We start from the raw sequence: 56,881 nt of genomic DNA on the forward strand, positions 1-56,881 counted from the left end.
TGAGCAATGCGAGGGCGATCGCGCCCGCCAGAATCACCGAGCCCAGTCCGGCGTCGTTGACGATCAACGCGAGGACGAGCAGCCCGTAGACGATCGAAGGGACGCCAGCGAGGTTGGCGAGGTTCGCCTCGATCAGTCGAGTGACGCGGTTCTCCGGAGCGAACTCGACCAGGTAGATCGCACAGCCGACGGCGATGAAAAAGGCCAGGACGGCCGTCAGGGCCATCAGCCAGAGCGAGGCGAGTATCGACGCCCCGAAGCCGGCGCGCTCGGCGCGCGAGGAGGAGGTAGAAGTAAGGAATTGCACGAGGTCGATGTCGAAGGTAGTCATCGCCTGAACGGATTCCCAGAGCACGTCGGCGAGCAACAGGATCAGCATGACGAGCCCGAAAAGCGACGCGACGACGAGCGTCCCGTAGAAGAGGCGGTTGAGTAGTTTCTCGCGGCTGAGGTCGACGTCGGCCAGGAAGTCAGTTTCGCGTTTCGTACTCATCGGTACTCCTCCTGAAATCGGCGTTTCAGCCGGTCGTTGAGCAGGTTCATCGCGAGCGTCATCAGGAACAGCAACAGGCCGACCGCGAACAGGCTCTGGTACTCGACGGTCCCGACGGCGGACGTGCCGCGGGCCATCGAAACGAGATAGGCGGTCATCGTCATGATCTCGTCGAACGGATTCGCCGTCAGGGTCGCGTTGAAACCCGCGGCGAGCGTGACGGCCATCGTCTCACCGATCGCTCGCGACAGTGCGAGAATGTACGAGGCGAAGATCCCCGACACCGCCGCGGGAAGGACGATCCGGATCGATACCTGATACTTCGTCGCCCCGAGGGCGTACGCCCCGTTTCGGAGCTCGTCCGGGACCGCCTGCATCGCGTCTTCGCTTATCGAGGAGACCATCGGAATCGTCATGGTGCCGACGACGATGATCCCCGCGAGCATGCTGTACCGGCCGACGCCGACGCCCATCATCCACGTCGCAACCGGCTCGAGCAGTCCTGGCGCGAGGTGACTCACCGAGTCGAGTCCCCGGCCGACCGGATTGACGAGGTAGGTTGCGATGCCGTCGACGAGGACGGGTGTGACGAACGAGACGGCGAAGTAGCCGTAGACGATCGTCGGGATACCCGCGAGTACCTCGAGGATCGGCTTGAGTCTGTTTCGGGTTCCGGTCGAGGCGTACTCAGAGAGATACAGTGCCGTCGCGGTTCCGATCGGAATCGAGACAAGCCCGGCACCGATCGTAATCGCGAGCGTGCCCCAGACGATCGGTAAGACCCCGTGTGCCGGCGTCGAGTGGTCGGGTGCCCATCGAGTCCCGGTGAAGAACTCGACGAATCCGACCGTTCGTTCGACGGCCTCGCCAGCGAGGAGCACCTCACTGATCCGGGCACCGAAGAAGTAACTCGCTGCGTTGTCGAACAGGACCAGAAAGATGGCGACCGTCGTCACGACGGTGACCGCCGCACAGGCGAAGAACAGGCGTCGGATCCGCCGGTTCGTCTCGTGGGCAGCCTCGAGGCTGTCGTCGCCCGAGATTTCCGATCCAGATTGAGTTTCTGTGCTCATGAGTGCAGTGAAAGAAGGGACTCGTCGTTCGGTTCAGGGGTCCTGTCGCTCGACCGTGATCTCGTCTGGATCCTCGCCGATTTCTTCGAGCACGCTGTCGAGCTGGTCGTGGTTGTCGACGATGTCCTGGTCGGTCGCCCGGTAGAAGCCAACCTCCGTGGCGAACTCGTGCTGATTGTTGATGTAAAAGCGGGCGAACGAGGCGATGAGGTCTGGCCGTTCGGCGAGTTCGGCGTGGTTGAAGTAGAAGAACAGCGGCCGGGCGAGCGGCGAGTACTCTCCGCCTTCGATGTACTGCTCTTCCGGCGGATAGAACTCGCCATCCAGCTCGCTCTCTACCTCGACGGTTTTGAGGGTGCCGCCCTGTTCCTGGAGACTCCGAAGGTGGCCGACGCCACCCCAGCCGAGGGCGTACTCGTTGTCGGCGACCGCGTCCCAGATCTCGTCGGTCTGGCTCGTCGCCGAGTAGTCGTCGCGGATGTTCCCCATCTCGCCGTTGATGTTCTCGGTGAAGTAATCGAACGTCCCCGAGGCGGAGTCTCGCGCGTGCAGTGCGATGTCTTCGTCCGGCCACTCGTCGCGAACGTCGCTCCACTGCTGGACGTTGGACTCGAATTCCCAGATCTGGTTCAGTTCGTCGAGCGTAATTTGCTCACACCAGTCGTTGTCCTCGTTGACGCCGACGGCGAGCGTGTCCTGGCCCACGGTGTAGTGGGTGTATTCGATGTCGTTCTCGCCACAGAGATCGACTTCTTCGTCAGTGATTTCGCGGCTTGCGCTCTGGAACGCCGAGTTCGCGCGGCAGAATTCCTGGAATCCAGCTCCGGTCCCCTCCGGTTCGACGTTGACGCCGACGCCGGAGAACTCCGCCTCGAAGTCCTCGGCGGCGACCTGCGTGATCGGTGCGACCGTGTTCGACCCGGACGCCTGGATCGTTCCCGAAAGTCCGTCCTCGTCGCCGCCGGTGCAACCGGCCAGCGCCAGTGCGCCGATACTCCCGATCGTCGCGATCGCCGATCGTCGACTCAATCCGCTTCCCCGCGAGTTCTGGCTTGGTGCCATCGACCGATGCTTCCGAGGATGGATATAAAAGGCGTGCTAATATCTATATATCCGAATACGGGATTATATATCCTTCTCGGGAGTCATCCCGACCGGTACGAACACCTCTATAGCCGAATGTAGAACTAGAGTGTGCCAGTGTCACGTTTGAAATCGCGTCAGTATCTCGAGTAGAACCGAGGGTATCCACACGTTCTATCTCACGATCCCTCAACAGCGTTCGAGAAGTGACCGAGAATCAGTCCGGCCACCGCGTCGAAACACCCGAAAACGATCGCAAACGCAGCTAGCGGGATTGGATCCACTCCCAACCCAATACCAGGAATTGCTTCGAGCAGTCCGATCGCGCCAACGGCGATGACACCAATCGAGCCCTGAAAGGCATCAGTTCTGTCACCGATCACCATCCAGATACCACCACAGACAATTACGAGTGCTGCGGCGAGCCAGAACGAGACGATCGTGGCAGCCCCACCAAGAAGAGAGCCACCGACGACGACCCCCACACCCGACGCTCGGAGCCGCATCGACCCGGTCGAAGACTCGTCGACCATACGGCAGTATCTGACCGGGCGGGCAAAACGGTTCCCCTTCGAGAGAAAGTATATAGACATACATTGGGCATGGTAGACACTTATACTTCTGCATAGTTTCCCGTTCCGATATATGCGGCTATCCCCCATAACTGAGGCCTCTAACACCAGATATAGACGATCTCTATAGACAAGGGTAGATTTATGGTTCCGCTATCGGCAACTCGTAACATGGAGACGCGGAAAGTCCAGGTGACTGGCGGCTCGACGTACACTGTTTCGCTTCCGAAAACGTGGGCGACCGAAAACGACGTCACCAGCGGCGATACGGTCGAACTCTACGCCGACGACGAAACACTACTGGTGACGCCCCAAAGCGATGCTAACCATCAGGAAGGGACGTTGGAAGTTACGACTCTGGAGGGCACGGAACTCGTCCGGGCGGTCTTCACAATGTACGTAAGCGGGTTCGACGTGATCCGACTCGAGGCGAGCCGCATCACGACCGACCAGCGACGAGCGGTCCGCAGTGCTGTACAGGGTCTTGTCGGCGTCGAAGTCGTCGAGGAGGGAACTGACCACGTGGTGGTGCAAGACCTGCTCGACTCCTCGGAACTCTCGATCGTCAACGCTGTTACACGCATGCGACTTATCGCGACGTCTATGCTCAGTACTTCACAAAGCTGGTTAGTTGAGACGTCTGCTTGCTGAAGTTGTGCCTAAGAACCCACAGCAAGCAGACGGTTCAATCCACGAGGACCAGCTCCTTAACTTCCTCGTCAACACGATTGACGAGGAAGTTTCTCTCGGTCTGAGCGATAATGCTCAAATCGATGCTGAAGACATCTATGAGGTCCTCGTCGGCGCGTGCGCCGACGGGACCTCGGTCTCGACACTCTGCGAGGACAGTGAAGACTCTCCTCACCAAAACACCGTTCTGTACCATCTCCGCGAGAAATTCGACCTCGAATCGGTTGAACAAGTTGGGAACACGCTTCTCCAGAAGGACGTACTCACTGTGCTTCCTGAGCAGGTGGAGGTCTGCGCAGACCTCCACCTGCGGCCCTACTACGGTGACGAAGACGACACAGACGGCCTCTATCATTCGGAAGCGAAACGTGGAACTACCGCATTCCACGCCTATGCTACACTCTACGCGCGTGTACAGAACAAGCGCTATACGCTGGCGGTGCGCCGTCTCACCGACGGCGACACCGCCAGCAGCGTCCTCGCCGAGTTTCTCGGTATTCTCGACGGCCTTGACCTCAGCGTCAAGGCCGTCTATCTTGACCGTGAATTCTACGATAGCAAGTGTCTCACGCTGCTTCAGGCGCACAACCACGCCTATGTGATGCCGATCATCCGCTGGGGACAGACGATCAAGCAGGAACTCTCGGAAGGTTGGAGCCGCGTCATCCAGCACGATCTGACGGCGAAACTCGACGGTCACAGCTGGACCGTCGAGTTTCCCGTCTACATCGACTGCACCTACCAAAACGGGCGATACGACGAACACGGGGTGGCGCGTCACGGCTACGCCGCTGACGCGCCTTTCATCAACTCACCACGAGACGCTCGATACCATTACGCGAAACGCTTCGGTATCGAGGCGACGTACCGGCTCTCCGAGCAAAGTATTGCAACAACGACGACACAAAACCCGGTAGTACGGCTGCTGTACGTTGTGGTGAGCTTGCTGTTACAGAACGTCTGGCGGTACTTGCACTGGGAGTACGTGGCGACGCCCCGCCGTGGCGGGCGTCGCCTCTGGTCCTGGTCGTTCAAGGAGTTCATCAAGATGCTGTGCCGGGCAACATGGACGGCCCTCGCGGTGCGTCGGGCCGTCCCTGCAAATCGGCCACCGGACGATCGGTTCCACCGCTAAGGCCCGACCAAGTCAGCCTTCCTGCGAGTGGCAACGCCGTCGCGTCGGCGGCTGACCGCCGCCGACAGCGACGACTCTGCTCGATCTTCGGTCAGAACTCCCGTCAATCACTACCGATCAGGATGAAACTGCGGCTTCAGTCCAAGCTGGCAGGGACGCTTTGTGAGGTACTGATGCTCGAGGATTCGGTGATCGCACTCGTCGAGAACGACGACGACGTTGCCCACGACGTGATCGAACGGGACGACGACGTCGACCGGCTTTTTCTTGTCGTCTCGCGAATCTTCCGCGCGACGCTCCGTTCGCCACGAGCAGCCGAGGAGCTTGGTGTTTCACGGGAGGACTGTTTCGACTACCACTCATGTGCTCGTCAACTCGAACGAATCGGCGACCACGCCGTCAAGATCAGCAAACTGGCGCTCAAGCTAGACGACATTCCGGCGGACGTCGCCGCCGCTCTTCAGAATCTGCACCGGGATGTCGCGACTATCGTTGACCAGTCTATGGATGGACTGTTCGCCGAAGAGAACGACGAGGCGACCGAACTCAGCCACACCGCACTCGAGTCAGTTCTGGATATCGACGAACACACGCGGCATATCGACGACATGTTACGTGATCTCGACCCCGTTCAAGCGCAGTCACTGGGCCTCATTTTGGACTCGCTGTCGCGAAGTGCCGACTACGGAGGGAATATTGCAGAAACAGCTCTGCAAAAGGCCGCACCAACCCCCTGACGCTCAAGTTACAGCCCGCTGTCAAAAGTCGGACTCTCAGTGGTTGTGCTCTCCAAAACTGGTTGCGGCGAGCGCCTACCGATATGCGTCAAATCCGTCGCTAACCGATCGATCAATTTCGATCGATAGCGTTCCCGACGACAGAGCGTGAGCGCGAGCGTCGACGGATAGTCGTCATGCGCCTTCCATTTTTCGTGCTCGCGACGTTCGCCGGGTTCGTTCCGTGAATTCGGGACGGCGAAACGCTCGGTATCGTCGGGCCCTCCGGGTGCGGCAAGACGACCACGCTACGGACGATCGCCGGATTCGAAACGCCGACTGACGGCCGAGTCACCTTCGACGGAACCGATGTTACACACGTCCCACCCGAGAAGCGAAATGTCGGGTCGGGACGCCGGATCGCATCTACAGGCAGAGCAGGCCGAGTGCCTCGGGGCTTGACCCCGAGGCGGTTCACCGACGGCCAGCTAACGAGTTCGTGCCACGTTCGTCGGAACGTCGAACCTGTTGACCGGTGTCGCTCGAGACGATCGAATCGATCTCGGATTCACCGAACTCGTGGGCGATACGCGGGCGACTGGCGAGGTCACGGTTGCCGCTCGGCCCGAAGATTTCTCGCTCGGCGGGGCAGTTGATGCAACTGTCCTCGAGACGACGTGCCTCGGCCACCGAACGGATCTCCAAGTGGAACTCGCCGATGGGAACGTGATCACGATTCAGGTAGACGGCGATGCCGAGTACCGGACTGGTGACGAGATCGGTGTCGAGATCGATCCTGAGAAGGTGCAGGTTTTCCCAACAGAATTTCGTGAGGGGATCAATGCTGTCGCGTAGCCAAACTATCGGGATTAACTGACAGCCGAAGAATCCCGTATTCGTCTTCGGATCGGACGTATTCGAGTGCTAAACGCGTTGCCGTGAGGGATTTTGCTGTCGCCGGTGCTCGAGCATCAGGTAATCGTCGACGCTCTCGACCAGGCTCACCGGAATCCGGAGCAGGCCGTCGTCGGTCTGTTCGAACCCGAACGTCGAATCGTTCGAGGGGGTCACCAGAATCGACTCGAGTTCGCCGGTCGTGACGTTTCCGGTGACGTTGCGGACGGTGCCGACGTCTTTGCCGTCGGATCGCATGACGGGCTTGTTCGAGAGGGTAGACGCGAGGACTGTCATCCGGAGCAGTTTTCCACAATCGTGCACATAAAAATTGTTTAATTTCAGCAACACGATCCAGTATCGTACTGCGTCCGGTCGGGGCCCGGTATCGACCGCCACTCGAGCTGGTCCAAACCGCAGATCTGCGTCGGACTACTCTTCTTCTTCGGGCGAGTCGAGTTCGTCCCCGTCGACGCGGCGACTGACGTCGACCTGATAGTGCTCGAGGATGTCCCGGCCGAGGAGGACGGCGTAGTCCATGTGACTGCGGTCTTCGACGCTGGCGGTGACGGTGTGCTGGTTGCCGCCGACGCCGACGACGACGTCGACCACGGGGCGGCTTCGGGTGGTCTTGCTGCTGCCGGATTTCACGCGTGTGATCGACTTGATCGGCCCGGCACCGATTTCGGCGGCCAGCGAGGTGTCGATACTGGTCCGGGTCGCACCCGTGTCGGACTTCGCGTGGACGGTCGCCGATCCGCTGGTGCCCGAGAGGACGACTTCCTCGATGTAGCCGATGACGGCGCGCTCTTCGGAGACCGGGGTGGGCTGGCTCGGCTGGGCGCTCGGGCGGCTGTCGTCGAGCACGGTCGCCAGTTCACGAACCCGCCCCTGGTCGACGCTACCGCCAGCGCGTTCGATGGCCAGCGCCGCGATGTAGGGTGCCGGGCTGACGTGGGTCGCCTCGTAGAGACCCTTGAATCCCGCCGTGGGGTTGACCTCGAGGACGAACCAGCCGTCGTCGCCCTCAACGAGGTCGACGCCAGCGTAGTCCAGCCCGACGGCACCGGCGGCCATCCGGGCCATCTCCCGGGCTTCCGGCGGGAGGTCGTCTGTCGCGTCTTCGACGGACCCACCGAGGGCGACGTTGGTTCGCCAGTCGTTGTCGGGTGCGTAGCGGTACATCGCGGCGACGATGTCGTCGCCGACGACGTAGACCCGGACGTCCCGGTGGCGCTCGCCGTCGCGGTCGACGAGTTCCTGCAGGAAGGCGTAGCGGTTGCCCACCTTGGCGTTGATCGGGTCGTCGGGGCCGACCTTCCAGGTGCCGCCGCCGTGGGTGCCGATCGCGGTCTTGTAGACGGCCTCGTCGTCGTAGCGCGTCCGGGCCGCCGCGAGGGTATCGCTGTCGAGTGCGAGCGTGACGTCCGGCGTCCGCACGTCGTTCGCGGCGAGCGTCGTCGCCGTCGCGAGCTTGTGGATCGCTGTCAGGACCGACGCCGGCGTGTTGAGCGTCGGCACCAGCTGGGCGAACGTGTTCGCGAGCCCGAGCTCCTCGGCAGGGTGTTCAGTGTTCGAGAGCAGCATCCGATTGGCGATCACGTCGACCTCCGGCTCCAGGACGACGGTCCCGTCGGTGACGCTGATCGCCGTGTTTTCGGTTCGAAGCCATTCGGAGTCGTGCCCCAGCGCCTCGACGGCGTTCAGGATCGCTTTGGTTTCCTTGCTCGTATGAAGACTCAGTACCCCAACAGTGACGGGATCGGCGTCGGTCATACACCTACAACGCCAGGCCGCCGGATAGTATTTCGCGTTCCCAACCTGTTCCACACGTGTCGACAGGACACACGCTCATCACCACCTTAATATCATATTTCGAAGCATTTCGTTCGGGGAGCGCGTCAACCGACGGGTTCAGCCGATCACTGGACGTGCAGTGTCATCCGTTGTTCACACGCCTCCGATGGACGGATCGGCCCCTCGCTCTCAGTGAGACTCCCCGGATCGAACGACCGACCGAACCTGTCGAAGATCGAGCATTCCGCTGACGACCGCGAGGACGGCCCAGGTGGCCGCTCCAAGCGCGATCGCACCGACGAGCATGACCGGACTCGAGATCATAGGAACGACCAGCCAGACGGCGCCGGCCATCACGGCCGTGATCGCACAGATCAGGCCGATCGAGCGGGCGAGCCGCCGAAGTCGCAACGAGAGCTCGAGGTGGACGACGTAGAGGTTCACGGCGACGTAGACGGTGTGAGTCATCACCGTCGCGATGGCGGCGCCGACGACACCGATCGTCGGAATCAACAGGATGTTCAGGCCGAAGTTGGCGATCGAGGTCGCCCCCTTGGCGATCGCTCGTTCGCGGGCACGCCCGAGGTAGTCCAGGCTGTCGCTCGTGAGGTTCGTGATCGACTGCAACAGGACGAATCCGGCGAGGATTTGCAACACCGGGACGGCACCAGCGTAGTCGGCCCCGAAGACCAACGTGACGAACGGCTCGGCGACGAGGACGAGCCCCACGGCGGCGGGTACGTAGACGAGCATCGTGTGGGTCAGCGACGTCTCGTAGATCTGGCGAGCCTGCTCGAGTTTGCCAGCGGCCTTCTGCTCGCCGAAGTTCGGTGAGATTGTAAAACCCAGCGATTCTGCGGGTGCGAGCACGAAGTCCGTGATCTGTTTGCCGAGGGTGTAAAAGGCGACTGCCGTGGGCGTCAGGAAGACGCCCACGAGGACCGTGTCGATTTGCTTGTCGATCACGTTCGCACTCCGGGTCGCTGTCAACGGAACGCTGTACTCGAGCAGTCGGCGGGAGAGGCCCTCCTCGTACTCGTCGGCGGGCTCGGTGGGCCGGTAGAACGTGAGGTAGATGATCCCGAGGCCGACCACGGCGGCGATAGCGTAGCCGACGACGTAGCCGAACAGCGCCCCCAGTGCGCCGAAGCCGAGGAGGACGAACGCGACGGCGAAGGCGAGCCGGGCAGCCCCGGAGATGGCCTGTACAGCGGCGCTGTACTCGAGGCGGTTGAATCCCTGGAGAGCGACCTGCGAGAAGACGTTGAACGAATTGGCGATGATGTAGAGGACGCCGATGGCGAGAAAGGGCGCGGCGCTCGGATCGCCGAGCAAGATAGCAATCTGTTCGTGAAAGAGCAAGAGTGCGTAGCAGACGACCGCGAGGACGATCAGCTTGACTGCAATTGTCGACCGCAGAAGGTACGGAATCTGGCCGGCGTCGGTCTCGCGGTACTCCGAGACGTACCGGGCGACGGACTTCCCGAGTCCGAGGTCTGCGAACAACTGGACGACCGCGAGGATACCGATCGCCCAGTAGAGCGCGCCGTAACCGTCCGGATCGAGCAGATAGCTCGCCAGAACCCACATCAACAGCGCACTCGAGATCATGTAGACCGCGCGGGCGACCAGTGTCGCTTTGAATCCGCGAACGATGTGTTCCTGTCGACTCATTGTGGTGAATAGGCAGACGAACGAGCCGGCTCAGTCCAGCCGCTGACCGTCGACCGCTCGCTCACCCGTAGCGACGCCGAATCGCCCAATTGTAATGGGGAGACAACAGCGGGTCGACCTCGAGCTGGCCCGCGACAGGCCCTGTAAGCGAAGATTACTGTCGGTGAAGGCCAGCACTACGTTTCGAGTGGCATCCGAGCGTGCGATCACAGCGTTCTAACACTCGAGTTGCTCGCAGGGAAGCCACGAGTAGCCGGAAACGACGATCGACGGCCCGTTCGATTGGCGGTAGTACAGAGACCGCAGCGATCACGCCGATTCGCGCTCTCGCTCGCTATCCTGGTCGTGTGGTGGCTCCGGCGGCGCGTCCACTCCAGCGACGGTTTTCGTCGTGACGTCCCAGACACCGGGGGAACCGGCGACCTGTAGATACAGCGAATGAAGCTGCACGACCCATCCGAAGACGATCCACAGGTTCGCGTAAACGATCGTTTCCACGACCCGGGTCGGCGTCACTGTTGCAGGAATCTCCGGATCGGCGACCGCTGCGTAGCCGTACACGATCGACCGGGCCGGCAGCAAGAACACGGCAAGTGCGATGGCGAGGAGAATCGGAAGCGGCGGCGCGAACCCGATGAACCAGAGCAGAAAGAAGATCGGGAAAACAGTCACGAACGGTGAGCTCACCGGGATAAACAGCACCCACGTCAGTCCCAGCGTTCGCCGCCAGCCGAGTTCCCGCCAGGATCGCCAGATAGAGCCGACGTGGAGCCGTGTCACCTGTGCCCAGCCCCTCGACCAGCGGATTCGCTGGCGGACCAGGTCCCAGACCGTTTTCGGCGACGACTCCCACACTACCATCTGCTGATCGTACACCACCTCCCAGTCGGTCTCGAGGTAGAGACGGATCGTCAGTTCGATATCCTCGGTGAGAACGCCCTCGGTCCAGCCGCCGACCGACGGCGAGACTTCGCGACGGAAGATCGCTGCCGACCCGGCGAAGTGCCCCGCCTCGAAGACGTCGTCGACGAACGGGTGGTCGATCCACGTGCTGTACTGGCGTTCGAGGCTGACAAATCGCGACAGCTGACTCTCGTCCGGGCGCGCCGCTGCTTTTCGACCCTGAACGACGCCGACGTCGGGGTGATCCCGAAGGTGAGCCAGTCCTCGAGCTACGAACTCGTCGTCGACGAACTCGTCGGCGTCGACGATGAGTGCATACGGCGTCTCCACGTGGTCCCAGGCCGCATTGAGGTCGCCGGCTTTCGATCCCGTCGTCCCCTCGATGACGCGAAGCCGGTCGGGATACTCGGTCTCGAACCGTCGAGCCACGGCGACGGTATCGTCCGTGGACTTCGTTGCCGGGACCACGATGAACGGTAGAGCAGAAAGTGTCTCGAGGTTGTGCTCGAGGGTTTCGGGGAGCACTGGCCCTTCGAAGGCAGCCGCGACTACGACGGTGACAGGCGGGTCCTCGGGCATCGACGGGGGTGGCTCGCGAACCCGTCGGCGAGCGTGCAGGACCTGGAGATACTCGAGCGTCACACTAAGTACGAGAATTCCGAGATATCCGCCGAGCACCCACAGAAAGAGCCCTAGTGCGACCAGAAAGACGGCGAGCACCAGCGCGTTCAACGCGAGAACGATCACGACAGCGTGTTCGACGATGGTCGCGCCGGTACTCGTGAGTACCTCGCTGGCAGTCGGCGGTGGACCTGGAGCGGCGAGCGTCGCGAGGACGATCACCGACGCAACGCCGGCCACGACAGCCGTCGACCGACCCAGGGTGTCGGCAGGAATCAGGATGCCCTCTCGAGCGGTGAAACTCGACGCGACGGCAGCGGCGATGGCAACGATGACGACCACGAGCAAGACGCCCTCCCAGTACCGGGCTTCGGTCCCCGGTTGAGGTGGAATCACTACGTCGACGAGTTGTTGCATCCAGAACTGGTGAACTACCAGTATCGAGAAGCCGACGATGTAGACGATCACGGCGAGGCCGGGTTCAGATGGGATCCACCCGAGAACTCGCGCGCTTCCAACGAAGACGAGACCGTGCCCCACGAAAAGGAGACACCACCGAACGGCACGCGACGCGCTCGAGGGGCGAATTTCGAGGGCGAGCAAGAACAGCTGGGCTGCGGTCGCGTACAGGACGACGCGGACGTCCGTCGGGACGCGAGGAGAGAGCGTCGCGCTGGCAGTCAACGAAAGTGCGAGTAAGCCGACCGCCGCAAACACGACGGGGAGTACGCCACCAGACCGTTGGGCTGTGGTTGCTCTGGCGTGGCGAAGCGCCGCAACGAGCGCGAGAACCGAGAGGATACCTCCCCCAGCGGCTACGAGCACGCCACCCAGGGGGTCGATATCGAGACCCAGGCCGACGACGCCGACGATCGCTACGGCCGTCGACAGGGACCAGACGACTCTGTACAGACTGAGCGACACTCGAGGCGCTACACCGAACGAAAGAAAAAACCCGGGTGGAAACGCGGGTTCTGCGAAGACCCACGCTGTCGATCGTACTTGAACAGTCGCCGCCACTCGATGTATTCCGTTCAGACCGCGCTACCGGGCTGGTACTCGCCGAATTCGTCACGCATCACGTTACAGATCTCACCGACGGTCGCGTACGCTTTCACCGCGTCGATGATGTACGGCAGCAAGTTGTCCTCACCCCGGGCGGCCTCGCGGAGTGCCTCGAGTTTCGCGTCGACGGCCTCGTCGTCGCGGTCTTCCCGCGTCGACTCGAGACCCGCGATCTTGCGGCGTTCGTCTTCTTTGGTGATCTCTTCGACGTCGATCTCGGTCTCTTCTTCGACTTCGAACTCGTTGACGCCGACGATGATCCGCTCGCCTGCTTCGATCTCCCGCTGTCGCTCGAAGGCGGTATCCTGGATCTGTCGCTGGACCCACTGCTGGTCGATGGCCTCGAGCATGCCGCCGCGGTCGTCGACCTCCTCGAGGAGTTCGTAGGCCTCCTGTTCGACCTGATCGGTGAGGCTCTCGACGTAGTAGCTGCCGGCGAGTGGGTCGATCGTGTCGGCTGCACCCGACTCGTGGGCGAGAATCTGCTGGGTTCGGAGTGCAGTTCGCACGGATTCTTCGGTCGGGAGCGCGAGCGCCTCGTCTTTGCCGTTGGTATGGAGACTCTGGGTCCCGCCAAGCACCGCCGCCAGCGCCTGGTAGGCCACCCGGACCACGTTGTTCTCGATCTGCTGGGCGGTCAGCATCGAACCCGCGGTCTGGGTGTGGAACTTGAGCTGTTTGGACTTGGGATTCTGGGCGTCGAAGCGCTCGTCCATGATGTCGTGCCACATCCGGCGGGCGGCCCGGAACTTCGCGACCTCCTCGAAGATGTTGTTGTGTCCGTTGAAGAAAAAGGAAAGCTGGGGGGCGAACTCGTCGACGTCGAGGCCGGCGTCGATCGCTGCCTCGACGTACTCGATGCCGTTACCGAGCGTGAACGCCAGCTCCTGAGCGGCGGTCGCACCTGCCTCGCGGATGTGATAGCCCGAGATGGAGATGGTGTTGAATTTCGGCGTCTCCTCGGCACAGAATTCGAAGATGTCCGTGATGATCCGCATCGATGGCTCGGGCGGATAGATGTAGGTGTTTCGTGCGGCGTACTCTTTCAGCAGGTCGTTCTGGATCGTCCCGCGGAGTTGCTCACGGTCGACGCCCTGACGGTCTCCCACCGCGATGTAGAGTGCGAGCAGGACGGACGCGGGCGCGTTGATCGTCATCGAGGTCGAAACCTCGTCGAGTGGGATTCCATCGAAGACGGTCTCCATGTCCGCGAGTGAGTCGATCGCGACGCCAGCCTTCCCGACCTCGCCGGCGGCCATCGAGGCATCGGAGTCGTAGCCCATCTGGGTCGGCAGGTCGAACGCCATCGAGAGCCCCGTCTGGCCCTGGTCGAGCAGGTAGTGAAACCGCTCGTTCGTATCCTCAGGCGTCGAGAAGCCGGCGTACTGGCGCATCGTCCAGAGCCGTCCCCGGTAGCCCGTCGAGTAGACCCCGCGCGTGTACGGTGGCTCGCCCGGGTAGCCCAGGTCCTCCTCGTAGTCGAGGTCGGCCACGTCCGCTGGCGTGTAGAGTCGGTCGACCTCCTGTCCCCCGGTGTCCGTCGTGAACGTCTCCTTTCGCTCGCCGAAGCGGTCGACGACGGGCTCGACCGATTCCTCGTGCCACTCCTCGCGACCGGCACGAATCTCCTCGAGTTCGTCGGGATCGAACATTAGGAATACCGACGAGACGCCCCGGCTTGAACCTTGATGATTCGTCCGATGGGTACGATCGATCGCCCGGAAAAGCACGAGACGAGAAGCGGCGAGACTCGACGGGCGATCGGGGTCGGTCGCGATGCGATCCCGACCCGTCTGTGTCAGTTACCGGCCCGTATCGTACTTGTACGTCGCCGAATCGGGGTCGATCCCGAAGTCCTCCGCCGTCTCCTCGTCTTCGTGACCCTCGTCGTGGTCCGAAGCGCGTTTGAACGACTCACGGAGGCGTTCGGGCATCCGGAACCGGTCGACGTCGATCGCGTACGGGACGGCCTCGGGATCGACGCCATCGCGTTTCTCCTCGAGGCGTCCCTGCAGCGTCGGCGGGAGGTCGGATTCGTCGATCCGGCGGAAGCCAAACTGGGCGAGGTAGCTCCCCGAGCCGGTCAGCGTGTAGACCGTTTCGAACCCCTCGTCGCCCGCGTACTCGAGGAGGCGTTCGACGACGTGTGCGCCGACGCCCTGGCCGCGCCACTCCTCGACGACGCCGATGCTCGTGAGTTCGAGGACGTCTTCGTCGTCGTCGGTCCGGTGGACGCGAATCCGACCGAAGCCGGCCTTCTCGCCGGATTCCTCGTCGACGGCGACCACGTAATCGCGAGATCGAAACGCCGTCGCGTCGAGACCCAGTGCCTCGATGTTGTCGAGCAGCCAGACCTCCTCCCTGTTTTTCGCGTCCCGTACGTACATACCTGCGCGTACGGAACCTGCGGGCAAAAGAATTTGTGGGCACAGGATACCGTCGACTGCCCACGTCGACTCGAGTCCGGAGCAGTCAGTCGGCAGACAGCGCGTCCTCGAGTCGGTTCTCGATGGTCTCGAGTTCGTCCCGCAGTGCCTCGCCCTCGGGCCCCTCGAGCGACTCGATTCGGTCGGCGATCCCCTGTAGCCGGGAGTACTTCTCGTCTTCGTCGATGCCCGTCTTCTGGGCGTAGACGGTCTCTTCGACGTCGAAGACGTCTGTTTCTTCGAGATCGGTCGCCTCGACGACGACGTCGAGTTTCGAGGGATCGACGCCGGTGACCCACTCGCGGGGGACGCCGTGGTCGTCGAGAGCCGCGAATACCGTCTCGTCGTCCTTCGGTCGTCGGCGCGTTCTGGTCGTTCGACGGACGGTTCCGTACCGACCGTGGAGCGTCTGATCGGGACCGAGTCGCTCGAGGATCGGCTCTCGTGCGGCTTTCCGCAGGCGGTCGGCACCACGCTGGACGTCCGAGGACAGGACGTAGCAGTCGGTCAGTACGTCAGTGTCGAGCCTCGAGAGGTCGGCCTCGTCGACGAGATCGAGGCGTTCGACGAGCGCGGCGAGCAACAGCGCGTCGTCGTGAATGCGTTCGACCTGCGTGCGTGCTTCACTGGCGGGGACGACAAACGGGTTGTCCTCGCCTTCGTCTGCGTCGACGTCGGAATCAGGCTCGTATACGAGTGCGTCGGCCCGGACGGCGAACTCGTCGGCCAGCGAGAGGATCACAGCGTACGGTTCGACGCCCGGTTGTAGCGCGTCGAGGTCGATCCGATCGGTCTCTAGCTGGTCGACCAGCACGGAGAACTGCTCGCGCCAGAGGGGCCGTTCCTCGCCGCTGTCGGCGAAGGAGACGACGATTAGGTCCGCGTCGGTTCGGCGCACGTCGAACCGTCGGTCCGACACCGGCGTGAGGAGTACCGAACCGGGCTCGAGTGCCTCGCACTGCGTTCGAAGGTGGCCCCATCGGTCGTCGTTCATACGGTAGCTACCGCCGCTCGAGGCAAAAAGCGGCCGCCGGCAGATGCCGCGATGACGGCGATGGTGGCTGGCCTCACCGGTTCGGTCCGTCGCGGCCTCTACTGTGACCTCGACCGGAACAAACGTACAACTAAGATGGTTCACCTGATACCGTGTGAACATGCTACACGCGACCGGGCCGATGCTCACCGTCGACGTCGGTGACCGAACGGCCACCGAGACGGAAATCGACGAGTCCCTCGAGACCTACGTCGGGGGGCGAGCGCTCGCCACGGCACTGGCTCACGACCGGATTCCGTTCGACGCCGACCCGTTCGGTCCCGAGAACCGTGCGTACCTCTCGACGGGGCCGCTCCAGCAGTCACAGATGTCCTTTACAGGTCGAATGAACCTGACCGGCCTCTCGCCACTGACCGACGGACTGGCCTCCGCGAACGCGGGGGGATATCTCTCGCGAAACTTCGTCGCCACCGGCATCAGCGTCCTCGAGCTGGTCGGCGAGAGCGACGACCTGCTCGCGATCCACGTCACCGATTCTGGCATCGAGTTCGAGGAAGTTCCAGAACTCGAGGGAGCGACCGTCCCGAAGACCTCCGAGTACATGGCAGACACCCACGGTCTCGGTCCCGACAACTGCGTCGCTATCGGGCCGGCCGGCGAGAACCTCGTGCGCTTTGCCTCGGTAATGACCTTCGACTCGCGGGCGTTCGGCCGCGGGGGGCTAGGAGCGATCCTCGGTGCGAAGAACGTCAAGTGCATCACGTTCGACGGCGACCAGGAACCGCCCCTCGAGATTCCGAACCCGCCGGAGTCAGAGGTCCACCGGGAGGCAGCCACCTCGGACGACCGGATGCGGTCGCAGGGAACTGCCGGCGGGACGGAGTTCATCAACGACTCGTTCTCGCTTCCGACGCGCTACTTCGAGGACTACGAGTTCGAACACGCCGAGGACATCGGCGGGCAGGCCGTCGCCGAGAAGAAGTACAAGAAGGGAGCCTGCTCGGCCTGTGCGTACGCCTGTAAGCTTCCAACGCGGGACGAGGAGACGGGCGTCGAGACGGAGGGGCCGGAGTTCGAGACTATCTACGCCTTCGGATCGATGCAGGGCGTCGGCGACCTCGTGGACGTCATGCGGGGCAACGAACTCTGTGATACCCTCGGGATGGACACCATTTCCGCGGGGGTAACCGTCGCGGCTTACCTCGCCAGCGAAGACGAGTTCGGCAACGCCGAACTGGCTCAGGAAGTCACCGAGAAAATCGCACACAGAGAGGGCGTCGGCGACCTGCTCGCGGAAGGGGTCGACCGCTGTCACGACGAACTCGGCGTCGAGAACCTGACCGTCAAAGGTCTCGAGTTTGCCGCCCACGACGGGCGCGTCCTCCACGGACAGGGACTCTCCTACGCCGTGGCAAACCGGGGGGCTGACCACCTCTACGCCAGCATGCTTCGGCTCGAGTACAGCGGCGAGTTGAACCCGGAAGGAACCCTCGGCAAGGCCGACCGACTCGTGGAAGCCGAGAACGCCGCCGCCTTCCTCGACACCGGCATCATCTGTGTCTTCGGCCGCGACTACGTCACGCCCGAACGGATGGAAGTGCTGTTCGACGCCGACTACGAGGAGCTGCTCGAGGTCGGGGCGAAGGCCGTCGAACTCGAGCGTCACTTCAACAACCAGCGCGGCTTCGACCGCGAGGACGATCAGGTGCCCTACGAGTTGCCGGACCTCGAGGAAGCGATCGACGAGTACTACGCGGCTCGCGGCTGGACGGACGAGGGCGTCGTTTCGGAGCTGTCGGCCGAGCCGGCAGTCGCGGACGACTGACGGTTGGTCGTCCGGGACCGGATCACGATCACGGACCCGACGTGCTCACGACGAGATACCAGCGGAGCAGGAGGCCGATGGCCGGGAACGCTGCCAGAACGACCAAGAGCAGTGCGGTCCCGCCGTACGTGATCGCAACCCCGGCGATCGACGCCTCCGCGGCGGAGTCGCCACTCGAGGACGAGCAACTCGATCGCGGCGACGAGTGGACCGAAGGCGGTCCCGACGTTGCCCGCGACGCCGTGGTAGGCAGGACGGTTCACTGTGAGTGAGAGCCGGGAGTGATCAACGAGAGGCCGGCGGAGTGAGACAGGCTCGCTGTGGCCCCCAGAGGACGAGCGCGAACCCGCCGCCCATTCCCGCCATCGAGGCGTCGACGAGGCGTTTCGAACCGATCCGGTCGGCGAGAGCCTCGCTCGAGAGCGCCGACGCCGATCAGTGCGTAGTCGACCGCGACGACCGTTCCCAGCACGGCCGCGGACACGTCGAACGCGTCGAGCCAGATCACCACGAACAGCGGGATCGTGAGTTCGTAGACGGAAAACGGTGCGTTCCCGAGCATCGTGAACCGGGCGATCGCCCGGTCGGTTCGATTCAGCGTCCGCCCACAGCCGCTCGAGGCCAGACACCGTGCGCTGGCTCGACGCTGGCAGGGGCGAGTCATCCGCCGTAGACCGACGGCACCAGCCGGATCACGTCGCCGTCCTCGAGGTCGGTCGCCAGTCCGTCGAGGTGGACGACGTGTCGCCCGTTCCTCGAGACGACCGTGTCACCTGCGAGTTCCGAGCCATCGTCCGCGAGGATCTCGCCCTCGAGAGCGGGGTACGCTTCCTCGAGTTCCGCGAGCAGGTCGCCGACGGTCTCGCAGTCGGTCTCGCGGACGAGCGACTTCTCGCCGATGGCGTCCCGGAACGGCCCGTAGAAGCAACACTCGAGTTTCACGACCGATGATACGAGGAGCGGTGATTTGTAAGCGACGGTCCCGGTCAGCGGCGGCAATCAGGCACAGCAATCCGTCTCAGTACTCGAGGGTCCGGGGATCGATCCGCGTCGGTTCCGGTGCCGACGCCGTCGCGACGGCGAACGCACCGTGTTCGTCGGGCACCTCGTCGTCACCCGTTAGCACGATCACCCCGTCGACGAGCAGTGGGACGAGCACGCCAGCGACGACCGCTCCCGGTGCGGCGAGTGAGTCACGGACGACGACGCGGTCGCCAGCTTCGATCCCGTAGTCGTCGACGACCGATCGGGCCGCCTCGAGTGCCTCTCCGTGGGTGAGCGTCCGATCACCGTCGGTCAGGTACGCCGTGTCGGGGTCGACCTCGAGCGGCGGAAACGCCGGGTTCTCGGTCCAGACGCCGGCGTCGAAGTGGTGGACGCCCGCTTCCTCGGGTTTCGCGCCGTACCCCACGCGCTGGGTTCCTCGCGGCAGCTCGTACGCGCCGGACTCGACGACCGGGACCGGCGCGACGAACGCACGAACGTTCTCGACCTCACCGAGATCAGACGGCGGGTCGAACCGCGTGGTCGCCTCGAGCAACGTACTCCCGAGATGTGCGAGTAGCGCGAACGGACCCTCCCCCACGATTCCGACCGTTACCCCGTTTCGAACGCCGAGGTGGCGCAGGAAGTTCCCCGATTGCCAGGCCGTACTGCAGAGCCAGTGGTGATCGAACGCCCGCCCGGTGGCGTCGACGAGCGCCGTTCGATCGGGCTCGAGGTCGCCGGTCAGCAACTCGTCCACCGTTGTCGCAGTCATACCCGGTACTCGGGCGGGAGACGAAAAAAGGCCGCCGACTCGAGTCGGCCTGCAGGAGGTTGCCACCACGACAGCGGAATCAGAACGCAGAGGATGATCTCGTCGGTTCATCCCGGAGGAATCGGGCTTTCCTCGAGCGACAGACCAGACCGTCACTCGTCGCAGAACACCTCGAACGTGGCGCTTCCGCACCGACATCCCGAGGGCTGCCCGATCGGACGGACTTCACCATCGGCTCGTTGCGTGCTCGCGTACGAGCGTCCACAGTCGGTGCACGTCGCCGCGACTTTCCGTGGTGTACCAGTCGTCGACTCGAGTGGCGTCGCGCAGACGCCCTAAAACGCCCGTTTGATCTTCTCGAAGAAGCCCTCGCTGACGTCGATTTCGTCGCCGCCCGCCTCGGCGAACGCCTCGAGTGCCTCGCGTTGTTCCTCGTTTAGCTGCTTGGGGGTAACGACCTGCACCTGCACGTAGAGGTCACCCTGACCGCGACCGCGCAGGCGGGGCATTCCCTTGCCCTCGAGGCGGAACGTCTCGCCGCTCTGGGTGGCCTTCGGGACGTCGAACTCGACGGTCCCGTCGAGGGTGGGAACCGAGACGGTGTCGCCGAAGACTGCCTGCGGGAACGAGATCGGTAAGTGGTATCGGAGGTCGTCGCCTTCGCGTTCGAACTCGCCGTGTTCGCGGACCCTGACGTCGATCAGGAGGTCACCGTGGGGACCGCCCTCGGGACTTGGTGCTCCCTCGCCTTCCATCCGGAGGGTCTGGCCGTCGTCGATTCCCGGCGGGACGTCGATCGTCAGGGTAGCTTCGTTGCGGACGTACCCCTCGCCGTGACACTCGCTGCAGGTCTCGCTGTAGAGGGTACCTTCGCCGCCACAGCGTCGACACGCAGTCGTCTGCTGGACTCGCCCGAGCGGCGTCTGCTGGACCTGTGTGACCTGCCCGCGACCCTGACACTCGGGGCAGGTCCGGGCGTCGGCGTCGGGCGGATGGCCGTCGCCGTCACAGGCGTCACAGGCCTCGGGACGCTCGAGCGTGAACTGTTTTTCCGCACCCTCGAAGGCTTCCTCGAGGTCGATCTCGAGTTCGGTGCGAAGATCACGGCCCTTGCGTGGACGACGGCGACCGCGGCCGCCGCCACCGCCGAAAACCTGTTCGAAGAGGTCGCCGAGGCCCCCACCGCCGCCCATGCCGCCCATGCCGCCGAACGGGTCCCCGCCCATGCCGCCGCCCTCGCCAGCGTCGAAACCGTGTTTCTCGGCCTGCTCGTAGCGCTCGTGACCCATCCGGTCGTAGGCCTCGCGCTTATCGTCGTCGGTGAGGACCTGTTTTGCCTTCTGGATCTTCTTGAACTTCTCCTCGGCGTCCGGGTCGTCGCTGACGTCCGGATGGTACTCCGTCGCCTTCGACCGGTATGCCTGCTTGATCTCCTCGGCTGAGGCGTCCCGGCTCACGCCGAGGATCTCGTAGAAATCCTCACTCATTCGTTAGCCACCGATACTGGATTGAACCACTTGAAACGAACGTTCTCGGGCGAATCTCCGCCCGCTCCGTTCGGCGCTCGGACGACCACCCCTCGCTACCCGATCAGGGCCGTGGGGCCGCCTTCTGGAGGGCCGTCTCCGCGATGTTCCCGCCGTAGTCGGCGCTCCGTGAGAGCGAGTCGACGATCAACCCGAGCGACTGGGCCTGGATCGGATCTAACTCGCGGAGCATGTCGTCGATCGTGCGCGTGTGTTCGTCGATCTCGAGGACGGCCTCGCGTGCGGCGTGTCCGAGCTGGTTCGCTTCGTCGGAATCTTCGGCGTAGAGGGCGTCCATCGCCTTCTCGAGGACGTCAGAGGCATCCGCGCGAAGGTCGGCGAGGGCGTCGGCGACGTCCGCTGGAATGTCGTCGAGTTTCAGCGCGAGATTCGAGATCTTGGCGGCGTGGTCGGCGACGCGCTCGAGCTGGCGCGCACTCGAGTGGTAGTCGAAACAGTCCTCGCGGGGGACCCCCAGTTCCTCTGCGGCGCGAGGCGAGCGAAGCGTCGCCCGGAAGATCCGGGAGACCACGAGCCAGAGACGGTCGACGTCGTCGTCGCGTTCGATCACGTCGAGTGCGACGTCGTCGTCGTTCTCGATCAGCGCGGTGACGGCGTCTGCGAGCATCGAAATGGCGATCAGGCGCATCCGCGAGACGGCGTTGACGATCGAGAGCTCCGAGGAGTCGAGCAAGTCCTGAATGACGACGCTGTCGGTGGTCTCCTCCAGGATCTCGACGCCGACCAGACTCTGGGTGGCGTCCCGGATCGCCCGCCGTTGCTCGGTCGTGATCCGGGTCGCCTGAAGTCGAATGATGTCGAAGCCGCTGACGTACATCGTCATCACGGCCCGGGTGAGTCGTTCGCCCTCGAGATCGGAGACGTCGAGCGTTCCTTCCTGACGTCTCGACTCCGACCGGGGCGTCAACAGGAGCGAATCACCTTCCGGGAAGAACTCGACGGTCGTCCCAGCCTCGACGCCGTTTTCGGTCGCCCACGTCTTCGGCAGCGATACCGTATACGTAGATCCGCCGGTCACCTGGACCTTCCGCGTCTCCATACGGGCCGTTCGAACGGCGACACTATAAATCACCACCCATCTATGTATCTCACGTTCGAGTCGGTCTGCCACCTGTTGAGAATCCTGTGTCCAGTCGACGATTGGGACAGGAAGGTCAATGCCGCGCCCATGGTGTGGTACTTGGAAACGAACATAGCACTATATAGAAATCATAGAAGGGTATTTAGACGGGTCGAGCCGTAGCTGCTGGCAATGGGAACGGAGCCGATTCCGGGACGTGGTGGCTACACGCGCCGTCGCGTTCTCCTCGGCGCTGCCGGGGCGTCGATGGCCGGGTTGGCGGGGTGTATCGTCCACGGCGAAGACAGCGGTCTCGAGGGCGAGATCGTCGTCGACGGCTCGAACACGCTCCGGCCGACGACCGCCCTCGTCGCCGAACAGTTCATGTGGCAGAACAACCAGGTCGAAATCCCCATCAGACCGGCCGGGACGGGGGCCGGCTTTCAGCAATTTTGTCGCGGCGAAACCGACCTGCAGAACGCGAGCCGCGAGATCGCCGACGACGAGCGAGACCTCTGTGACGAGACCGGCGTCGACTGGTTCAGGCTCGACGTCGTGATGGACGGCATCGCGATCATGAAACACGAGGACAACGATCGTGTGGAGTCCCTGACGACCGACCAGCTGCGCGAGCTGTGGCAGCGTGGCTCGGACGTCGAGACCTGGCAGGATCTGGACGACGACTGGCCCGACGAGGAGATCTCGCTGTACGGTCGCGACACGGCCTCTGGGACGTTCGACTACTTCACCGAAACGATCACCGGCAACGTCGGAAACATTCGCGCCGATTACAGCGGCACGCCCGACACGAACGCGATCATTCGCGGCGTTCGCGGCGACCGGTACGCGGTCGGCTTCGGCGGCATGGGATATTACGAGGAGAACCAGGAGGGCCTCGACCTGATCGGCGTCGAGGACACGGATACCGACGCCGACGGCCCGGTGTTCCCCGACGCGGACACGATTCGGGAGGGAACGTACAGCCCGCTCTCGAGACCAATGTTTCTCTACGTCCGGGAGGCCGCCATCGAGCGGGAGCCGGTCCGACGTTTCCTCCGGTTTTACCTCGATAACGTTCAACAGGCTGCTCTCGATACAGGCTTTTTCGAGATCCCCGACGAGACGATCGACGAACAGCACGCGAAACTCGACGAAAAATACGAGGCCTACGAATGAGCTCGGAACCGATCGACCTGCGGAGAGAGCAAAACAACGTCGGCTCGATCGTCGACAGAGCCGCGAAGTGGATCTTCTTCTCCTGTGCGCTCGTCACCGTCCTGACGACGCTGGCGATCATCCTCGTCCTCGTCGACGGGGCGGTCGACTTCTTCTCGCACGTCTCGGTCGTGGAGTACCTTACGGGAACCGAATGGAACCCACGAGACGCGGCCGACCCGAGCTTCGGCGTGTTGCCGCTGGTCTGGGGAACGCTGGTGATCACCGTCGGGTCGGCGTTGATCGCGATTCCGGTCGGCACCCTGACGGCGATCTACCTCTCGGAGTACGCCGACGAACGCGTCCGAAACGTACTGAAACCGACGCTCGAGGTGCTCGCGGGGATCCCGACCATCGTCTACGGGTTCTTCGCGCTCTCGTTTATCACGCCGATCATCCAGCTCGTTTACCCGGGCGTGGGCGTGTTCAACGCGCTCTCGGGGATCATCGTCGTCGGGATCATGATCATCCCGATGGTCTCGTCGATCTCGGAAGACGCGATGAGTTCGGTGCCGGACTCGCTCCGAAACGCGGCCTACGGACTGGGGGCGACGAAGTTCGAAGTGTCGACTCAGGTCGTCTTACCCGCCTCGCTGTCGGGGATTCTCGCGGCGTACATCCTCGCGATCTCGAGAGCGATCGGTGAGACGATGGCCGTCACACTGGCCGTCGGCATGTTGCCCCAGATCACCGCCAGCCCGTTCGCGGAGATGCAGACGATGACCGCGTACATGGTCGAAATCGGGACGGGTGACGCGTCGGTCGGGTCGATCGGCTACATGAGCCTGTTCGCGCTCGGGCTGACACTGTTCCTGATGACGTTCACGATGAACATTGGAAGCATGTGGGTCCGGTCACGCTACCGGGAGGAGTACGAATGAGCACGGGCACCGAATCTGACGGCTTCGACCTCGAGGACGCCTCGATCGAGCGAATGCAGCTGTACGGCCGCATCTTCCTCGGCCTCTGTCTCGCGGCTGCACTCGTCGGGATCGTCGCCTTGCTCGCGCTGCTGTACGACGTCGTCAGCGAGGCCTGGGGCTGGCTCACCTGGGAGTTCCTGACGCACCCGCCGTCGATGCTCGTCGAACACTACAATCCCGGAAACTACGGCGACCTGCCGACCGGCCCCGGCGGCATCTACCCCGCGCTCGTCGGGTCGATCTACCTGATCTTCCTCACCGCGATCTTCACGCTCGTGCTCGGGGTCGGCGCGGCGATCTACCTCGAGGAGTACGCCGCCGACACCCGCCTGACCCAGCTGATCGAGGCGAACATCGCCAACCTCGCGGGCGTTCCCTCAATCGTCTACGGGCTGCTCGGGCTGGCACTGTTCGTCCGGGCGATGGGCGCAGGCTCGAGTCTCATCGCCGGTGCGTTGACGCTGACGCTGCTGATCCTGCCCATCGTCATCGTCCAGACTCAGGAGGCGTTGCGAGCGGTTCCGGATTCGATGCGGAACGCGTCCTACGGTGCCGGTGCGACGAAGTGGCAGACGATCCGCAGCGTCGTCCTTCCCGAGGCGATTCCGGGAATCATGACGGGGATCATCCTCTCCCTGTCGCGGGCGATCGGCGAGACGGCACCGATCATCATGGTCGGGGCGGCGACGTCGATGTTCGGCCCGCCGACACTCACCGATCCGACGACCTCGTTCGCCGCGATGCCGATGCAGATCTTCGAGTGGGCGAAGGCACCCGAACCGAACTTCCAGCACGTCGCCGCCGCGGGGATCATCGTTCTGCTCAGCGTCCTCTTGCTGATGAACGCGACAGCGATCTACATCCGGAACAAGTACGATCGGCGCGCCTGAACCGCGCCGGTATCGTTCGAATCGACACCTCACGACAGTTTTCCCGCACCTGCCGCTCGATGCCAATCTCCCTTTGCGACGTCTCCCTCGACGGCGACCCGTACCGTCACGATCGTCGTCACTATAGCTCTATATAGGAGACATAGTACGATATTTAGGTCGTGGCTGTTTCGTAGTCGATGATGAGTAACGAGGCGAACGACCGACAGAACGCGTTGAAAGCAACGCTCGCCTCGGTCGTTTCCGGTGACGGCCGTTTCGCAACTGGTAACTTTCTCAGGCTCAATGCCGAGACAACTGGTATGAACCCCGAGTCTGAGGCGGCGACGGAATCGGAACAGACGGAGGTGGGGACCGCTCAGCGCTCGAGCGACGTCGACACGACCGCCGCCGACAGGCCGCTGGGGACGCCCCGGGTCGACGACGCGATCATCGAAGCGCGCGACCTCGACGTCTACTACGGCGATACGCAGGCGCTCCACGGCATCACCATGGACATCCCGGAAAAGCAGGTAACCGCGCTCATCGGTCCCTCGGGCTGTGGGAAATCGACGTTCCTGCGGTCGATCAACCGGATGAACGACCTCATCGACGTCGCTCGCGTCGACGGCGATCTCTACTTTCACGGCAAGAACGTCTACGACGAGGACGTCGACCCCGTCGCGCTTCGCCGGAAGATCGGCATGGTCTTCCAGAAACCCAACCCGTTCCCCAAGAGCATCTTCGACAACGTCGCCTACGGCCTGCGCGTCCAGGGCAAAGACGACGGCGACGTCGAGGGGAAAGTCACGACCGCACTCGAGCGGGCGGCCCTGCTCGACGAGGTCGAGGGGAAACTCGACGAGAGCGGCCTCGACCTCTCCGGCGGCCAGCAACAGCGTCTCTGTATCGCCCGTGCGATCGCTACCGATCCGGAAGTGATCCTGATGGACGAGCCTGCGAGCGCGCTCGACCCCGTCGCGACCTCGAAGATCGAGGATCTGGTCGAGGAACTCGCCGAGGAGTACACGGTCGTGATCGTCACCCACAACATGCAACAGGCCGCGCGCATCTCCGACAGGACGGCCGTCTTCCTCACCGGCGGCCACCTCGTGGAGTTCGACGACACGGAGAAAATCTTCGAGAATCCACAGAGCCAGCGCGTCGAAGACTACATCACCGGCAAGTTCGGGTGACGTCGGCCAGTGGCTGGTCTCCAGCCGGCGGCTCGAGTCGATTGGATCGCCCCGATCCACATCGAATTTATCCGACTCAGTCTGAACGTTCGCTCGAGATGAGAGTCAGTTTCGGACAGTAGCTGCTGGTCTCCGTCGTCGGAATCGGCTTCGTGCTCTTCTTGCTGTTGTTCTTCCCGTGGTGGCTCGCGCTCGTCGGGCTGTTCACGATGGTGCCGTTCTTTCTCAAGGTGTTGACGGCGTGAGTCGTGCGACGCTCGGCGTTCACAGCGAGGTGAACAACAGTGTCGCGAGAACGTACAGCGTCGTGCCGGCGACGAGCCACCGAACTGGCCCTGTGAAGACGAATCGTAGCGGCGTATCGAAGAGTACCCGTTCTCGCAGTGTCCGTGGTTCGCGCCGGACCGCCACCTGCGGAGGGGCGAAGAGGCTCGGTCGAACACGGGCGTCGAGTCGCCGCGTCGAGAGTTCGTGGATCTGTAGCCGACCCATTCCAGTGAGGTCCTCGTACTCACAGCGAGCGTCCGATTCGGCGAGGAAGCCGGCACAGGACTTACAGAGTGTGAAGTGCCCGGAGTCGGGCTCGTCGGGTCCCGAGGGTGGATCGATCCAGGCGACGAGGTCACCGGAGTCCGTTCGTTCGACGCCACAGCGGCTGCAACACTGATCGATCGGTTCGCGCAACCGGGCGACGGGGTCAGGAGCGTCGGGCTTCGGAAACAGCGGCGCCTCGTCACGGACGTCGTCGAACGAGGAGTTGGACTGATGGATCACGCCATGGCAGGGTCGACAGAGGGTTAGCAGGTTCTCGAGGGCGTCGGGACCGCCAGCGCCACGGGGAATCACGTGGTGGGCCTGCAGCGTCCGGTCGTCGGCCCCGCAACGCGTGCAGGCGTAGCCGTCTCGGCGCAGTGTCGCCTGGCGAAGTTCGTCCCATCCCTCGCCGTACCCACGCCGATCCGGGTGATCGGGACGATCAGAGTCGTCACCCTCGCTGCCCATCGGTCACACGTGTGTGCCTCGGGGGCAAAGACCCATCGGCACCGTCGAAGCGAAATTAGTCGTCCTCGAGTGCCTGCCAGGAGAGTCGCGGGTTCCGTGCGGCGCTGGTCTGGTCGATCCGTCGGGCAGTAGTTCGACCGGGGGCTGCCTCGAGCGTGTCGGCGTCCTCCGTTGCGACGGCGTCGAAGGCTGCGGCGAGCCGATCGAGGGTGGCCTTGCTCTCGACTTCGGTGGGCTCGGTCATCAGGGCCTCGGGGACGATTTCGGGCCACTTGGTCGTCGGCGGATGGACGCCGTAGTCGAGCATCCGTTTCGCGACCTCGGCGGCGTCCTGCTCGCCCGCGCTGGCGACGAACTCGTGGTGGAAGGGGCCGTAAGGGATCTCGTAGTCGATCTGGCTCGCGAGGTAGTTTGCGTTGAGGACGGCCATGGCGCTGGCGTCGGCCAGTCCGACGTCGCCGAGACGGGCGATGTAAGCGAAAGTCTTGACGAGCACGAGCCAGTTACCCTGGTAGCCGTGGACCTTGCCGATGGTGTGGTCGGGGTCGAACAGTTCGTAGGTCGGCTCACCGCGTTCACCGTCCGCATCGTCGCTCCCCCCGACCTCTCGCACGCGAGGTGCCGGGAGGAACGGCGCGAGTTCTTCGACGACGCCGACCGGACCGGCGCCGGGACCGCCGCCGCCGTGAGGCGTCGCAAACGTCTTGTGCACGTTGTAGTGCATCACGTCGAAGCCCATGTCACCCGGACGTGCACGGCCGAGCAGCGCGTTCAGGTTCGCTCCGTCGTAGTAGAGCAAGCCGCCGACGTCGTGGACCAGCTCGGCGATCTCTTCGATGTCGCGCTCGAACAGTCCGAGCGTGTTCGGGTTCGTCAGCATCAGCGCCGCCGTGTTCTCCGAGAGGGCCGCCTCGAGGGCCTCGAGGTCGACTCGTCCGTCCTCGTCGCTCGGGAGCGAGACGACGTCGTACCCCCCGAGGGCGGCGGTCGCGAAGTTCGTCCCGTGGGCGCTCTCGGGGATGATGACCTCGTCGCGGTGAGCCTCGCCGTTGTGTTCGTGGTAGGCCGCAGCGACGCGAATCCCGACGAACTCGCCGGCTGCACCCGCCGGTGGCTGGAGTGTCACGGCGTCCATCCCGCCGATTCGGCCGAGGTAGTCCTGCAGCCGGTACAGGAGTTCGAGGGTGCCCTGGATGGTCCCGGGGGAGCGGTCGGGGTGGACCGCAGCCGTCGGGAGGGCAGCGACGTCCTCGGTGAACTTCGGGTTGTACTTCATCGTACACGAGCCCAGCGGGTAGGGGCCGCTGTCGATCCCGTAGGTCATCTGGGAGAGGCGCGTGTAGTGACGGGCGAGTTCGGGTTCCGAGAGTTCGGGCAACTCGAGGTCCTCTCGCGTGAGGTCGTCCGGGAGCGGAGACTCCTCGCCGACCTCGACCCGCGTCAGGTCCTTCTCCGAGAGCAGGGGTTCGTACTGACCGTCCTCGACGTAGCGGGCCTGGTCGTAGCGGACGCGTGCGTCCTCGCCGTCGGCTCGAGTGTCGTCTGCGGGGGTGGGGTCGTCGCTCATCGACCCACCTCCTCGAGTGACGCGACGAACGCGTCGAGTTCGTCGTCGGTCGTGCCTGCCGTACAGACCTGTATCTCGTGATCGCCGACGACGTGGACCGCGAAGCCGCTGGCCTCGAGGTCACGGGCGACTGCACCGGCGGGGCGTTCGAGACGGGCGACGAACTCCCGGAGGTGGTGGCGGTCGTGAACCGGCGCGGTCACACCGGGGAGGTCGTCGAGACGGCCCGCGAGGTCGGTCGCGCGGGTGACGCCGCGATTGGCGAGCTCGACCAGTCCCGACGGCCCGAGCATCGCCGCGTGCATCGCGGTCCGGAGGGCGACCCACGCCTGATTCGTGCAGATGTTGCTCGTCGCGCGTTCCCGCCGGATGTGCTGTTCGCGGGTCTGGAGCGTGAGGGTGTAGGCCCGCCGATCGGTCGCGTCCTCGCTCACGCCCACGAGTCGCCCGGGGACCTGCCGGAGGTGCTCCTCGCGGGTGGCGAACAGTCCGAGGCCCATCCCGTAGCTCGTTCCAAGACCGAGGACGCTCGCGTCGCCGACGACGACGTCGGCACCCACGTCTGCCGGTCGCTCGAGCACCGAGAGCGCGACCGGGTCAGAGCCGAGGACGAACAGGGCCCCGACGTCGGCCGCGAGGTCGCCGATGTCCGGGAGACGCTCCTCGATCGTTCCCCGGACGGTCGGGTTCTCCGCGTAGATCATCACGGTTTCGTCGTCGACCAGTTCCGCGAGCGCCTCCCAGTCGACGGTGCCGTCGTCGCTTGGGTAGGCCTCGACGACGAGGTCGGTTCCGGCGACGTAGTTCTCGAGCGTACTCGACCGACCGTCCCGGAGCAGGTCGGGGACGAGGACGCGATGCCCGTCGACGCTTCGAACGCGATCGGCGAGCGTCGCGGCTTCGCCGAGGGCGGTCGCCGCGTCGTACATCGAGCAGTTCGCAACCTCGAGGCCGGTCAACTCGACCAGCAGCGACTGGTACTCGAACAGCGCCTGCAGGAAGCCCTGTGAGACCTCCGGCTGGTACTGCGTGTAGGAGGTGAGAAACTCCGAGCGATCCGCGAGGTGGTCGACCAGCGACGGCACGTAGTAGCCGTAGTGACCGCGCCCGAGTAGTTCGGTCAGGTCGTCGTTTCGCTCGAGAATCGAACGGACCAGTCGCCGCGTCTCTCGTTCCGTTCGAGCGTCGATTCCGAACTCGTCGTCGAACCGTACCGGTTCGGGGATGTCGAAGAGGTCTTCTACGGTTTCGACACCGACCGCCTCGAGCATCGCGTCCCGTTGTGCTGCCGTGTGGGGGGCGAAGGGGCTCCCCGTCGATTGTGTACCCTGCATGGTTAGTCGGTCGATCGAGCGGGTGCCGTCTCGTCGACGGCACGTTCGGTCGCTTCCCACCCGCGTCCACCGCAAGCGTCGATCAGTGCCACGATATCAATGGTTACTGGCGTGGGATAATTAACGCATCCGGTCTCCCGGACGAGTGGTGGAGCGGGGCAACCGGGGATCACCGGAAGTACAGTCAGATCAGCGAGCGTCGTCAGTCCCGTCGTCCGATTCGGGCGCGTCGCTGTCACGCTGTGAGTCCGGGTCTCCTTCCGGTTGGTCACCGGATTCCGGATCCGCCTCTCTCTCGATTCTCGGCCGGAGTCCGCCTCGTCGAGCCCGCAGGTCCGAAAGCGACCAGCCAACGTCCCGGGTCGCCCGGACACCATTTGCGCCGACTCCCGAGCGGATGCCCGTCTCCGGGTCGGTGTCGACGGCGGGCTCTCTCGCTGGCGTGATCGTCCGCCGGTCGCCGTCCTCGGATCGCGCCCGTTCTCGAGCGAAGACGTCGAGGGTTACCTTGGCGCCGCCGAGGACGACCGGCCCGATGAACAGGCCGATCGCGCCGAAGACGACGATCCCGCCGAAGATTCCGACGACGACGATCGCGGCGTTGAACGCCGTCGTGCGGCCGATCAGGGCCGGTCTGAGGTAGGTGTCGGAGGCGCTGACGAGCGATCCGTACAGGACGAGCAACAGCGCCGCGACCGGTCGACCGATCGCGAGCAGGTAGACGGTCACCGGGATCCAGACGCCGAACGCGCCGACCAGCGGCAACAGCGCGAGGACGAACGTTGCGACCGTGAGGAAGACGACCGTCGGAACGTCGAGGATCGCGAGACCGACCCCGAGAGCGATCGCCTGGATCGCCGCGACGGCGACGTTTCCGACGACCGATGCCCACATCAGTCGATCGAGTTCGGCGAACAGTTCCTCCTGGAGGTCGTCTGCGATCGGCAGGACGTGGCCGAACCAGGCGACGAGGGCGTCGCCGTCTCGCAACAGCGCGAAGAGGACGAACAGCGTGACGGTGAGCCCGATGGCGATGATCGGGAGCCCGCTCACGATTTCGATCGCGCTCGTCGCGATCCCCTGTAATCCGGAGGTGATCGGTCCCTCGTAAGTCTGATACATCTCGACGAGGTCGACCTCGTAGCCGGTGTCCTCGAAGCGATCTTCGAACGTCCGGACGTCGAGTGACCCCTCCTGGAGGGCAGTCAGCACCTCGAGTGCCTCGCGTAACGCGATCGCGAGCACGTACGCCAGCGGCAGGAGGATCATCGAGACCGCGACCACGACGAGGACCCCGGCAGCCATCATCGAGCCCACGTAACGCTCGAGGCGGCGCTGGGCGGGCATGAGAACGTACGCGAGGACGACGCCGAGGAGGACGTACTGCAGGTAGGGCAACACGACGAACAGGCCGAGGATTGCACTGACGATCGCGATCGCAGTCATCGCGGTGCGATCGGAGATCCACCCCGGTTCGTCGCCACTGTCGGCCATGGCGGGTGTTTGGCGGGCCACACAAATTAGTGCACTGACGAATTGCAGCACGGTTTTCGACGGACCCTCCCGGTCCGTCTCCAGTCACTCGTCTGAACGGACGGCGTCGAGAGGAGCTCGCCCGCTCGTGCCGGTCGGCGGCTAGAAGGGATCGTAGTGGGGGAGCGGAACGTGCGGAAGTTCGATCCCGACGGTCATCAGACCGTGCTGGAGCGGGATGTAGCCGAGGACGATGAACGCGATCCCCAGTACACGGTGGAGTCGGACGCGTGTTTCGACGCTGAGTGACTGGAACAGCGTCCCGTAGACGAACAGCGACGGGACGGTTCCAAGGCCCAGAACGCCGAGTGCGAGCGCCCCGCCAACGGGCGAACCCTGTACGAACGCGTAGAGGAACGCTGGATACAGCAACGGACAGGGAAGCAGGCCGTGTGCAGCACCCAGACCGACGATTCGGCTGTTGCCGACCCAGCCATCCACGTTCGCCAGCAATCGCCCCTGAAGGCTGGCGAGGACACCACCGACCACCGGGAGGTTGACCGAGCCGCCGAGAAGCCCCCGTCCGACCAGGTAGTGGAACCCCATTACGACGATCAGGAGGCCGACCGTGATGCCGGCGATCGCGTGGACGTCGGTCGCGACGGCGGTGACGTCCTGCGTCGAGACGAAGACGAGCGATCCAGCCAGGCCGAACAGTCCACCGATGATCGCGTAGCTCACCGTTCGACCGAGGTTGAACAGCGCGTGCTGACGAACCATCCCGAGCGTCAGGCTGTTCCGGGCGGCCGGTCCGTCGGCCTGTTCTCTGAGTCGATCGGAGTAGACCGTCACGAGCGGTCCACACATCCCCAGACAGTGTGCTCCCCCGAGCAGTCCGATCAGGGCGAAGACGACCAGCCCGACCGGCTCCATCGCCGTCGGATCGAGCGACGGATCGTAACAGGTGTGCTCGAGGAGCCAGCCCGACGGAATCTCCGTCGACGGCTCCGCGACCGGGGATGAGACCGCTTCCGCGAGACTCGAGCCGGGAACGGCCATCACCAGTTATCCACGACGCTGACGACGTCTGCCGAGACGTCGTCGACGGGCAAATTCTCCCCCCGGTAGGCCCGTTCGACGATCCCCTCGGGATTGACCAGGAACGTGACGACGATGTGAGCGAAGTCGTAGTCGTCACCACCCAGTTCCTCTCGTTCGAACGGGATACCGAGGGTATCGTAGACGACGTCCTGGGCCTCGGATTCGTCCGCTGGGCGGAGATAGTGGTAGTTCCCAGCCTCGAGGTCGATCCGGACCATGTCGGCGTGATCCCTGAGTGCGTCGGCGGTGTCGCGCTCGGGGTCGAACGTGATCCCGAAGAATCGGGTTTCGTCGACGAGCCCGTCGTCGTTGACGTTCGACTGGACGGCGGCGATGTTACTCATCAGTGGGATGCACTCGGCGGGACAGTCGGCGAAGAACGCGGTGAGGAGGAACGTCTCGGAGATGGCGGAGACGTCGATCGGTTCCTCGGTCAGTGGATCTGGCAGTTCGAACGCCGGAAACGCCTCACCGTAGGTCGGATACATCGGGTCCCCGACGGCGTCCTCACCCGTCGGTGGCTCGAGGGCGACCTCACCGTCGACCTCGGGGCCGGACTCGAGTGCACCGGTGACACAGCCAGCCACTGCCGCCAGACCTGTCGCAGCACTGATACCGAGTACGCTCCGTCGATTCATTACTCGAGAGTAGTGATCCGTCGGCCAAATAGCGTCTGGTGCACTTTTCTAAAGGCCGTTAACTGACCGTTTGTGGTTCGAATGTCGAATTGTAGATACTGCGTCGTCGAGGCCAGAACACAGTCCATTCAGCGCGTATACCAGACGGGTCTTATGGGTTCCCCCGCTAGCATCACCTATGACCGAGCGATCGATTCGGACGGTAACGGGAGATGGATGTGGATCGCGCCGGGCGTTTCTCGGGGCGATTGCGGCCACCGGTGCCGTCGCCATCGCTGGCTGTGCCAGCGAGGACGAGCCAGCACCAGACCCGGTCACGATTCCCGACGAGCAGGTCTGTGACCACTGTTCGATGATAATCGGACAGCATCCCGGTCCGAACGGCCAGACACACTACGACGACGCCGAAGCGGTCTTCGACGAGGATCGGCCCGGTATGTTCTGCGCATCGACGTGTACCTACGCACATACGTTCGAAGAGGAAGATCAGGGCAACGAGCCATCGGTGATCTACCTCACCGATTACTCGAGCGTCGATCACGCCGTCAACGAGGGTCAGGGGATCGTCGAGATCAGCAGTCACCTCGAGGCCGACTCGTTCGCACGGGCCGACGACCTGCACCTCGTCGTCGACAGCGAGGTCGAGGGTGCGATGGGGGCCTCGATGATCGGGTTTTCGGATGCTGACGACGCCGAGGCGTTTCAGGCCGAGTACGGCGGCGACATCTACGAACACGGCGACGTCTCGCGTGACCTCGTGATGTCGTTGATGTAATCGCAGGCACTGTTTCTTTCCCACGTTCGGACGGAACCCGCCGAAGACGACGAACCGGAATAGTCGGCCTCCGGCGCTCGACGGGTGCTGTGGAACCTCGATCGGTCGGGATTCTCTGTTGCGTCGTCGGTCGAAGAGCGGTCGACGCTGCTCACGCACGGTGAGAACTCGTCCCGACGACATCCGAAACGATTCGTTCGCAGAATTCAGGGCCGTTTCGATCAGCGGCCGACGCCCCAGACCGCGACGGCCAGCGCGCCGACACCCCAGACGAGGAGCCCGACCACGCTCGCGAGCGGCGAGGCAACCTGTGGGCCCGTGCCCGCTGCGACGACGACGGTCGTCTCGAGGACGAGCCCCCGGAAGGCACTCAGTGGACTCACCGCGAGTGCGTGGAGTAACGCAGCGTCCCCGAGTAGCCCCTCCGCGAGGCCGTACACCAGCGCGAGGTCGAGGCCGACGAGTAAGACGACGAGCGCGACGACCGAGAGCGCGAGCGCGCCGCGGGTGGCGCTGACGACCGACGAGATAGCGATCGCAACTGCGAGGACGACGAGTGCGAACAGCACTGTCAACGCGACGAAGCGCCCGAACAGCACCGGCGAGTCGGCACCCTCGTGGGTGGCGTAGACGCCGACGAGGTCGTCACCGGTGAGCGTGATCGCGGCGGCGACGATCGCGAGCGGGATCACGATCGTCACGGCGAGGCCGATCGCTCGCCCGACGTAGACGCCGAGGACGTACTCGACCGGCGAGACCGGGTACGTCTCGAGGACGTCCAGCTCGCCGCGGCGGTCGTCGTCGAGGATCGCCCGGTAGCCGAATGCCACGGCGACGATCGGAACGAGTAACTCGAGTGGCGTCAGGAGGTCGACGATCGTCGGCAGGTAGCCGGCGAGGTAGCCGCCACCGGTCCAGGTGATCCCGAGCAGCACGGCCGCGAGGGCGACTCCGAGCAGCAGTACCGTCCGGGTCCGGGTGAGCGTCCTGAGTTCGCGCCCGACGATGGTCCTGATCGTCCGCCACGATCCCGGCGCGGTCGTCGGCCGCGTGGTCGAACTCGAGGTGGGTCGATCCGGGTCGACGGACTCGCCCGGCGAGGCGTCACCTGCCATGATCAGGAACTCACCCCCTGGACGCGGACGGTGCCTGCCTCACCGGCGGTCCCCTCGTCGTAGACGTCCCGGAGTGAGCCGACGCCGAGTCGATCGCACAACCGGTCCGGCGAGCCGGTCTCGCGGATCTGTCCGTCTTCGATGAGCACGACGTCGTCGACCGTCCGTTCGACCAGCGCGAGGTCGTGGGAACTCAACAGGACGGCCGTCCCGTCGGCGGCGAGTTCGCCGGCGATCTCGAAGACGTGCTGGCGCATTCCCGGATCGAGCCCGCTGCCCGGCTCGTCGAGCACCACGACCGGGGGGTCACCGATCGTTGCCTGTGCGATCCCTACCAGTCGGGTCATTCCGCCCGACAGTGCGTCGACCTGCCTGTCAGCTGCGTCCTCGAGACCGACCAGCCGGAGGCGATCGCGGGCGGCGGATTCGTCGGCACCCACGAGCGCGGCGTAGAACCCGAGGGTCTCGAGGACGGTGAATCCGGGCCTGAACGCCGGCTGCTGTGGCAGGTAGCCGATCTGTCTGACCGTCTCGGGACCGTGATAGGACACGGTGCCGCCGGTGGGCTCGAGCAGGCCGGCGAGGACGCGCAGGAGCGTCGTCTTCCCCGAACCGTTCGGGCCGATGAGCGCGGTGACGGCACCGCCGTCGATGCCGACCGTGACGTCTTCGAGGACAGAGACTGTCCCGAAGTCGCGGTCGACTGACGTTACTTCGAGGATCGATCCGCCGGGGTGTGTGCGTTCACTCATAGATCACGAATCACGAATCTGGTGGGCCGCAGCCGTCGCCTCGCGTTCCGACTCCGGGTCCACGCTGGAGCCGGTCAGGTCGCAAGACCAGGCCGCCTCGAGGGCGTCGGCGCGCTCGAGGAGGTCCGGGTTGTTCGGTTCACAGGTCGGTGAGAGGTCGGCGATGCTTCGCTCGCGCATTCCGGGGACCGAGCCCTGGAAGCCGTCCATCGCGTCGAGGGCGGGTGCACGGGAGAGCGTCAGCGCGCCGTCGGTCCGGTGGAGTCGCTGATCGACGGCGGCGGTCGCGGTGTACGACCGATCGACCGTCGAACCGGGCGTCAGGCTCCCGGCTCCCTGCCAGTAGTTGCCGACGCCGTCGTGAGTCCAGATGCGCAGCGGGCCGGACCCGGCCGTCGCGTGCACGTCGTTGTCGACGAAGTCGTTCCTGACGACCTGGTTCGTCGGTAACATCTCACGTTCGCTCGCGCCCACGCCGTTGCCCACGAGGACGTTGTGCTCGATCAGTGAGTTCTGTGAGTCGATCTGTAGTCCAACGTCGCCGCCGACGATCACGTTGTTTGCGACGTACGCCTCGTCTCCAGCGGGAATGATGCCGATCGAGGCGTCGCGGACGTCGTTGTCGACGATCGCGATGTTCTCGGGACCGGTCATGACGAAGGTTCCCGCCGTCTCCTGGTTTCGGAACTCGTTGTCGGCGATGAGCGTATCAGAGGTGTGCATCAGGTGGACGCCAAGCCGGTTTCCGTCGAAGTGGTTGTCCCGGACCGTGAGTCCGTGAGAGCGGTGGGAGTAGATAGCGTCTCGCCCGTCTTCGACCGTCGAATTCTCGACGACGCCGGGTGCGTGAAACAGCAGGAGTCCGGCCTGTCCCTCGTTTGGATTCTCCGGGCTGAAAACCGTCACGTCGCGGATGACCGGCGCGTCACCCCGCCGGACGATGACCCCGCTCGCCGACGAGTGGACCGTCACGTCTTCGATCAGAACCTCGTCGGCCGTGTGCGCACCGATGCCAGCGTCGCCGCCCGCGTAGTTCACCTCGAACACGTCGTCCCAGTCGTTAGCCTGCTCACCGGGAAGCGGCTCTTCACCCTGGCGTTCCGACCCCGAACCGGTGACCTCGAGTCCGATCAGGGCCGTCCGATCGGCGGTCGTCGTGATGACGGTTCCGTTACCGTCGCCGCGAATCGTCACGTCGCCGTCGCCGAGCAGAGTGATCGGCTCGTCGATTTCGAGCGTTTCGTCGTACTCGCCGGCGGGAATCTCGACGGTCGTGTTCGCCGGCGCGTCGTCGATCGCCTCCTGGATCGTGTCGGCGTCCTCGCCGACGACGGTCGACACCGGCCGCTCACGGAGTGCAGAACGGTTCTCGACGATCGCGTCAGCGCCAGCGTGGTGGTCGTCCACACTGTCGCGGACTACAGTCGGGTCGCCGGGTTCGAACGGCTGCACGAGCAGGTCGGTCCACGATCGCACCGTGCCGTCGTGAGCGTCTGCGAACGACTCCGCGTCGTCCCGGTCGGAGAACGCGAGGATCGCGTCTCCCTGTGGCGTCTCGGCCTCACTGTCGGTGACGTACCAGGCGGTCTCGGCGTCGATCCAGCCCGATTCGCCACCTGCACGCGGATAGCCGTCCTCGCCGATCGTGACGTCGGTGCCGGCGTAGTCGGTCACGAGCACCGACAGCGGGTAGCCAAACTGCTCGTCGTGGCCCGGCGAATCCTCCGTCGCGAGGAACGTGTCGACGCCGTAATAACCGACGACGTACGGGAACTGCGAGTAGAAGACCTGCGCCCGCGGCAGGTCGACGTCGTCATCGAGTCCCCGATCAGCCTCGAGCGTGAGCCCCATTGAGACCGTGTCGCCGAACGGTGCAGGCTCGGCCGACGTGTCAACGTCGACGACGAACAGCCAGCCGACCAGGACGACGAGCACGATGGCGAGCGCGAGAACGAGAACGTCCCCGCGGCGTAACTCGGACACGGTCGAGCCTAGGGACAGACGCTACCTATAGCGTTTGGTACGACGCTCGAACGAGTCACGAGACACGCAGTGCTACACGGTCACCGCTCGAGTTCACGTCGGGTGCGACGATGGCGTTCGCGAAACATAAGCTCGAATCCGACCCGTGAAAACGGCGTTCCGAGGCGACCGATCGGTCCGAACGGGAGCGCGTAGGCGACGTGATCGCGGACCGTCGTCCGGCCGCCGTCTGCGAAGAATGCGTGCGTGTGGACCCACTCGTCGAACGGGCCGTAGACCATCCGGTCGCGAAAGTACGCTACCCCGTCCTCGCGCTCTCGCTCGACGATCTCGGAGGTCCAGTACTGGCGCGGCCCGACGCCGAACGGTCTGATCGACGCCGTCACCTCCGACCCGGCCTCGAGGACCTCCGGGTCGGGGCTACCGTCTGAACCGATCGTCGCCTCGACGCGCAGGTTCATCCATCCGGGCGTCAACGCCTCGAGACCGGCGGGCGTCGAGTGAAACTCCCAGACCTCTTCGAGCGGCGCCCGGACCGTACACTGGCGGTGATATGCGTCCATGGTACCGATAATGCGCCCGATCGTGAAAGAGTCGTGGCCGCGAGTACCGACCGAGACGGTGACACGAGCGACGGAAGCGATCGCAGACGAGACGCCTGCGACCGGCTTACTTCAGGCGTTCCTGCAAGAACGACGGATGGGCCGCCGTCACGCCATCGATCTCGAGCAGTTCGTCGGCGATGATCTCGCCGAGTGCGTCCCCGTCTTCGGCACGAACCTCAGCCATCAGCATGTGGTCGCCGCTCGAACTGTACAGTGCCTCGACCTCCGCTAAATCCTTGATCGCCTGGGTCGCCTCGACGTAGCGTTCGCTCGCGACGTCGATCCCGACCAGCGCGATCGTCTGGCTCGAGAGCTTCTTCGGGTCGACGTCCGCAGAGTAGCCGACGATAACCCCCTCGTCCTCTAGCTTGCGGATGTACTTCCTGACGGTCGGTTTGGAGACGTTCGCCCGGTCTGCAATCTCCGCGTAGGAGGCCTGCGCGTCGGCTTCGAGAACCTCGAGGATGCGATCTTCCGTCGCTTGCGTGCTCATAGGAGAGTGTTTTGCTCCGACGGGAAAATATCTTTTGTATACGAAAAGGTCGGATTCCCGGAACGTCAGCCCCGGCGACGGTGGCGAGAACGGTCGGCAGGGACCGATCGGCGGACTTATTCGGTCGCCGACCAGACGTTCCGTCGATGGTCGACGCCAGCGTGCTCCTCGGTGGCCTCTTCGTCGTCCTCGGGGTCGTCATTCTGATCCCGGCGTTCCTGATCGCTTTTCGGGGGCGAGCGGACCTCCACGTTCACTACGACGAGGACGTCGACCCGGCGTACGTCTCCCGACGCGCTGGCACGACGGCACTCCTGATGGGGATTCTGGTCACCGCCTACGGGGTCCATCAGATGGTGTACGGCTTCTATCCGACCGCGTTCTGGGGACTGATGGGGGCGTTACTCGTCTTGAGCCAGCTGACGAAGCGGTTCGCACAGGGCTGGGGTGCCAGTTAGAAGCAGCCTTCAGGCTCCCCCGAGTGCCGTCGCCGGTTCGCTCCCCCAGTGGTGGAACGAGACGAACGAGGATGGCCGAGAACGAGCCGAGTGAGGCCGGTACTGCACCTGCCCGCTCGAGCGACTGCGCTACCAGAACCCCGTCACATGACGGTTCACCCTGCATCCGTGGCCCCAAAATGTTATGCGACGTACGACGTCGGGATCGTATGCGCCGGCGAGCTATTCTGGTGGCAACTGGGGGATTGATCGCGGGAGCGGGCTGTGCTACCAACGAGGAGGCCACCGACGAGAACGGTCAGAGGCTCGACGAGGACCAGGAAGGTTCGGCGGAGATCGTCGGAACCGACGTGATCGAGGCACCTGCACAGGGAACCAGCGGCGATGACGTCCCCTGGCTCCGGGTCGACGTCGAGAACCCGACTGACGCGCCACACGGTGGGATCAGACTGGATTCGACGTTCTACGACGATGGGAACGAACTCTCGACGGAGACGTTCCGCAGCAGCTACCTGCCGGCAGAGACCACGCTCCGATTCTACCACCGTGGGGAGTCCGACCCTGAGGAACTCGAGGAAGTCGAGGTCGAGATCGTCGAGGCCCACCCACAGGTTCGGGGCACCGAACTCGAGGGTATCTCGGTCGGGACCACCGACCTGTCGGTCGGTGGTGACCTGATCAACGTTCAGGGCGAGGCGGAACTGGGCACGGACGACGAGTTCGAGCGGGTCACCGTGGTCGCACTGATCTACGACGAGGCCGGCTACCTCCGTGGCACGGGAACGGCAACCGAATACGGCCCGACGGAGACCTTCGAGTTCGGTGCCGATTCGTCCGGCTTTCGGGCACCACACGTCGCCGACCCGATCGACGACTACGACGTCCTCTTCTTCGACGACCTCCCCTGAGCGGTTCGGCAGTGCTGGACGACCAGCGGTCGAGCGACGAGGTCCGGACGACCCGCTGGAGTACCGGTGGCGTGACAGCGTCAGCCGTCACGGCTGAGTGATCGCCGCCGAGTTCGGGTTGTCACACCAGAACGTCTGCGACGGACCGTCAGACCCGCTCGAGACGGATCTCGTCGTCCGAAATCGATTCGACGTTCTGTTCGTCGAGTTTGTACGTCTCCTCGTCTGCGTCGCCCCAGCCGAGTTTCGATTTGATCGTGTCGGCCATACCAGGGTCGGGATCGACGTGAGGCGTCCCCGACTCGACCGACTCGACGATCCCGATCTGTTCGCCGTCTGCGTCGACGACTCGTTTGCCCTCGTCGTCTTTCGTGAATTCAGCGCACATACGGGGACCCTCGCCAGTCAGCCGGGTAGTCGTGTCACCTACATGTGCCAGCGTCGGCTGCTCACCTCGAGTGAGGGTGCAATCCGAACGAGCGGAGCGAACGTCGATGGTCGCGGTACTCGCACCGACGCGTCGAAAACCAGAGAAACTGCGAAAGTGCGAAACCGCCGGTCGATTCAGGTGTGACGCTCGAGCAGGTCGTAGCTGCGTTCCCACTCGGCGTCGTCGTCGAAGTAGCGCTCGGCGAGTGGCTGGTCGGGCATCTCACCGACGGCCTGTTTCTCTTCGGTGTAGGAGGGGCGGTCTTCGTCGACGTAGAACCGACCCGTCAGGACCGTTCCCTCGTTCAAGACGTCTTCTGCCTCGTGCATCATCTCGGCGGCCTCACGTCGGTCCGAAATGTCGAAGTCGTAGTCCTCGGAATCCTGGACGTCGACGTACGGGACGTACTGGCGGGCGTCCTTGTTCCACGTCGGACACTGGGTGAGAAAGTCGATGTGGGCGAAGCCGTCGTGTTCGATGGCTTCCTTGATGATCTCCTTGGCCTGGTTCGGGTTCACTGCCGCAGTACGGGCGATGTAGCTCGCACCGGCGTTCAGCGACGTCGACAGCGGTCGCAGTGGCGATTTCGCACTTCCCGAGGGCTGGGTCTTGGACTTGTGACCCTTCGGACTGGTTGGCGACGTCTGGCCCTTCGTCAGCCCGAAGATCTCGTTGTTGAACACGATGTAGGTCATATCGTGGTTCTCCCGGGCCGTGTGGATGAAGTGGTTTCCACCGATGCCGTAGCCGTCGCCGTCGCCACCAGCGGCGATGACCTCGAGCTCCGGATTTGCGAGCTTGGCGGCACGGGCGACCGGCAGTGAGCGGCCGTGGATGGTGTGGAAGCCGTAGGTGTCGAGATAGCTGTTCAGCTTGCCCGAACAGCCGATCCCGGTGACCGTCAGGACCTCCTCGGGAGTCTTGCCGACCTCCGGGAGGGCCTGTTTCAGCGCCTTCAGGACGCCGAAGTCACCACAGCCCGGACACCAGGTCGGCTGCGGTTCGACACCGGGGGTGAACTCGTCCCGGTCGATCTCTCGCTGCTCTCCGATGGCGTTGAATGCACTCATGGTCAGTCACCTGCTGCGGGCTCGATTCGAACCTGTGCGGTCGGTTCGCGCGCTTCCTCCGCGACGTTTACCTCGTAGCCTTCGACGATCTCTGCCGGCTCGAACGGGTTCCCGTTGAACTTGAGCAGGCTCGTCAGTTTCTCGCCGTAACGGCCGAGTTCCTTCTGCAGGAGGCCGCGGAACTGGCCCGTCGCGTTCATCTCGACGACCATCGCCTCGTCGACGCTCTCGACGAATTCCTCGAGTTCGTCGGACGGGAACGGCATCATGTCCGAGACGCTGATCCCGCGGACGCTGTGGCCATCGTCGTTCAGGCGGTCGATGGCCTCGGCGACGGCACCCTGGGAGGAGCCCCAGGTGATGATGCCGTACTCGGCCTTCTGGGGGCCGTAGTAGGTCTGGTTCGACTCGCGGTCGTCTAGGTCCGCGCGGATCGCCTCGAGCTTCTCGAGGCGGCGTTCCATCTGGAACGTACGGTTGTCGGGGTCCTCGCTGATGTGGCCGACTGGCGAGTGTTCGTTCCCGGTCGCGAGGTAGCGACCGCCCTTCTGACCGGGGAGCGAACGCGGCGCGACGCCGTCCTCGGCGGCCTCGTAGTTGAAGCGCTTGAACTTTCCGCTGGCGTCGTGGGCTGCCTCCTTCAGTTCCTCTTCGGTCAGCGTCGAGCCCAGGTCCGGAGCCGGTTCACGGTCGAAGAATTCGACGTCGACGTTCTTGTTCTCGCCGGAGAGCTTCTGGTCGTAGATGATGATCGCCGGAATCTGGTAGTCCCAGGCGATCTCGAAAGCCAGTCGCGTCTGCTCGTAGGCCTCCTCGATGTTCCCGGGCGCGAAGACGACGCGCTGGGAGTCGGCCTGGCTCGTGTAGAGGACGAACTCGAGGTCGGACTGTTCGGGCTTGGTCGGCATCCCGGTCGACGGGCCGGCGCGCATCGACTCGACGAGCACCAGCGGCGTCTCGGTCATCTCGGCGAGGCCCAGTGGTTCGCTCATCAGCGCGAAGCCACCGCCGGAAGAACCGGACATGGCCTTCACGCCGGCGTGGCTCGCGCCGACCGCGAGCGCCGCCGCGGCGATCTCGTCTTCGACCTGTTCGGAGATGCCGCCCATGTCGGGGAAGTTCTGGCTGAGGATGGTGAAGACGTCCGTCCACGGGGTCATCGGGTAGCCCGCGATGAACCGACAGCCGGCGTCGATCGCACCGTAGGCGATCGCGTTCGAGCCAGAGAGCAGCGCCTGCTCTGTCTCGTGTTCGCCCTCCGGAATCCGGAGGTCGTGTCCGAGGTCGAACTCCTCCTCGACCATCTCGTGGGCCTCGTGGAGGATCTCGAGGTTCGTCTCGAAGATCTCGCCGCTCATCGCGTCTTCCATCAGATCCTCGATGTGACCGAGGTCCATCCCGAGGAGCGCAGCCGTGACACCGACGCCGGCAGTGTTTCGCATGACCTCGCGACCGTGTTCCTTGGCGATCGAGCGGAGGTCGACCGGGTAGACGTGCCAGTCGTTCTCTTCGGCCCGTTCCTCGAGGCCGATCTCCTCGAGGTCCTCGTCGTCGAACAGCCCCTCGTCGTAGACGATGACCCCACCCTCGCGGAGTTCGTCCAGGTTCTCCGAGAGCGGCTTCAGCTCTTCGTTCCCGTAGTAGGCCTCTTCCTGTGGGTTCCGGGCGAATGAGTCACCCAGTGCGAGCAGGAAGTTGTAGCCGTCACCCCGTGACTGTACCTCGTGGGCTGCGGCCCGAATCTCGACGTACGTGTGGCCGCCGCGAATCCGCGACGGATAGTGTCGGTGAGTAAATACGTCGAGCCCCGAGCGCATCAGCGCTTTTGCGAAGTTCTGGCTCGTCGAGTCGATTCCGTCTCCGGAACCGCCTGCGATTCGCCAGATGAGTTCGTCGTCGCTCATAGTAAATCAGTGGCCGGTGGCCAACCGTACCCCGATTTTGGCCTACGTGACCTAAAGCCTTTGCTATACATTACCAAGGATCTTTCGTGAAGATTCTACGTTCATTTCCGTTTCTATATAGACAATCATTACTGAAGGCCGCCATTCGTTGATGATTGTCCATCCAGGAATGACAGGAAACCGATCGGTCCCGGGTGAATAATCGTTCAAAATGGTCGTCGGTGAAACAGTTTACTCACCGCTCGCACACGTCCCGCCAGCACTGGTCCTGCTGGCCGCCGATTCGCGAACTGGAGTGCACCGACGTTCGAGGACTTCGATACCTGCCGAGAACGAACCGACGTCGGCTCCGGGGTGGCCTACGATTCGAGCGCCGGTGGAACGACCGGCTCGAGACCCCACCGGTCGAGAAAGTCCTCGAGAAACGACGCCCGGGGGCCAACCTCGTCTGGTCGGTGTGAGTCGGTTCCGAGCGTGACCGGAACCTCGCGCTCGCGGATGACCTCGAGAAACGGACCAGCCGGGTGGACGATCCCGGCGTCGGTCGTCGCCCGGCCGGCGTTGATCTCGGGAATCGTCTGTGAGTCGGCGAACGCATCCGCGACGCGGCGATAGTGACCCTCGCGTGCCCGCCCGCGCAACGGTTCCGTCCGCTCGAGCAGATCGACGTGGGCGGCGACGTCGAACAGCCCCGAGTCGATCAGGGCCACGAGATGGTCGAAGTAGCTGTCGACGACGGCGTCCAGTTCGGCGTCGGAACACTCGACAAACGCCGAGGCTACCTGGACGTTTCGACCGTCGACCTCGTGAACGCTCCCGACGGCGTACTCGAAGTCCGCCCGCTCGAGGAACGATCGGATCCGCGCTTCGTCCCGCGGATCGTAATCCATCTCGACGGCGTCGTAGACGTCGATCGACGTGCGTTCGCGGAGTCTCTCGATGGCCTCCCGGCGGCGTTCGTACGTCAGGTCGAGGTTGAAACCGTAGAGGTCCCGCATCGAGGCCGTGGGTTCGCGCTGTGTCAGCGCACAGTGATCTGCGAACCCGATACCCTCGAGACCGGCCGACTCAGCCGCCTGCACCATCCGCTCGAGGAAACTCCCGTCAGAGTAGTTCGAGTGGACGTGGAAATCCTGCATACGTCACGAACCAGCGGCGACGAGTTAGATGTTCGCCTGACTTCGTCTCGCGCCAAAGCGGTGGCTCGAGTGTGAGGGTGACGATAAGAAATTGTAATTTTGGAAATCGTAATTTCCGAACTGGTGATTTCTATATTCGAAACACAGATGTGTGGGGAGAACAGTTGAGAGGTATGGAACAGTTCGTCGACCGCACCGAAGAGGTAGAGCGACTGACCAGCTGCTACGAATCTGACCGGGCGGAGTTCGTCGTGATCTACGGTCGCCGCCGACTGGGAAAGAGCGAACTGGTTCGACAGTCCATCGTCGACCGCGACGACGCGGTGTACTACCAGGCGATCGAGTCGACGGCACAGAATCAGCTCGAGCAGTTCGTCGACGTCGTCACGGACACGTATCCGGAACTGCGCGACGTTCGGCGAGACTGGGAGCCACTGCTGGGAGCACTTGGCGATCGTGATGCCGTCGTGGTGATCGACGAGTTTCCGTTCCTCCTGCAGGAAGACGACTCGGTACCATCTCGCGTCCAACGAGTCTGGGACACGCGAATACAGGAGACGAGCGCGACGCTCGTTCTGGTCGGCTCGGCGATTAGCGTCATGGAAGACGAGGTTCTCTCGGGTGGAAGTCCGCTCTACGGTCGGCGAACGGCGACGATCGATCTCGGCCCGCTCTCGGCTGCAGACGTACGGGAGTTTGCGCCGAGCTACGACGACGAAACGTCGATCACGACGTGGGCCATCTACGGCGGGACGCCGTACTACCTCCAGACGATCGATCCCGACCGGTCACTGGCGGAGAACGTCGATCGATCTATCCTCTCGGAGCGAGGGTTGCTCTACTCGGAACCGGAGTTTCTCCTGCGGACCGAACTGCGAGACCCGAACACGTACTTCAGCATTCTCCGGGCACTTGCTCACGGTCGACGCACCCCGAACGAGATAGCCGAGATGGCAGGCGTCGACTCCGGGTCACTGAGTTCGTACCTCCAGAAACTGCGTCGACTGCGACTCGTCGAGCGACACATCCCAGTCACCGAGTCGGCGAGGTCGTCGAAACGAGGCCGGTACCGAATCGCCGCGCCACTCTTCAGGTTCTGGTTCCGGTTCGTCTACGGAAATCAGGACCAGCTTCGATTGCTCGACAGGGATGCCTTCGAGACGATCGTGGAGCCAGAACTCGCCGATTACGTCAGCCCATTGTTCGAACGGCTCTGTCAACGAGCGACGCCGAAACTGCTCGATCGGCAGTTCCACGATATCGGCCAGTGGTGGTTCAGAGAACACGAACTGGACGTCGTCGGACTGACCAGTGCCGGCCTCGTGGCGGGCGAGTGCAAGTTCACCTCAGCCCCCGTGAGCGAGGGCGTCCTCGCCGACCTCGAGCGAACGGCCGACGAGGTGCGCTGGTCGACTGGGCCGGCCGACGGATCGACCCACTACGTCCTGTTCAGCCGATCGGGGTACACCGACGACTGCAAACGCAGTGCCGACCGCCGTGAGGACGTGTCGCTGTTCGACTGTGGGGACGTCCTCGAGGCCCTCTAGAGAGCGATTCGAAAACAGTCCGTCCGGACCGACCGGACGCTCACTGGTTTCGCGGGTTGCTCGGGTGGTAGTCCGTATCGTACTCGCCCGGTTTCCCGTCGACGCGGTCCGGGTTGATCCGGCCCGAGAGTAGCATGAAGTCGACGAGCGTGAGCGCGAGCATCGCCTCGACGACCGGCACGCCGCGAGGCGGCAAGACGGGGTCGTGGCGGCCGATGACCTGCGCGTCGTCGACGACCTCCTCGGTCTCCCAGTCGACCGTCTGCTGTTCCGTCGGGATCGAGGTCGGGGCGTGAAGCGTCACCTCACCGTAGATTGGTTCGCCGCTCGAGATCCCACCCTGAATGCCACCGTGATCGTTCTCGACCGGTACCGGGTTCCCGTCCTCGTCGAACTCCCAGTCGTCGTTGCGGTCTTTGCCCGACCACTCCGCTGCCTCCGTGCCGAGACCGAACTCGAAGGCCGTCGTCGCCGGGACGGCCATCATCGCCTGGCCGAGTCGGGCCGAGAGCGAGTCGAAGCGTGGCGCACCGAGACCGACGGGGACGCCGCGAGCCTCGAAGTAGATACTGCCACCGATGGAGTCACCCTCGTCCTGATAGTCGGCGATCAGGTCCTGCATCTCGTCGGCCGTCTCGGGATGGGCACAGCGAACGTCGTTTTCCTCGCTGTGCTCGAGCAGTTCCTCGAAACTGACCTCGGGTGCCACGACGTCGCCGATCTGGTTGACGTGGGCTTTGAGTTCGACGCCCTCGAGTGCGAGCAGTTTCTTCGCGATCGCGCCGGCGGCGACCCAGTTGACCGTCTCGCGTGCAGAGGATCGACCGCCCCCACCCCAGTTGCGGGTGCCGAACTTCGCGGAGTAGGTGAAGTCGCCGTGACTCGGTCGCGGCGCGGTGATGAAGGGTTCGTACTTGCCCGAGCGGGCGTCCTTGTTCTCGATGACCATTCCGATCGGCGTGCCGGTGGTGTAGCCGTCCTGCACGCCGGAGTTGATCGTCACCGCGTCGGGTTCGCCGCGGCTCGTGGTGATCATCGACTGGCCGGGTTTACGCCGATCGAGATCTTCCTGAATGTCGTCTGCAGAGAGCTCGAGGCCAGCGGGACACCCCGAGACGGTACAGCCCATCGCCTCCCCGTGGCTCTCGCCGAACGTGGTCACCTGGAAGAGGCGACCGAAGCGGTTGCCGTTCATTACGCCCCTCTCTGGGACGCGGCCACTTATCACTGCAGGGTTCGCACCCGATCCGCGACGAAACCGGCGTCTCGCTCGACCCCGGTTCCGTCCTTCGAGCAGGCTTCCGACGTCAGACCAGTTGCTCGAGTTCTGCCGCCGCGAACGGAACGAGCATTTCGTCGGGATGGAGACCACCGTGCATCCCGACGAACTCGAGTTTCGTCCGATCGCTCCCGTACCAGACGAGCGAGTCGCGGTGGACCACGACGAGGTCACCCAGTCGGCGAGAGAACGGCTCGCTTTTCGGCTCCGGACCGAACAACTCACACTCGAGGGCCGCCTCGCGGGTGAAGATCTGGGCGTCGAGTTCCCGCTCGAGCAACGTTCGAACCCGGTCTACGGTTCCCGGCCGCAGGTAGAGGTGCAGGTTGCGCGGACTGCCAGCGTATCGAACTGGGTCGCCCGTTTCGTGGCGTTGTAGCGACTCCATCACCGTATCGAACCGCTCGAGATCGACGTTCCGTTCAGCCCGGGTGTCGACGTGGCCGTGATCGGCGGTCAGGAGGACGAGCGTGTCGCCGGCCTCGTCCGAATCGAGAGCCGAGAGCGCCTCCTCGATCGTCTGGAAGACCCGATCGACGACCTCGCCGTACTCGTCCGAGGTCGACCCGTGTTCGTGGGCGACGGAATCGATCTGCGGGAGGTAGGCGTACAGGTACGCGGGATCGTCGGCGGCGGCAAACGCCTCGCGAAGGACCGGAACGAAGCCCTCGAGGGTCGGCTCTGGTCCGTAGGTGTGACACGTCGCGCCCGTATACGTTTCGGGGAACGGGACGACGTGCCGGCAGTCGATCCCCGCCCGCTCGAGCGCGGGATAGATGGGGTCACCTTCGAAGACGTCCTCGAGGTCGCGGTCGACCGTCTCGTCGCCAGCGGTCACCTCGGTCGTGAACGCCTCGCAGGTGGCGTCCGCTGCCGGATCGTACACGTCCCATCCCAGAACCCCGTGGGAGACGGGGAGCCGCGCCGTGTGAAACGTCGTGAGCGCCGCGGCCGTCTCGGAGGGGTACAGCGACGTTAGCGGCGTCACGCGCGCCCGCTCCTCGAGGCGCTCGACCACCGGATGTGAGCGGTGACGTTTCCAGTGGGCGAGCCCGAATCCGTCGACCAGGACGAGGAGCACGCGGTCGTACGACGCGCTGGGGTCGGGGAAGACGTCCGGCGGGAGCGAGCGCTCACCGCCGACGCCGAGTACCGACTGGACGGTATCGGCGACGTTCGCGAAGCAGTACTCGCCGTAGTCGGGGAAGAGATAGCCGTCGTCGGTCAGGCGGTTACGCAGCCGCGACTCGAGGTCGGTGCGCATCGGGTGCACTGCGACGGTGAGCGAAAAAAGTGTCGCCGCCTCGTCGATGCGGAGTGGTCCCCGGCCGTGCGACCGTCCCCATTTCACCCGAGTCCGAGCTGTGCCAGCCCGCCGTAGGGGAACAGGAAGAGGTACAGCTGAACGACGCCGGCGGCGATCAACAGGGCCCCGGCGGCACGCTCGAGCAGCGGGCCGCGTGGCACTGCTCGTCGGAGCAGGCTGTCACGGCCGAGTGCGATGACGGCCGTGACGGCGACGAGCATGGTCGCCATCCCCGCGGCGTAGGCTCCGACCGTGAGGAGGGCGATCGTCGCGCCGCCGGTGAGGCTCGCGAGGACGACCGCGACGAACACCGGTGCGGTACAGCCGGCGGCCGCGACGGCGTAGGCGACACCGAACGCGAAGTAGCCCCGGTAGGATCGCTGTCGTTCGGGAAGCTGGATCGTCAGTTGCGACAGGTGGGCGAAGCCACCGAGGGTGACGACGCCGAGGCCGATCAGTGCGAGGCCGACGACGGCACCGAGCAGGACGAGCCGTTCTAAGTACTGTGAGCCGATCGAGGTCGCGACGCCGACCAGACCGAGGTAGACGACGAACATTCCGAGACTGGCAACGAGGCTGACCCGGACGGCCTGAGCGAGCGTTCGTCGTGGATTGCTGGCGCTATCGGCCCCAAGGTAGTAGGCCACGTACCCGGGGAGCATCGGGAAGGCACACGGGGCGAAGAACGTGACCATCCCGGAGCTAAAGGCGAACCAGAGGCGCAGATCAGAGAGCGGCATCGGTCACTCGGAGGGGGTCTCGCCGTCGGTGTCGTCTGCGTCGCCGACGTCCGCGTCGGCTCCCGATTCTCCATCGCTGTCGTCGTCCGTTTCACTCTCAGCCGCCGACCCAGCGTCGCCGCTCCCGGTCGAATCGTTCTCGAGTTCGGCGTCGATGGCCTCGACAATCGTCTCCGCGTCGGCCGTCCCGCTCGTGTGCCAGCGGACGTTCCCCTCGGGATCGACGAGGACGATCGAGGGATAGACGCTCACGCCGTACTCCTCGTGGAGGTCGGCCCCGGGATCGATAGCGGCGGGCCAGTCGGCTTCGTTCTCCGCCCAGTAGTCGGTGACGAGTTCGCGGTCGTCCTCGGGAGAGACCGACCGCATCGCAAGGGTCTCCTCGTCGTACGCGTCGCGAACGTCGTGGAGAGACTCGAGTTGCGGTTCGCAGGGCCCACACCACGTCGCGAAGAAGTAGACGAGCGTGAGTTCGGCGTCGGCGATCACGTCGATTTCGTCGTCGGCGACGACGCCGAGTGCCTCGATGCGTCGATCCGGCGCGACGCTCGCGGGGACGTTGTTCCCGGTGACATTCGAGATGCTCGAGAAGACGGTCATACACCCCGAAAAGGGGACGACGGCGGCGAGTCCAACGAGTCCGCGTCTCGTGAGATGCGGGGATCGCGAGGGAGGTGAATCGGCGCTCGATTCGTCGCGTTCGGATGCGGCGGGGACCATATAGTTACTTCGTTAACACTACTACATGGATCTTTCCATCGATTTGATGGGTTTTCGGTGTAGATGAGTTCGATCGTCGCGGGACCGTCTCGTGAGCGAACAGGTTTCCATGTCCTGTGCTATCCAGGAGCAAGAGCTATGCGCGTCCCAGTCGACACGCTCAGTATGCGCGCTCCCGAGCGACCGACGTTCGACGACGAGGCGAGCAAGGAGATCTACCAGTACGTCGAGCGCCACGGAACGGCCGAACGCCATCGGGTCCGGGACGCGGCGTCGATCCCCGCGAACCAGTTTCAGGAATCACTCGAGAAGCTGAAAACGAAGGGGTATCTCGAGGAAGAGGGCGGGACGATCCGGGTGTCACTCGACGTCGGATCGATCGAGGAGTTCGAGACCGACGACGGGAGCTATACGATTCGACCGGCCCGTCACTCCGATTTCGAGGGCGTCGTCGACACGATCCGGGCAGTGACGGCGACGGAAACGTACGTCGTCGCAGAAACGGTCGCCGAACAGTTGCTCTACGACGACGCGGTCTCGAGACACACGACCGTCGAGTCACGCGTTTTCTTCGTCGCGACAGTCGATGGCGAGGTGATCGGCTGGACCCACCTCGACCTCCCACACGTCGAAAAACTGCGGGACACTGCCCAGCTCACCGTCGGCGTCCGGCCCGAGTACCGCGGGCAGGGAATCGGGAGCCAGCTGCTGACTCGTGGGCTCGACTGGGCCGAGGCGAACGGCTACCGGAAGGTGTACAACAGCGTTCCCGCGACGAACGATACAGCCCTCGCGTTCCTCGAGGCCCACGGCTGGAACACCGAAGGAATCCGGAAGGACCACTACACGATCGACGATGGGTTCGTCGACGAACTCCTCATGGCCTACGAATTTTGACGAAAGACAGCCCCGGGTCACCCTGTTGTGGCCCGCGTCGACCGCTGGAACGAAATCAGACGCAGAGGCAGCTGTTGTCCCTGCTGGCGCCACCTCGACGCAGACGGCGTTCGACCGACAGGTCACCCTCGAGCGAGAGTGGCGGTCACTCCGCTCGCTCGAGTTCGACGCCCAGTCCCTCGAGCGCCTCGAAGAAGCCCGGGAACGAGACGTCGACGTGATCAGCGCCCTCGATCGTCGTCTCACCGTTAGCGACGAGGCCGGCAAGAGCGAGCGACATGATGATCCGGTGGTCGCCACGGCCGGCGACGGTCGCGCCCTCGAGGTCGGACTCGCCGCCGTGGATCGTCAGCGAGTCACGTTTCTCGGTCGTCTCGACGCCCATCTTCCCGAGTTCGTCGGCCATCGCACTCACCCGGTCGGTCTCCTTGTAGCGGACGTGCTCGGCGTTCACGATCTGGGTGTCGCCGTCGGCGATCGCACCGAGCGTTGCGATGGTCGGCAGCAGGTCGGGCGTGTCCTCGACCGATACCTCGATCCCCGACAGGGGAGCGCTCGAGACCTCGATCACGCCCGCATCGCGGTTCCAGTCGACGTCGGCTCCCATCCGGTCGACGATGTCGACGATGGCGGTGTCACCCTGCGCACTGGGGTTTGCGCCCTCGATTCGGACGCCGTCTGCCCCCGCGAGTGCACCCGCAGCGAGTGGATAGGAGATCGACGAGAAGTCGCCCGGGACGGCGTAGGAACCGCCCTCGGGGCTGTACGATTGGCCTCCGTCGACGGCGAACCCCTCGTCGGTAGCGCGGGCGTCGACGCCGAAATCGGCGAGCACCTCGAGCGTGACGTCGACGTAGGGTGCGGACTTGAGTTCCGTCTCGAGGACGACGTCGATTCCCTCGTCGGTGACGACACCGGCCATCAGCAGCGCGGTGATGTACTGCGAGGAGACGTCGCCGGGGATCGCCACCTCGCCGCCGTCGATCGGCCCCGAAACCACCAGCGGAGCCTGCCCGTTGCCCCGGGTACTTTCGGCGCCACCGCCGAGGTCGGCGATGGCCTCGAGTAGCGGGCCCTGCGGACGGGAGCGCAGCGAGGAGTCGCCGGTGAGCACCGTCGTGCCGTCGGCGAGCGCCGCCGTCGCCGTCACCAGCCGCATCGTCGTCCCACTGTTGTCACAGTCGATCACGTCCGCTGGAACGCCCGGTCGACCGTCGAAGCCCTCGACCGTGAGCGTCCCGTCGTCCTCGCGGGAAACCGAGCCGCCGAACAGGTCGACGGCGCGGGCGGTCGCCTGCGTATCGGCACTCCAGAGGGCGTCGCGCACCGTCGCGCCGTCGGCGTATCCCGCGGCGAGGATCGCCCGGTGGGTGTAGCTCTTCGACGGCGGTGCCTGGATCGTTCCCTCGACGCTCGAGGGGGTGATCGTCACGTTCGTGGTCATGCCCGACACCTCGCGTGGCCGCCCTAAACCGATACCGGTGTCCTGCGGGGTCGCCGGTGACTGGCCGGTGCCGTGCAGACCCAGCGACGACCGCGGCCGAGTGGCGAAGACAGGCGAGCAGCCGCCCACCACTTAGAAACAGGCTACGAGAGGCAGCGCTACCCCTTCCAGCCGCTGCTGGACCGGCCTGTCCTCGGGACAGCCGATCGAACGGGCGACCTCCCGGACCAGGTCAGGGTCGTGTGCACTCGAGACCTCGTAGTGCAGCCCATCGCAGCTCCAGAAGAGACTCTGGATGCGGCCGTCGCGACGGTAACCGTCGACGTCGTCGAACGGTTCGGCCTCGAGGGCGTCGGCGTCGTATCGCCGTTCGTCGCGTACGGTGACGAAGACCTCGCGGTCGGGCCGATCACGATCTGCGTACCAGAAGGTCGTGCTCGTCCCCAGTTCCTCGCGTTTCTCGAGGACGACGATCCTGTCGAGCGCGTACGGCACTGGGACGTCGGGGTCGGGGAGGTCGTACGCTACGGCCTCGGCGGCAACCGCGCGCTCGTCGTAGATTCCCGTCGGCTCCCGGCCGACGGTCTCGACGGTCGCACCCGCGGGAGGCTCGAGCGTAAACGTTTCGTCGTCGACGCCCTCGTCGACGGCGAAGTCCTCGGCCGTGACCTCGAGGTGACCGACGCGCGTCTCGCCGTCTCGAACGTCGGTTCGTTCGCGGACTGGATACCGCGTGGCGTCGTCGATCCAGACTCGCCGTTCGACGATCGGTTCCTCGAGGTCGGCCACCTGCGTCGGATCGAGCGGAATCCGGTAGACGGTTTCGCCGACCAGCAAGTCGACCGAGAGATCGGACTCGTCGCTCGATCGGGCCCGGACGACGTGCGCTTCGCGACCGTCGACCGACTCGGTACCGGCGTACTCGAGGACCGGGTGATCGAAGAGCGCCTCGAGGCCCAGCCGATGGTAGTCGACGAGCAACCGGTTGGGGTGGTGTCGTTCGACCACCTGATCCTCGAGTGGATCGTACTCCGTCGTGACCGTTTGCGTGCGAACGGAGATGGCTCCAGCTGGCGCGACGTCGTCGGTCGATTCGAGTACCTCGAGGCGGCGGTCGATCGGCGGCCGACGGACGACGCGGCTCACCCGTTCGACCGACGACGAGTCCGTCTCGACGGTCACCGTCTGCCTGAGGCTAACGTCGTCGACCGATTCGATCGTCTCGAGTGCCGATTCGACGAGCGAGCGGGCTGACGGCTCGTCGGCCTCAGTGGGGACCGCGACGCAGCCGGCCAGCCCCGCGAGTGATCCGCATGCGACACCCCGGAGCCATCGTCGTCTGTTCATCGTTCGGCGAGTCTCCCCCCCGTAGCCCCCGGGCCCGGCTTCGTTCGGAACCGTACCGGCGAATCCGCAACGAACGACAGGCGCATTCTGTTGCGAACTATTCGTGACAGCATATAATTGTTTCAACTCGAGTCGACGACCGGGGTGGACGTCTCGGAGAGATGGAGGCACCGGCTGCCGACGGACCGCTCCCGGCTACCGCTGATCGGGCAATCAATTTATCACGATAAAGTGTCCTATAGACAAGTGGTACCAATGAGCACTAAGGAAACGGTCCTGAAGACCGTCGCTCGAGGGGCGACGCGAGTCGGATTCGGCGCACTGAGTCGATACCGGCAATACACGAGTTCACTCCCGGACGACCCCGACAGGCCGTGGTTCCACGAGTACGCGGTCTTCGACGTTCCCGAGACGCTCGAGCCGTATCCGGAGGTTCCGCTTCACCAGTTCCTCGTCGAGACCGCTGACGAACACTCCGAAGAGGGGCTGATCCAGCGCGGTCGGACGGTCACCTATCCCGAGGTGCTGGCCGACGCCGAGCGACTCGCGACCGCATTCGCCGACATGGGAATCGAGAAGGGCGACCGCGTGGCGACGATCCTTCCCACGTCGGTCCAGTTCGTCGTCGTGGATTCGGCCATCTCGATGGCCGGCGGGATTCACGTCCCGAACGACTTCCTCGACGCGACCGAAGACCTCGAGTACCGCCTCGAGAAGAGCGACTCCGAAATTCTGGTCGGGCACGACAGACACGAGGACCTGCTGTTCGAACTCGCCGACCGGGTCGGGTTCGACGAGGTGGTGTTGACGAACATCGACGATTACTCGGCGGACCCGCCGAGCCACGACGACCGCGAGCGCGTCACCTGGCTCACGGACCTGATCGACGAGTACGAGCGTGATCCACCGTCGATCTCGTTCGATCCCGAGACGGACGTTCACACCCTGTTGTTCACCGGTGGGACGACGGGCCAGCCCAAGGGCTGTCAGCTCACCCACCGGAATCTCGTCGCGAACGTCCTCCAGAGCAACAGTCTCGCCGGCTCGAGCGGGCTCACCTCGACGACCCTGCTCGCCCAGCCGATGTACCACGCCTACGGCTACACGGCGACTCATAGCCGAATCGAGTCCGGAAACTCGGTCGCGCTCGTCGACGATCCCCGTGACGTCGACCGGATGCGCGCGCTGATCGACGAGCACGGGATCAGGCTGGTTTCGGGCGTCCCGACCCAGATCATGGAATTACTCGACGAGGACGTGGGTCGGAACCTGATCGCGCTGTCGGGCTCTGCACCGCTTGCAAACGAGGTTCGCGACGAGTTCGAGAGCGACCACCTCGGCATCAGTCAGGGCTACGGTCTCTCGGAGATGTCGCCGGTCACCCACGCCGACCTCCGGGGGTTGATCGATTCGATCAGCGGTACCCAGACGACCGACGACCGGTTCGACCACCCGTCGATCGGAATCCCCGTCCCGGACACTGAGATCAAGCTGATCGACGTCGACTCCGGCGACGAGATTCCCATTCACGAAGCCGTCGAGGAAGGACTCGAGGGCGAGATGTACCTCGACGGTCCCCAGCGGATGCTCGGCTACCTCGACCGACCCGATCCCTTCGACGAGGATGGGTTCATCGCCACCGGTGACGTGGTCAAGATCGACGCCACCGGTCGATTCTACGTCGTCGATCGCGTCAAGAACATGGTGAACGTCTCCGGGCTCAAGGTCTACACCGAGGAAGTCGACGAAGTGCTCTACGAACTCGAGGCGGTGCGCCGGCCGGCGACGATCGGTGTCCCCGATCCCGAGCGACCCGGCAGCGAGCGAGTCAAGATCTACGTCGAACCGGAACCCGACGCGTCGCTCGAACCCGAGGACGTCCGTGAGCACCTCGAGGGGCGGGTTCCAAAGCAGGCGATGCCGAAGGAAGTCGAGGTCGTCGACGAGATCCCGCTGACCGCCGTCGGCAAGATCAACAAGCAGGAACTCAAGGAGCGAGCGGAGCAAGAGATCGAGCAGTGAGCGCGGTCAGCGGTCCGGGGCGCTCACTCCTCTGGTTCTGCTTCGTCGTCTGCGTCTCCGTCTGATTCGCCGTCGGCAGACTCGTGCGGAACCACCCACTCGAGTTCGATCTCGAGTTCGATCTCGTCGCCGTCGTTTCCCGGTTCGCGCTCGAGTTCGACCTCGTACTCGAGGTCACCCGTGGGCGGGTCGACGGTCGCCGATTCGTCGGAGACTTCGATCGTTATCTGGTTGCCCTCCTCGAGGTCGTCGGCGATCGCCCGGAGCGCGGCGGCGACGTCGTCCGGTGAGCGAGACAGTTC

Annotated in this window: 50 protein-coding genes and 5 pseudogenes (2 of these 55 running past the window's edge); 17 read left to right on the forward strand and 38 right to left on the reverse strand. The window is 64.2% G+C overall.

Annotation, left to right across the window (positions count from 1 at the left end):
* The 4 genes from pstA (B1756_RS17235) to B1756_RS17250 form a co-directional block, all read right to left on the reverse strand.
* On the reverse strand, positions 1-493 hold the 5' portion of the coding sequence (gene pstA, locus B1756_RS17235) for a phosphate ABC transporter permease PstA (RefSeq protein ID WP_086889668.1). The gene continues 428 nt to the left of window position 1, outside the view; the window shows 493 of its 921 coding nt (coding positions 1-493); its start codon is at positions 491-493; its stop codon lies beyond the left edge, outside the window.
* Positions 490-1,566 carry a phosphate ABC transporter permease subunit PstC gene (pstC, locus tag B1756_RS17240; protein ID WP_086889669.1) on the reverse strand — a complete coding sequence of 359 codons (1,077 nt, stop codon included), beginning with the start codon at positions 1,564-1,566 and terminating at the stop codon, positions 490-492. The genes pstA (B1756_RS17235) and pstC (B1756_RS17240) overlap by 4 nt, the downstream gene beginning before the upstream one ends.
* A gap of 33 nt (positions 1,567-1,599) precedes the next feature.
* The gene (locus B1756_RS17245; protein WP_086889670.1) at positions 1,600-2,628 is read right to left on the reverse strand and encodes a PstS family phosphate ABC transporter substrate-binding protein; all 1,029 of its coding nucleotides are present in this window, start codon (positions 2,626-2,628) and stop codon (positions 1,600-1,602) included.
* Between the two features lie 200 nt (positions 2,629-2,828).
* A complete protein-coding gene (locus B1756_RS17250) occupies positions 2,829-3,182 on the reverse strand; it encodes a hypothetical protein (RefSeq protein ID WP_086889671.1) in 354 nt (117 codons plus the stop codon).
* A 210-nt stretch (positions 3,183-3,392) separates the two neighbouring features.
* Between B1756_RS17250 and B1756_RS17255 the strand changes: the two are divergent.
* The 6 genes and pseudogenes from B1756_RS17255 to B1756_RS19735 all read left to right on the forward strand — a co-directional run.
* Positions 3,393-3,857: pseudogene (locus B1756_RS17255) on the forward strand (AbrB/MazE/SpoVT family DNA-binding domain-containing protein); the annotation flags it as partial.
* Positions 3,858-3,876: 19 nt separating this feature from the next.
* A complete protein-coding gene (locus B1756_RS17260; protein WP_086888317.1) occupies positions 3,877-5,046 on the forward strand; it encodes an ISH3 family transposase in 1,170 nt (389 codons plus the stop codon).
* A gap of 173 nt (positions 5,047-5,219) precedes the next feature.
* Positions 5,220-5,783: pseudogene (locus B1756_RS17265) on the forward strand (PhoU domain-containing protein); the annotation flags it as partial.
* Between the two features lie 125 nt (positions 5,784-5,908).
* Positions 5,909-6,007 (forward strand): annotated as a pseudogene (locus B1756_RS19980) (iron ABC transporter permease); the annotation flags it as partial.
* Positions 6,008-6,010: 3 nt separating this feature from the next.
* Positions 6,011-6,169 (forward strand): annotated as a pseudogene (locus tag B1756_RS20295) (ATP-binding cassette domain-containing protein); the annotation flags it as partial.
* Between the two features lie 172 nt (positions 6,170-6,341).
* Positions 6,342-6,617 carry a TOBE domain-containing protein gene (locus B1756_RS19735; protein ID WP_186336478.1) on the forward strand — a complete coding sequence of 92 codons (276 nt, stop codon included), beginning with the start codon at positions 6,342-6,344 and terminating at the stop codon, positions 6,615-6,617.
* A gap of 69 nt (positions 6,618-6,686) precedes the next feature.
* Here the strand turns inward: B1756_RS19735 and B1756_RS17275 are convergent, their stop codons facing one another.
* From B1756_RS17275 to B1756_RS17305, 7 genes are all read right to left on the reverse strand, one after another.
* On the reverse strand, positions 6,687-6,953 hold the full coding sequence (locus B1756_RS17275; RefSeq protein ID WP_086889672.1) for a PRC-barrel domain-containing protein: 267 nt from the start codon (positions 6,951-6,953) through the stop codon (positions 6,687-6,689).
* Between the two features lie 135 nt (positions 6,954-7,088).
* Positions 7,089-8,432 (reverse strand): RimK family alpha-L-glutamate ligase, encoded by a 1,344-nt coding sequence (locus B1756_RS17280; protein ID WP_086889673.1) that lies wholly within the window; start codon positions 8,430-8,432, stop codon positions 7,089-7,091.
* Between the two features lie 210 nt (positions 8,433-8,642).
* Positions 8,643-10,127, reverse strand: coding sequence for a flippase (locus B1756_RS17285; RefSeq protein WP_086889674.1), 1,485 nt, complete (start codon positions 10,125-10,127; stop codon positions 8,643-8,645).
* 309 nt (positions 10,128-10,436) lie between these two features.
* Positions 10,437-12,575 carry a glycosyltransferase family 2 protein gene (locus tag B1756_RS17290; protein WP_086889675.1) on the reverse strand — a complete coding sequence of 713 codons (2,139 nt, stop codon included), beginning with the start codon at positions 12,573-12,575 and terminating at the stop codon, positions 10,437-10,439.
* Positions 12,576-12,685: 110 nt separating this feature from the next.
* Positions 12,686-14,368, reverse strand: coding sequence for an acyl-CoA mutase large subunit family protein (locus B1756_RS17295; RefSeq protein WP_086889676.1), 1,683 nt, complete (start codon positions 14,366-14,368; stop codon positions 12,686-12,688).
* A gap of 150 nt (positions 14,369-14,518) precedes the next feature.
* Positions 14,519-15,103 (reverse strand): GNAT family N-acetyltransferase, encoded by a 585-nt coding sequence (locus B1756_RS17300; RefSeq protein WP_086889677.1) that lies wholly within the window; start codon positions 15,101-15,103, stop codon positions 14,519-14,521.
* Positions 15,104-15,188: 85 nt separating this feature from the next.
* The gene (locus B1756_RS17305) at positions 15,189-16,136 is read right to left on the reverse strand and encodes a DUF7983 family protein (RefSeq protein ID WP_086889678.1); all 948 of its coding nucleotides are present in this window, start codon (positions 16,134-16,136) and stop codon (positions 15,189-15,191) included.
* A 160-nt stretch (positions 16,137-16,296) separates the two neighbouring features.
* On the opposite strand from B1756_RS17305, the gene B1756_RS17310 reads away from it, so the two are divergent.
* Positions 16,297-17,961, forward strand: a complete 1,665-nt coding sequence (locus B1756_RS17310) for an aldehyde ferredoxin oxidoreductase C-terminal domain-containing protein (protein ID WP_086889679.1) — start codon at positions 16,297-16,299, stop codon at positions 17,959-17,961.
* Positions 17,962-18,125: 164 nt separating this feature from the next.
* Here the strand turns inward: B1756_RS17310 and B1756_RS17315 are convergent.
* From B1756_RS17315 to B1756_RS17335, 5 genes and pseudogenes are all read right to left on the reverse strand, one after another.
* Positions 18,126-18,559: pseudogene (locus B1756_RS17315) on the reverse strand (MFS transporter); the annotation flags it as partial.
* A gap of 62 nt (positions 18,560-18,621) precedes the next feature.
* The gene (locus B1756_RS17320; protein WP_086889680.1) at positions 18,622-18,903 is read right to left on the reverse strand and encodes a ubiquitin-like small modifier protein 1; all 282 of its coding nucleotides are present in this window, start codon (positions 18,901-18,903) and stop codon (positions 18,622-18,624) included.
* 76 nt (positions 18,904-18,979) lie between these two features.
* Positions 18,980-19,720, reverse strand: a complete 741-nt coding sequence (locus B1756_RS17325) for a hypothetical protein (RefSeq protein ID WP_086889681.1) — start codon at positions 19,718-19,720, stop codon at positions 18,980-18,982.
* 335 nt (positions 19,721-20,055) lie between these two features.
* Positions 20,056-21,207 carry a molecular chaperone DnaJ gene (dnaJ, locus tag B1756_RS17330; RefSeq protein WP_086889682.1) on the reverse strand — a complete coding sequence of 384 codons (1,152 nt, stop codon included), beginning with the start codon at positions 21,205-21,207 and terminating at the stop codon, positions 20,056-20,058.
* A 103-nt stretch (positions 21,208-21,310) separates the two neighbouring features.
* Complete coding sequence (locus B1756_RS17335; RefSeq protein WP_086889683.1) at positions 21,311-22,306, reverse strand: phosphate uptake regulator PhoU; 996 nt, start codon at positions 22,304-22,306, stop codon at positions 21,311-21,313.
* A gap of 213 nt (positions 22,307-22,519) precedes the next feature.
* On the opposite strand from B1756_RS17335, the gene B1756_RS17340 reads away from it, so the two are divergent.
* The 4 genes from B1756_RS17340 (at position 22,520) to pstB (ending at position 26,530) form a co-directional block, all read left to right on the forward strand.
* Positions 22,520-23,503 carry a PstS family phosphate ABC transporter substrate-binding protein gene (locus B1756_RS17340; protein ID WP_086889684.1) on the forward strand — a complete coding sequence of 328 codons (984 nt, stop codon included), beginning with the start codon at positions 22,520-22,522 and terminating at the stop codon, positions 23,501-23,503.
* Complete coding sequence (gene pstC / locus B1756_RS17345) at positions 23,500-24,423, forward strand: phosphate ABC transporter permease subunit PstC (RefSeq protein ID WP_086889685.1); 924 nt, start codon at positions 23,500-23,502, stop codon at positions 24,421-24,423. Before B1756_RS17340 ends, pstC (B1756_RS17345) begins: the two co-directional genes overlap by 4 nt.
* Positions 24,420-25,355 carry a phosphate ABC transporter permease PstA gene (gene pstA, locus B1756_RS17350; RefSeq protein ID WP_086889686.1) on the forward strand — a complete coding sequence of 312 codons (936 nt, stop codon included), beginning with the start codon at positions 24,420-24,422 and terminating at the stop codon, positions 25,353-25,355. Before pstC (B1756_RS17345) ends, pstA (B1756_RS17350) begins: the two co-directional genes overlap by 4 nt.
* 302 nt (positions 25,356-25,657) lie before the next feature.
* Positions 25,658-26,530, forward strand: coding sequence for a phosphate ABC transporter ATP-binding protein PstB (pstB, locus tag B1756_RS17355; protein WP_086890245.1), 873 nt, complete (start codon positions 25,658-25,660; stop codon positions 26,528-26,530).
* Between the two features lie 264 nt (positions 26,531-26,794).
* On the opposite strand, the gene B1756_RS17360 is transcribed toward pstB, so the two are convergent.
* The 6 genes from B1756_RS17360 to B1756_RS17385 all read right to left on the reverse strand — a co-directional run bounded on the left by B1756_RS17360 (position 26,795) and on the right by B1756_RS17385 (position 33,645).
* Entirely contained in the window at positions 26,795-27,532 is a 738-nt protein-coding gene (locus tag B1756_RS17360) for an HNH endonuclease (RefSeq protein ID WP_086889687.1), read from the reverse strand.
* A 55-nt stretch (positions 27,533-27,587) separates the two neighbouring features.
* A complete protein-coding gene (gene gcvPB / locus B1756_RS17365) occupies positions 27,588-29,099 on the reverse strand; it encodes an aminomethyl-transferring glycine dehydrogenase subunit GcvPB (RefSeq protein ID WP_086889688.1) in 1,512 nt (503 codons plus the stop codon).
* Complete coding sequence (gcvPA, locus tag B1756_RS17370; protein WP_086889689.1) at positions 29,096-30,433, reverse strand: aminomethyl-transferring glycine dehydrogenase subunit GcvPA; 1,338 nt, start codon at positions 30,431-30,433, stop codon at positions 29,096-29,098. The genes gcvPB and gcvPA overlap by 4 nt, the downstream gene beginning before the upstream one ends.
* Positions 30,434-30,622: 189 nt before the next feature.
* Positions 30,623-31,927, reverse strand: a complete 1,305-nt coding sequence (locus B1756_RS17375) for an AI-2E family transporter (RefSeq protein ID WP_086889690.1) — start codon at positions 31,925-31,927, stop codon at positions 30,623-30,625.
* A 141-nt stretch (positions 31,928-32,068) separates the two neighbouring features.
* The gene (locus B1756_RS17380) at positions 32,069-32,839 is read right to left on the reverse strand and encodes a sulfite exporter TauE/SafE family protein (RefSeq protein ID WP_228434628.1); all 771 of its coding nucleotides are present in this window, start codon (positions 32,837-32,839) and stop codon (positions 32,069-32,071) included.
* 125 nt (positions 32,840-32,964) lie between these two features.
* Positions 32,965-33,645 carry an SCO family protein gene (locus B1756_RS17385; protein WP_086889692.1) on the reverse strand — a complete coding sequence of 227 codons (681 nt, stop codon included), beginning with the start codon at positions 33,643-33,645 and terminating at the stop codon, positions 32,965-32,967.
* Positions 33,646-33,823: 178 nt separating this feature from the next.
* Between B1756_RS17385 and B1756_RS17390 the strand changes: the two genes are divergently transcribed.
* Positions 33,824-34,420, forward strand: a complete 597-nt coding sequence (locus B1756_RS17390) for a nitrous oxide reductase accessory protein NosL (RefSeq protein WP_086889693.1) — start codon at positions 33,824-33,826, stop codon at positions 34,418-34,420.
* A 221-nt stretch (positions 34,421-34,641) separates the two neighbouring features.
* Here the strand turns inward: B1756_RS17390 and B1756_RS17395 are convergent, their stop codons facing one another.
* The 5 genes from B1756_RS17395 to lrpA1 form a co-directional block, all read right to left on the reverse strand.
* On the reverse strand, positions 34,642-35,535 hold the full coding sequence (locus B1756_RS17395; protein ID WP_086889694.1) for an ABC transporter permease: 894 nt from the start codon (positions 35,533-35,535) through the stop codon (positions 34,642-34,644).
* A 2-nt stretch (positions 35,536-35,537) separates the two neighbouring features.
* Entirely contained in the window at positions 35,538-36,287 is a 750-nt protein-coding gene (locus B1756_RS17400) for an ABC transporter ATP-binding protein (protein ID WP_086889695.1), read from the reverse strand.
* Between the two features lie 3 nt (positions 36,288-36,290).
* Positions 36,291-38,138, reverse strand: a complete 1,848-nt coding sequence (locus B1756_RS17405; RefSeq protein WP_228434629.1) for a NosD domain-containing protein — start codon at positions 38,136-38,138, stop codon at positions 36,291-36,293.
* A 212-nt stretch (positions 38,139-38,350) separates the two neighbouring features.
* On the reverse strand, positions 38,351-38,833 hold the full coding sequence (locus B1756_RS17410) for an SRPBCC family protein (RefSeq protein ID WP_086889697.1): 483 nt from the start codon (positions 38,831-38,833) through the stop codon (positions 38,351-38,353).
* Between the two features lie 106 nt (positions 38,834-38,939).
* A complete protein-coding gene (gene lrpA1, locus B1756_RS17415; RefSeq protein WP_086889698.1) occupies positions 38,940-39,368 on the reverse strand; it encodes an HTH-type transcriptional regulator LrpA1 in 429 nt (142 codons plus the stop codon).
* A 146-nt stretch (positions 39,369-39,514) separates the two neighbouring features.
* Between lrpA1 and B1756_RS17420 the strand changes: the two genes are divergently transcribed.
* Together B1756_RS17420 and B1756_RS17425 are read left to right on the forward strand one after the other, a co-directional pair.
* Complete coding sequence (locus B1756_RS17420; RefSeq protein ID WP_086889699.1) at positions 39,515-39,826, forward strand: hypothetical protein; 312 nt, start codon at positions 39,515-39,517, stop codon at positions 39,824-39,826.
* Positions 39,827-40,056: 230 nt separating this feature from the next.
* Positions 40,057-40,734 (forward strand): hypothetical protein, encoded by a 678-nt coding sequence (locus B1756_RS17425; RefSeq protein WP_228434406.1) that lies wholly within the window; start codon positions 40,057-40,059, stop codon positions 40,732-40,734.
* A 148-nt stretch (positions 40,735-40,882) separates the two neighbouring features.
* Here the strand turns inward: B1756_RS17425 and B1756_RS17430 are convergent, their stop codons facing one another.
* From B1756_RS17430 to B1756_RS17445, 4 genes are all read right to left on the reverse strand, one after another.
* Complete coding sequence (locus tag B1756_RS17430; RefSeq protein WP_086889701.1) at positions 40,883-41,122, reverse strand: hypothetical protein; 240 nt, start codon at positions 41,120-41,122, stop codon at positions 40,883-40,885.
* A gap of 176 nt (positions 41,123-41,298) precedes the next feature.
* Complete coding sequence (locus tag B1756_RS17435; protein WP_086889702.1) at positions 41,299-42,234, reverse strand: thiamine pyrophosphate-dependent enzyme; 936 nt, start codon at positions 42,232-42,234, stop codon at positions 41,299-41,301.
* 2 nt (positions 42,235-42,236) lie between these two features.
* Positions 42,237-44,138, reverse strand: coding sequence for a 2-oxoacid:acceptor oxidoreductase subunit alpha (locus B1756_RS17440; protein ID WP_086889703.1), 1,902 nt, complete (start codon positions 44,136-44,138; stop codon positions 42,237-42,239).
* Positions 44,139-44,497: 359 nt separating this feature from the next.
* The gene (locus B1756_RS17445; RefSeq protein WP_086889704.1) at positions 44,498-45,277 is read right to left on the reverse strand and encodes a PHP domain-containing protein; all 780 of its coding nucleotides are present in this window, start codon (positions 45,275-45,277) and stop codon (positions 44,498-44,500) included.
* A gap of 173 nt (positions 45,278-45,450) precedes the next feature.
* Here B1756_RS17445 and B1756_RS17450 point away from each other — a divergent pair, with 173 nt between their 5' ends.
* Positions 45,451-46,824, forward strand: a complete 1,374-nt coding sequence (locus tag B1756_RS17450) for an ATP-binding protein (RefSeq protein ID WP_086889705.1) — start codon at positions 45,451-45,453, stop codon at positions 46,822-46,824.
* A 40-nt stretch (positions 46,825-46,864) separates the two neighbouring features.
* Here the strand turns inward: B1756_RS17450 and aroC are convergent, their stop codons facing one another.
* The 4 genes from aroC to B1756_RS17470 form a co-directional block, all read right to left on the reverse strand.
* Entirely contained in the window at positions 46,865-48,019 is a 1,155-nt protein-coding gene (gene aroC, locus B1756_RS17455; protein WP_086889706.1) for a chorismate synthase, read from the reverse strand.
* A gap of 112 nt (positions 48,020-48,131) precedes the next feature.
* Positions 48,132-49,367, reverse strand: a complete 1,236-nt coding sequence (locus tag B1756_RS17460; RefSeq protein ID WP_086890246.1) for an alkaline phosphatase family protein — start codon at positions 49,365-49,367, stop codon at positions 48,132-48,134.
* Positions 49,368-49,450: 83 nt separating this feature from the next.
* The gene (locus tag B1756_RS17465) at positions 49,451-50,149 is read right to left on the reverse strand and encodes a cytochrome c biogenesis CcdA family protein (RefSeq protein WP_086889707.1); all 699 of its coding nucleotides are present in this window, start codon (positions 50,147-50,149) and stop codon (positions 49,451-49,453) included.
* A gap of 3 nt (positions 50,150-50,152) precedes the next feature.
* Positions 50,153-50,869, reverse strand: coding sequence for a TlpA family protein disulfide reductase (locus B1756_RS17470; RefSeq protein ID WP_086889708.1), 717 nt, complete (start codon positions 50,867-50,869; stop codon positions 50,153-50,155).
* Positions 50,870-51,034: 165 nt separating this feature from the next.
* Here B1756_RS17470 and B1756_RS17475 point away from each other — a divergent pair, with 165 nt between their 5' ends.
* Entirely contained in the window at positions 51,035-51,766 is a 732-nt protein-coding gene (locus tag B1756_RS17475; protein ID WP_086889709.1) for a GNAT family N-acetyltransferase, read from the forward strand.
* A gap of 145 nt (positions 51,767-51,911) precedes the next feature.
* Here the strand turns inward: B1756_RS17475 and aroA are convergent, their stop codons facing one another.
* Positions 51,912-53,210: a 3-phosphoshikimate 1-carboxyvinyltransferase gene (aroA, locus tag B1756_RS17480; RefSeq protein WP_086889710.1), complete on the reverse strand. Its 1,299-nt coding sequence runs from the start codon at positions 53,208-53,210 to the stop codon at positions 51,912-51,914.
* 132 nt (positions 53,211-53,342) lie between these two features.
* Positions 53,343-54,557 (reverse strand): LolA family protein, encoded by a 1,215-nt coding sequence (locus B1756_RS17485; RefSeq protein WP_186336479.1) that lies wholly within the window; start codon positions 54,555-54,557, stop codon positions 53,343-53,345.
* A 255-nt stretch (positions 54,558-54,812) separates the two neighbouring features.
* Here B1756_RS17485 and B1756_RS17490 point away from each other — a divergent pair, with 255 nt between their 5' ends.
* Positions 54,813-56,579: an AMP-binding protein gene (locus B1756_RS17490; protein WP_086889711.1), complete on the forward strand. Its 1,767-nt coding sequence runs from the start codon at positions 54,813-54,815 to the stop codon at positions 56,577-56,579.
* Positions 56,580-56,602: 23 nt separating this feature from the next.
* Here the strand turns inward: B1756_RS17490 and B1756_RS17495 are convergent, their stop codons facing one another.
* Positions 56,603-56,881, reverse strand: the 3' portion of a protein-coding gene (locus B1756_RS17495) for an amphi-Trp domain-containing protein (protein WP_086889712.1). The gene runs 54 nt beyond the window's last position; 279 of the gene's 333 nt are visible here — the last part of the coding sequence; the start codon falls outside the window, past its right edge — the gene reads right to left on this strand; its stop codon occupies positions 56,603-56,605.

The organism is Natrarchaeobaculum aegyptiacum (genome assembly GCF_002156705.1).
Taxonomy (GTDB): domain Archaea; phylum Halobacteriota; class Halobacteria; order Halobacteriales; family Natrialbaceae; genus Natrarchaeobaculum; species Natrarchaeobaculum aegyptiacum.

What these genes read in the sequence shown, in the direction of transcription:
- B1756_RS17485 (WP_186336479.1), bottom strand. Translation starts at nt 54,557, where the DNA reads ATGAACAGACGACGATGGCTCCGGGGTGTCGCATGCGGATCACTCGCG.
- pstC (WP_086889685.1), top strand. Translation starts at nt 23,500, where the DNA reads ATGAGCTCGGAACCGATCGACCTGCGGAGAGAGCAAAACAACGTCGGC.
- gcvPA (WP_086889689.1), bottom strand. Translation starts at nt 30,433, where the DNA reads ATGCAGGGTACACAATCGACGGGGAGCCCCTTCGCCCCCCACACGGCA.
- B1756_RS17385 (WP_086889692.1), bottom strand. Translation starts at nt 33,645, where the DNA reads ATGAATCGACGGAGCGTACTCGGTATCAGTGCTGCGACAGGTCTGGCG.
- B1756_RS17295 (WP_086889676.1), bottom strand. Translation starts at nt 14,368, where the DNA reads ATGTTCGATCCCGACGAACTCGAGGAGATTCGTGCCGGTCGCGAGGAG.
- B1756_RS17490 (WP_086889711.1), top strand. Translation starts at nt 54,813, where the DNA reads ATGAGCACTAAGGAAACGGTCCTGAAGACCGTCGCTCGAGGGGCGACG.
- pstC (WP_086889669.1), bottom strand. Translation starts at nt 1,566, where the DNA reads ATGAGCACAGAAACTCAATCTGGATCGGAAATCTCGGGCGACGACAGC.
- B1756_RS17410 (WP_086889697.1), bottom strand. Translation starts at nt 38,833, where the DNA reads ATGGACGCATATCACCGCCAGTGTACGGTCCGGGCGCCGCTCGAAGAG.
- B1756_RS17440 (WP_086889703.1), bottom strand. Translation starts at nt 44,138, where the DNA reads ATGAGCGACGACGAACTCATCTGGCGAATCGCAGGCGGTTCCGGAGAC.
- B1756_RS17405 (WP_228434629.1), bottom strand. Translation starts at nt 38,138, where the DNA reads ATGGGGCTCACGCTCGAGGCTGATCGGGGACTCGATGACGACGTCGAC.
- lrpA1 (WP_086889698.1), bottom strand. Translation starts at nt 39,368, where the DNA reads ATGAGCACGCAAGCGACGGAAGATCGCATCCTCGAGGTTCTCGAAGCC.
- aroA (WP_086889710.1), bottom strand. Translation starts at nt 53,210, where the DNA reads ATGACCACGAACGTGACGATCACCCCCTCGAGCGTCGAGGGAACGATC.
- B1756_RS17275 (WP_086889672.1), bottom strand. Translation starts at nt 6,953, where the DNA reads ATGACAGTCCTCGCGTCTACCCTCTCGAACAAGCCCGTCATGCGATCC.
- gcvPB (WP_086889688.1), bottom strand. Translation starts at nt 29,099, where the DNA reads ATGAGCGACGACCCCACCCCCGCAGACGACACTCGAGCCGACGGCGAG.
- B1756_RS17340 (WP_086889684.1), top strand. Translation starts at nt 22,520, where the DNA reads ATGGGAACGGAGCCGATTCCGGGACGTGGTGGCTACACGCGCCGTCGC.
- B1756_RS17420 (WP_086889699.1), top strand. Translation starts at nt 39,515, where the DNA reads ATGGTCGACGCCAGCGTGCTCCTCGGTGGCCTCTTCGTCGTCCTCGGG.
- aroC (WP_086889706.1), bottom strand. Translation starts at nt 48,019, where the DNA reads ATGAACGGCAACCGCTTCGGTCGCCTCTTCCAGGTGACCACGTTCGGC.
- B1756_RS17475 (WP_086889709.1), top strand. Translation starts at nt 51,035, where the DNA reads ATGCGCGCTCCCGAGCGACCGACGTTCGACGACGAGGCGAGCAAGGAG.
- B1756_RS17460 (WP_086890246.1), bottom strand. Translation starts at nt 49,367, where the DNA reads ATGCGCACCGACCTCGAGTCGCGGCTGCGTAACCGCCTGACCGACGAC.
- B1756_RS17380 (WP_228434628.1), bottom strand. Translation starts at nt 32,839, where the DNA reads ATGGAGCCGGTCGGGCTGGTCGTCTTCGCCCTGATCGGACTGCTCGGG.
- B1756_RS17375 (WP_086889690.1), bottom strand. Translation starts at nt 31,927, where the DNA reads ATGGCCGACAGTGGCGACGAACCGGGGTGGATCTCCGATCGCACCGCG.
- B1756_RS17300 (WP_086889677.1), bottom strand. Translation starts at nt 15,103, where the DNA reads ATGTACGTACGGGACGCGAAAAACAGGGAGGAGGTCTGGCTGCTCGAC.
- B1756_RS17325 (WP_086889681.1), bottom strand. Translation starts at nt 19,720, where the DNA reads ATGACTGCGACAACGGTGGACGAGTTGCTGACCGGCGACCTCGAGCCC.
- B1756_RS17305 (WP_086889678.1), bottom strand. Translation starts at nt 16,136, where the DNA reads ATGAACGACGACCGATGGGGCCACCTTCGAACGCAGTGCGAGGCACTC.
- B1756_RS17390 (WP_086889693.1), top strand. Translation starts at nt 33,824, where the DNA reads ATGACCGAGCGATCGATTCGGACGGTAACGGGAGATGGATGTGGATCG.
- B1756_RS17335 (WP_086889683.1), bottom strand. Translation starts at nt 22,306, where the DNA reads ATGGAGACGCGGAAGGTCCAGGTGACCGGCGGATCTACGTATACGGTA.
- B1756_RS17285 (WP_086889674.1), bottom strand. Translation starts at nt 10,127, where the DNA reads ATGAGTCGACAGGAACACATCGTTCGCGGATTCAAAGCGACACTGGTC.
- B1756_RS17250 (WP_086889671.1), bottom strand. Translation starts at nt 3,182, where the DNA reads ATGGTCGACGAGTCTTCGACCGGGTCGATGCGGCTCCGAGCGTCGGGT.
- B1756_RS17395 (WP_086889694.1), bottom strand. Translation starts at nt 35,535, where the DNA reads ATGGCAGGTGACGCCTCGCCGGGCGAGTCCGTCGACCCGGATCGACCC.
- B1756_RS17310 (WP_086889679.1), top strand. Translation starts at nt 16,297, where the DNA reads ATGCTACACGCGACCGGGCCGATGCTCACCGTCGACGTCGGTGACCGA.
- B1756_RS17360 (WP_086889687.1), bottom strand. Translation starts at nt 27,532, where the DNA reads ATGGGCAGCGAGGGTGACGACTCTGATCGTCCCGATCACCCGGATCGG.
- pstB (WP_086890245.1), top strand. Translation starts at nt 25,658, where the DNA reads ATGAACCCCGAGTCTGAGGCGGCGACGGAATCGGAACAGACGGAGGTG.
- B1756_RS17245 (WP_086889670.1), bottom strand. Translation starts at nt 2,628, where the DNA reads ATGGCACCAAGCCAGAACTCGCGGGGAAGCGGATTGAGTCGACGATCG.
- dnaJ (WP_086889682.1), bottom strand. Translation starts at nt 21,207, where the DNA reads ATGAGTGAGGATTTCTACGAGATCCTCGGCGTGAGCCGGGACGCCTCA.
- B1756_RS17280 (WP_086889673.1), bottom strand. Translation starts at nt 8,432, where the DNA reads ATGACCGACGCCGATCCCGTCACTGTTGGGGTACTGAGTCTTCATACG.
- B1756_RS17450 (WP_086889705.1), top strand. Translation starts at nt 45,451, where the DNA reads ATGGAACAGTTCGTCGACCGCACCGAAGAGGTAGAGCGACTGACCAGC.
- B1756_RS17435 (WP_086889702.1), bottom strand. Translation starts at nt 42,234, where the DNA reads ATGAGTGCATTCAACGCCATCGGAGAGCAGCGAGAGATCGACCGGGAC.
- B1756_RS17430 (WP_086889701.1), bottom strand. Translation starts at nt 41,122, where the DNA reads ATGTGCGCTGAATTCACGAAAGACGACGAGGGCAAACGAGTCGTCGAC.
- pstA (WP_086889686.1), top strand. Translation starts at nt 24,420, where the DNA reads ATGAGCACGGGCACCGAATCTGACGGCTTCGACCTCGAGGACGCCTCG.
- B1756_RS17445 (WP_086889704.1), bottom strand. Translation starts at nt 45,277, where the DNA reads ATGCAGGATTTCCACGTCCACTCGAACTACTCTGACGGGAGTTTCCTC.
- B1756_RS17400 (WP_086889695.1), bottom strand. Translation starts at nt 36,287, where the DNA reads ATGAGTGAACGCACACACCCCGGCGGATCGATCCTCGAAGTAACGTCA.
- B1756_RS17465 (WP_086889707.1), bottom strand. Translation starts at nt 50,149, where the DNA reads ATGCCGCTCTCTGATCTGCGCCTCTGGTTCGCCTTTAGCTCCGGGATG.
- B1756_RS17470 (WP_086889708.1), bottom strand. Translation starts at nt 50,869, where the DNA reads ATGGTCCCCGCCGCATCCGAACGCGACGAATCGAGCGCCGATTCACCT.